The 54432-nt window shown below is 61.0% G+C and carries 60 protein-coding genes (1 of these 60 only partly in view); 30 read left to right on the top strand and 30 right to left on the bottom strand.

Annotation, left to right across the window (positions count from 1 at the left end; translation table 11 throughout):
• On the bottom strand, positions 1-1585 hold the 5' portion of the coding sequence (gene polA / locus ACIOVD_RS19070; protein WP_401129615.1) for a DNA polymerase I. 1229 nt of this gene lie to the left of the window's left edge; the window shows 1585 of its 2814 coding nt (coding positions 1-1585); the start codon lies at positions 1583-1585; its stop codon lies off the left edge, out of view.
• Between the two features lie 74 nt (positions 1586-1659).
• On the opposite strand from polA, the gene ACIOVD_RS19065 reads away from it, so the two are divergent.
• Together ACIOVD_RS19065 and ACIOVD_RS19060 are read left to right on the top strand one after the other, a co-directional pair.
• Positions 1660-1950, top strand: a complete 291-nt coding sequence (locus ACIOVD_RS19065; RefSeq protein WP_095165145.1) for a DUF2782 domain-containing protein — start codon at positions 1660-1662, stop codon at positions 1948-1950.
• A 60-nt stretch (positions 1951-2010) separates the two neighbouring features.
• Complete coding sequence (locus ACIOVD_RS19060; RefSeq protein ID WP_401129613.1) at positions 2011-2961, top strand: homoserine kinase; 951 nt, start codon at positions 2011-2013, stop codon at positions 2959-2961.
• Positions 2962-3056: 95 nt separating this feature from the next.
• Here ACIOVD_RS19060 and ACIOVD_RS19055 read toward each other — a convergent pair whose 3' ends face one another.
• The gene (locus tag ACIOVD_RS19055; RefSeq protein WP_401129611.1) at positions 3057-3986 is read right to left on the bottom strand and encodes a zinc ABC transporter substrate-binding protein; all 930 of its coding nucleotides are present in this window, start codon (positions 3984-3986) and stop codon (positions 3057-3059) included.
• Between the two features lie 57 nt (positions 3987-4043).
• Here ACIOVD_RS19055 and zur point away from each other — a divergent pair, with 57 nt between their 5' ends.
• From zur to ACIOVD_RS19035, 4 genes are read left to right on the top strand one after another with little or no spacing between them, the layout of a single operon-like run.
• Entirely contained in the window at positions 4044-4526 is a 483-nt protein-coding gene (zur, locus tag ACIOVD_RS19050) for a zinc uptake transcriptional repressor Zur (RefSeq protein WP_095165142.1), read from the top strand.
• Entirely contained in the window at positions 4526-5311 is a 786-nt protein-coding gene (gene znuC, locus ACIOVD_RS19045) for a zinc ABC transporter ATP-binding protein ZnuC (RefSeq protein WP_159992987.1), read from the top strand. The genes zur and znuC overlap by 1 nt, the downstream gene beginning before the upstream one ends.
• Entirely contained in the window at positions 5304-6092 is a 789-nt protein-coding gene (gene znuB, locus ACIOVD_RS19040) for a zinc ABC transporter permease subunit ZnuB (RefSeq protein ID WP_095165140.1), read from the top strand. The genes znuC and znuB overlap by 8 nt, the downstream gene beginning before the upstream one ends.
• Before the next feature lie 37 nt (positions 6093-6129).
• Positions 6130-6840 (top strand): PA5502 family lipoprotein, encoded by a 711-nt coding sequence (locus tag ACIOVD_RS19035; protein ID WP_159992985.1) that lies wholly within the window; start codon positions 6130-6132, stop codon positions 6838-6840.
• Positions 6841-6897: 57 nt separating this feature from the next.
• On the opposite strand, the gene katE is transcribed toward ACIOVD_RS19035, so the two are convergent.
• On the bottom strand, positions 6898-9102 hold the full coding sequence (gene katE, locus ACIOVD_RS19030; protein WP_401129608.1) for a catalase HPII: 2205 nt from the start codon (positions 9100-9102) through the stop codon (positions 6898-6900).
• 198 nt (positions 9103-9300) lie between these two features.
• Between katE and ACIOVD_RS19025 the strand changes: the two genes are divergently transcribed.
• From ACIOVD_RS19025 to ACIOVD_RS19015, 3 genes are all read left to right on the top strand, one after another.
• Entirely contained in the window at positions 9301-10308 is a 1008-nt protein-coding gene (locus tag ACIOVD_RS19025; protein ID WP_401129606.1) for a methionine ABC transporter ATP-binding protein, read from the top strand.
• On the top strand, positions 10308-10982 hold the full coding sequence (locus tag ACIOVD_RS19020) for a methionine ABC transporter permease (protein WP_095165135.1): 675 nt from the start codon (positions 10308-10310) through the stop codon (positions 10980-10982). Before ACIOVD_RS19025 ends, ACIOVD_RS19020 begins: the two co-directional genes overlap by 1 nt.
• Positions 10983-11044: 62 nt before the next feature.
• Positions 11045-11818, top strand: coding sequence for a MetQ/NlpA family ABC transporter substrate-binding protein (locus ACIOVD_RS19015; RefSeq protein ID WP_401129604.1), 774 nt, complete (start codon positions 11045-11047; stop codon positions 11816-11818).
• Positions 11819-11906: 88 nt separating this feature from the next.
• Here the strand turns inward: ACIOVD_RS19015 and ACIOVD_RS19010 are convergent, their stop codons facing one another.
• The 5 genes from ACIOVD_RS19010 to ACIOVD_RS18990 are packed head-to-tail and all read right to left on the bottom strand — an operon-like array spanning position 11907 to position 15815.
• Entirely contained in the window at positions 11907-12542 is a 636-nt protein-coding gene (locus ACIOVD_RS19010) for an SCO family protein (RefSeq protein ID WP_095165133.1), read from the bottom strand.
• Complete coding sequence (gene cyoE, locus ACIOVD_RS19005; RefSeq protein WP_095165132.1) at positions 12539-13438, bottom strand: heme o synthase; 900 nt, start codon at positions 13436-13438, stop codon at positions 12539-12541. Before cyoE ends, ACIOVD_RS19010 begins: the two co-directional genes overlap by 4 nt.
• Positions 13426-14505: a heme A synthase gene (locus tag ACIOVD_RS19000; protein WP_401129601.1), complete on the bottom strand. Its 1080-nt coding sequence runs from the start codon at positions 14503-14505 to the stop codon at positions 13426-13428. The genes cyoE and ACIOVD_RS19000 overlap by 13 nt, the downstream gene beginning before the upstream one ends.
• A 10-nt stretch (positions 14506-14515) precedes the next feature.
• Positions 14516-15109: a hypothetical protein gene (locus ACIOVD_RS18995; protein ID WP_095165205.1), complete on the bottom strand. Its 594-nt coding sequence runs from the start codon at positions 15107-15109 to the stop codon at positions 14516-14518.
• Positions 15075-15815 carry an SURF1 family protein gene (locus ACIOVD_RS18990; protein ID WP_401129599.1) on the bottom strand — a complete coding sequence of 247 codons (741 nt, stop codon included), beginning with the start codon at positions 15813-15815 and terminating at the stop codon, positions 15075-15077. Before ACIOVD_RS18990 ends, ACIOVD_RS18995 begins: the two co-directional genes overlap by 35 nt.
• A gap of 70 nt (positions 15816-15885) precedes the next feature.
• Between ACIOVD_RS18990 and ACIOVD_RS18985 the strand changes: the two genes are divergently transcribed.
• Positions 15886-16089 (top strand): twin transmembrane helix small protein, encoded by a 204-nt coding sequence (locus ACIOVD_RS18985; RefSeq protein WP_095165127.1) that lies wholly within the window; start codon positions 15886-15888, stop codon positions 16087-16089.
• 6 nt (positions 16090-16095) lie between these two features.
• On the opposite strand, the gene ACIOVD_RS18980 is transcribed toward ACIOVD_RS18985, so the two are convergent.
• From ACIOVD_RS18980 to coxB, 4 genes are all read right to left on the bottom strand, one after another.
• A complete protein-coding gene (locus ACIOVD_RS18980) occupies positions 16096-16983 on the bottom strand; it encodes a cytochrome c oxidase subunit 3 (RefSeq protein WP_095165125.1) in 888 nt (295 codons plus the stop codon).
• A 33-nt stretch (positions 16984-17016) separates the two neighbouring features.
• A complete protein-coding gene (locus ACIOVD_RS18975) occupies positions 17017-17574 on the bottom strand; it encodes a cytochrome c oxidase assembly protein (RefSeq protein WP_095165124.1) in 558 nt (185 codons plus the stop codon).
• A gap of 36 nt (positions 17575-17610) precedes the next feature.
• A complete protein-coding gene (gene ctaD / locus ACIOVD_RS18970; RefSeq protein WP_095165123.1) occupies positions 17611-19203 on the bottom strand; it encodes a cytochrome c oxidase subunit I in 1593 nt (530 codons plus the stop codon).
• Positions 19204-19285: 82 nt separating this feature from the next.
• Positions 19286-20413 carry a cytochrome c oxidase subunit II gene (coxB, locus tag ACIOVD_RS18965; RefSeq protein ID WP_095165122.1) on the bottom strand — a complete coding sequence of 376 codons (1128 nt, stop codon included), beginning with the start codon at positions 20411-20413 and terminating at the stop codon, positions 19286-19288.
• A gap of 372 nt (positions 20414-20785) precedes the next feature.
• On the opposite strand from coxB, the gene ACIOVD_RS18960 reads away from it, so the two are divergent.
• Positions 20786-21436, top strand: coding sequence for a hypothetical protein (locus ACIOVD_RS18960; RefSeq protein ID WP_095165121.1), 651 nt, complete (start codon positions 20786-20788; stop codon positions 21434-21436).
• Positions 21437-21641: 205 nt separating this feature from the next.
• On the opposite strand, the gene ACIOVD_RS18955 is transcribed toward ACIOVD_RS18960, so the two are convergent.
• A complete protein-coding gene (locus ACIOVD_RS18955; RefSeq protein ID WP_159992975.1) occupies positions 21642-22373 on the bottom strand; it encodes a carbonic anhydrase in 732 nt (243 codons plus the stop codon).
• 366 nt (positions 22374-22739) lie between these two features.
• On the opposite strand from ACIOVD_RS18955, the gene ACIOVD_RS18950 reads away from it, so the two are divergent.
• The gene (locus tag ACIOVD_RS18950) at positions 22740-23306 is read left to right on the top strand and encodes a hypothetical protein (RefSeq protein WP_401129595.1); all 567 of its coding nucleotides are present in this window, start codon (positions 22740-22742) and stop codon (positions 23304-23306) included.
• A gap of 299 nt (positions 23307-23605) precedes the next feature.
• Here the strand turns inward: ACIOVD_RS18950 and ACIOVD_RS18945 are convergent, their stop codons facing one another.
• Entirely contained in the window at positions 23606-24664 is a 1059-nt protein-coding gene (locus ACIOVD_RS18945; RefSeq protein WP_401129593.1) for a PA0069 family radical SAM protein, read from the bottom strand.
• A gap of 219 nt (positions 24665-24883) precedes the next feature.
• Between ACIOVD_RS18945 and ACIOVD_RS18940 the strand changes: the two genes are divergently transcribed.
• Complete coding sequence (locus ACIOVD_RS18940) at positions 24884-25189, top strand: hypothetical protein (protein ID WP_095165116.1); 306 nt, start codon at positions 24884-24886, stop codon at positions 25187-25189.
• Positions 25190-25305: 116 nt separating this feature from the next.
• On the opposite strand, the gene ACIOVD_RS18935 is transcribed toward ACIOVD_RS18940, so the two are convergent.
• Positions 25306-25596, bottom strand: coding sequence for a YheV family putative zinc ribbon protein (locus tag ACIOVD_RS18935; RefSeq protein WP_401129592.1), 291 nt, complete (start codon positions 25594-25596; stop codon positions 25306-25308).
• Positions 25593-27671, bottom strand: coding sequence for an oligopeptidase A (prlC, locus tag ACIOVD_RS18930; protein WP_174244558.1), 2079 nt, complete (start codon positions 27669-27671; stop codon positions 25593-25595). Before prlC ends, ACIOVD_RS18935 begins: the two co-directional genes overlap by 4 nt.
• Before the next feature lie 62 nt (positions 27672-27733).
• Here prlC and ACIOVD_RS18925 point away from each other — a divergent pair, with 62 nt between their 5' ends.
• Both ACIOVD_RS18925 and ACIOVD_RS18920 read left to right on the top strand, forming a co-directional pair.
• Positions 27734-28279, top strand: a complete 546-nt coding sequence (locus tag ACIOVD_RS18925) for a gamma carbonic anhydrase family protein (protein WP_095165114.1) — start codon at positions 27734-27736, stop codon at positions 28277-28279.
• A gap of 19 nt (positions 28280-28298) precedes the next feature.
• On the top strand, positions 28299-28952 hold the full coding sequence (locus tag ACIOVD_RS18920; protein WP_095165113.1) for an HAD family hydrolase: 654 nt from the start codon (positions 28299-28301) through the stop codon (positions 28950-28952).
• Between the two features lie 76 nt (positions 28953-29028).
• Here ACIOVD_RS18920 and ACIOVD_RS18915 read toward each other — a convergent pair whose 3' ends face one another.
• On the bottom strand, positions 29029-30102 hold the full coding sequence (locus ACIOVD_RS18915) for an aminopeptidase (protein ID WP_401129590.1): 1074 nt from the start codon (positions 30100-30102) through the stop codon (positions 29029-29031).
• 59 nt (positions 30103-30161) lie between these two features.
• Here ACIOVD_RS18915 and ACIOVD_RS18910 point away from each other — a divergent pair, with 59 nt between their 5' ends.
• Complete coding sequence (locus tag ACIOVD_RS18910) at positions 30162-30578, top strand: hypothetical protein (protein ID WP_401129588.1); 417 nt, start codon at positions 30162-30164, stop codon at positions 30576-30578.
• Positions 30579-30618: 40 nt separating this feature from the next.
• Positions 30619-31041 carry a hypothetical protein gene (locus ACIOVD_RS18905; RefSeq protein ID WP_095165109.1) on the top strand — a complete coding sequence of 141 codons (423 nt, stop codon included), beginning with the start codon at positions 30619-30621 and terminating at the stop codon, positions 31039-31041.
• A 6-nt stretch (positions 31042-31047) separates the two neighbouring features.
• On the opposite strand, the gene ACIOVD_RS18900 is transcribed toward ACIOVD_RS18905, so the two are convergent.
• Entirely contained in the window at positions 31048-31281 is a 234-nt protein-coding gene (locus ACIOVD_RS18900; RefSeq protein WP_401129586.1) for a DUF1161 domain-containing protein, read from the bottom strand.
• Positions 31282-31465: 184 nt separating this feature from the next.
• Positions 31466-31897 (bottom strand): OsmC family protein, encoded by a 432-nt coding sequence (locus ACIOVD_RS18895; protein ID WP_095165107.1) that lies wholly within the window; start codon positions 31895-31897, stop codon positions 31466-31468.
• 240 nt (positions 31898-32137) lie between these two features.
• Here ACIOVD_RS18895 and ACIOVD_RS18890 point away from each other — a divergent pair, with 240 nt between their 5' ends.
• Positions 32138-33139, top strand: coding sequence for an LLM class flavin-dependent oxidoreductase (locus ACIOVD_RS18890; RefSeq protein WP_095165106.1), 1002 nt, complete (start codon positions 32138-32140; stop codon positions 33137-33139).
• Positions 33140-33207: 68 nt separating this feature from the next.
• On the opposite strand, the gene ACIOVD_RS18885 is transcribed toward ACIOVD_RS18890, so the two are convergent.
• Together ACIOVD_RS18885 and ACIOVD_RS18880 are read right to left on the bottom strand one after the other, a co-directional pair.
• The gene (locus tag ACIOVD_RS18885; RefSeq protein ID WP_401129583.1) at positions 33208-33429 is read right to left on the bottom strand and encodes a DUF1161 domain-containing protein; all 222 of its coding nucleotides are present in this window, start codon (positions 33427-33429) and stop codon (positions 33208-33210) included.
• Positions 33430-33560: 131 nt separating this feature from the next.
• Positions 33561-33776 carry a dodecin gene (locus ACIOVD_RS18880; RefSeq protein ID WP_029290270.1) on the bottom strand — a complete coding sequence of 72 codons (216 nt, stop codon included), beginning with the start codon at positions 33774-33776 and terminating at the stop codon, positions 33561-33563.
• Positions 33777-33929: 153 nt separating this feature from the next.
• On the opposite strand from ACIOVD_RS18880, the gene ACIOVD_RS18875 reads away from it, so the two are divergent.
• Positions 33930-34256 carry a YqjD family protein gene (locus ACIOVD_RS18875; protein ID WP_095165104.1) on the top strand — a complete coding sequence of 109 codons (327 nt, stop codon included), beginning with the start codon at positions 33930-33932 and terminating at the stop codon, positions 34254-34256.
• Here ACIOVD_RS18875 and ACIOVD_RS18870 read toward each other — a convergent pair.
• On the bottom strand, positions 34253-35146 hold the full coding sequence (locus tag ACIOVD_RS18870; RefSeq protein WP_095165103.1) for a LysR family transcriptional regulator: 894 nt from the start codon (positions 35144-35146) through the stop codon (positions 34253-34255). The two genes, ACIOVD_RS18875 and ACIOVD_RS18870, sit on opposite strands and share 4 nt — an antisense overlap.
• 112 nt (positions 35147-35258) lie before the next feature.
• Between ACIOVD_RS18870 and trpB the strand changes: the two genes are divergently transcribed.
• Positions 35259-36479 carry a tryptophan synthase subunit beta gene (gene trpB, locus ACIOVD_RS18865; RefSeq protein ID WP_401129580.1) on the top strand — a complete coding sequence of 407 codons (1221 nt, stop codon included), beginning with the start codon at positions 35259-35261 and terminating at the stop codon, positions 36477-36479.
• Positions 36479-37291 (top strand): tryptophan synthase subunit alpha, encoded by an 813-nt coding sequence (gene trpA, locus ACIOVD_RS18860; protein ID WP_095165101.1) that lies wholly within the window; start codon positions 36479-36481, stop codon positions 37289-37291. The genes trpB and trpA overlap by 1 nt, the downstream gene beginning before the upstream one ends.
• A 72-nt stretch (positions 37292-37363) precedes the next feature.
• Here the strand turns inward: trpA and ACIOVD_RS18855 are convergent, their stop codons facing one another.
• Both ACIOVD_RS18855 and ACIOVD_RS18850 read right to left on the bottom strand, forming a co-directional pair.
• Entirely contained in the window at positions 37364-37690 is a 327-nt protein-coding gene (locus tag ACIOVD_RS18855) for a DOPA 4,5-dioxygenase family protein (RefSeq protein ID WP_401129578.1), read from the bottom strand.
• 40 nt (positions 37691-37730) lie between these two features.
• Positions 37731-38681: a choline sulfate utilization transcriptional regulator gene (locus ACIOVD_RS18850; protein WP_095165099.1), complete on the bottom strand. Its 951-nt coding sequence runs from the start codon at positions 38679-38681 to the stop codon at positions 37731-37733.
• Between the two features lie 114 nt (positions 38682-38795).
• On the opposite strand from ACIOVD_RS18850, the gene betC reads away from it, so the two are divergent.
• The 3 genes from betC to ACIOVD_RS18835 all read left to right on the top strand — a co-directional run bounded on the left by betC (position 38796) and on the right by ACIOVD_RS18835 (position 42905).
• A complete protein-coding gene (betC, locus tag ACIOVD_RS18845; protein ID WP_401129576.1) occupies positions 38796-40310 on the top strand; it encodes a choline-sulfatase in 1515 nt (504 codons plus the stop codon).
• Positions 40311-40325: 15 nt separating this feature from the next.
• Complete coding sequence (gene choX / locus ACIOVD_RS18840; RefSeq protein WP_095165097.1) at positions 40326-41246, top strand: choline ABC transporter substrate-binding protein; 921 nt, start codon at positions 40326-40328, stop codon at positions 41244-41246.
• 90 nt (positions 41247-41336) lie between these two features.
• On the top strand, positions 41337-42905 hold the full coding sequence (locus ACIOVD_RS18835; RefSeq protein WP_095165096.1) for a SulP family inorganic anion transporter: 1569 nt from the start codon (positions 41337-41339) through the stop codon (positions 42903-42905).
• Between the two features lies 1 nt (position 42906).
• On the opposite strand, the gene aroE is transcribed toward ACIOVD_RS18835, so the two are convergent.
• The gene (aroE, locus tag ACIOVD_RS18830) at positions 42907-43728 is read right to left on the bottom strand and encodes a shikimate dehydrogenase (protein WP_095165095.1); all 822 of its coding nucleotides are present in this window, start codon (positions 43726-43728) and stop codon (positions 42907-42909) included.
• Between the two features lie 85 nt (positions 43729-43813).
• On the bottom strand, positions 43814-44731 hold the full coding sequence (gene hemF / locus ACIOVD_RS18825; protein WP_095165094.1) for an oxygen-dependent coproporphyrinogen oxidase: 918 nt from the start codon (positions 44729-44731) through the stop codon (positions 43814-43816).
• Positions 44732-44895: 164 nt separating this feature from the next.
• Here hemF and ACIOVD_RS18820 point away from each other — a divergent pair, with 164 nt between their 5' ends.
• Complete coding sequence (locus ACIOVD_RS18820; RefSeq protein ID WP_095165093.1) at positions 44896-45873, top strand: NADPH:quinone reductase; 978 nt, start codon at positions 44896-44898, stop codon at positions 45871-45873.
• A 101-nt stretch (positions 45874-45974) separates the two neighbouring features.
• Here ACIOVD_RS18820 and ACIOVD_RS18815 read toward each other — a convergent pair whose 3' ends face one another.
• Both ACIOVD_RS18815 and dprA read right to left on the bottom strand, forming a co-directional pair.
• Positions 45975-46532, bottom strand: coding sequence for an L-threonylcarbamoyladenylate synthase (locus tag ACIOVD_RS18815; protein ID WP_095165092.1), 558 nt, complete (start codon positions 46530-46532; stop codon positions 45975-45977).
• A gap of 67 nt (positions 46533-46599) precedes the next feature.
• The gene (gene dprA, locus ACIOVD_RS18810) at positions 46600-47712 is read right to left on the bottom strand and encodes a DNA-processing protein DprA (RefSeq protein WP_401129572.1); all 1113 of its coding nucleotides are present in this window, start codon (positions 47710-47712) and stop codon (positions 46600-46602) included.
• 324 nt (positions 47713-48036) lie between these two features.
• On the opposite strand from dprA, the gene def reads away from it, so the two are divergent.
• The 5 genes from def (at position 48037) to ACIOVD_RS18785 (ending at position 52674) form a co-directional block, all read left to right on the top strand.
• Positions 48037-48543, top strand: a complete 507-nt coding sequence (def, locus tag ACIOVD_RS18805; RefSeq protein WP_095080986.1) for a peptide deformylase — start codon at positions 48037-48039, stop codon at positions 48541-48543.
• Positions 48544-48617: 74 nt separating this feature from the next.
• Positions 48618-49565, top strand: a complete 948-nt coding sequence (fmt, locus tag ACIOVD_RS18800; RefSeq protein ID WP_095165090.1) for a methionyl-tRNA formyltransferase — start codon at positions 48618-48620, stop codon at positions 49563-49565.
• Complete coding sequence (rsmB, locus tag ACIOVD_RS18795; RefSeq protein WP_401129569.1) at positions 49562-50872, top strand: 16S rRNA (cytosine(967)-C(5))-methyltransferase RsmB; 1311 nt, start codon at positions 49562-49564, stop codon at positions 50870-50872. The genes fmt and rsmB overlap by 4 nt, the downstream gene beginning before the upstream one ends.
• 22 nt (positions 50873-50894) lie before the next feature.
• Positions 50895-52268: a Trk system potassium transporter TrkA gene (trkA, locus tag ACIOVD_RS18790; protein ID WP_095165088.1), complete on the top strand. Its 1374-nt coding sequence runs from the start codon at positions 50895-50897 to the stop codon at positions 52266-52268.
• An 88-nt stretch (positions 52269-52356) separates the two neighbouring features.
• A complete protein-coding gene (locus ACIOVD_RS18785; RefSeq protein ID WP_095165087.1) occupies positions 52357-52674 on the top strand; it encodes a tetratricopeptide repeat protein in 318 nt (105 codons plus the stop codon).
• A 95-nt stretch (positions 52675-52769) separates the two neighbouring features.
• Here the strand turns inward: ACIOVD_RS18785 and ACIOVD_RS18780 are convergent, their stop codons facing one another.
• Positions 52770-53657, bottom strand: a complete 888-nt coding sequence (locus ACIOVD_RS18780) for a lysophospholipid acyltransferase (protein ID WP_095165086.1) — start codon at positions 53655-53657, stop codon at positions 52770-52772.
• 42 nt (positions 53658-53699) lie between these two features.
• On the bottom strand, positions 53700-54257 hold the full coding sequence (locus ACIOVD_RS18775; protein WP_095165085.1) for a DNA-3-methyladenine glycosylase I: 558 nt from the start codon (positions 54255-54257) through the stop codon (positions 53700-53702).
• Between the last annotated feature and the right edge of the window lie 175 nt (positions 54258-54432).

The following is a 54432-nucleotide window of genomic DNA, read 5'->3' as shown; positions in this document are numbered from 1 at the left end:
TCGGGATGGCCGCCAGTTTTTCGTGCAGGGTCTGGTGCAGACGCAAGGTCACGTCGGCATCTTCGGCGGCATAAGGACCAGCCTGCTCCAAGGCGATCTGATCGAAGGTCAGTTGCTTGACGCCCTTGCCGGCGATGTCCTGGAAGCTGACGGTGGTGTGATCCAGGTACTTCTGCGCCAGGCTGTCCATGTCATGGCGGGTGGCTACGGAGTTGAGTACGTAGGACTCAAGCATGGTGTCGAAGGCAATCCCGCGCACGGTGATACCACACGCTTGATCGCCACCAATGGCGCAGTTGGCCAGGATATTCATGTCGAATTTGGCGTGCTGGCCGACCTTGAGCTTTGCAGGGTCTTCGAGCAGCGGCTTGAGCGCGCGCAAGACCGTGTCGCGATCCAACTGTTCCGGCACGCCGATGTAGGAATGAGTCAGCGGGATGTAGGCCGCTTCGTTGGCCTGCACCGCGAAGGACAGACCCACCAATTGCGCCTGCTGGGCGTCAACGCCGGTGGTCTCGGTATCGAAGGCGAACAGCTTGGCGTTGCTGAGTTTCTGCAGCCAGACCTCAAAACGCGCCTGATCGAGGATGGTTTCGTACTGCGCCTCAGCCGCCACGGGCTCTGCAACGGCTACGTCGGTCTCGACCGCGCTCAGCAGATCGGTCACAGGCTCGGGTTGGGCCGCTGCCGCCAGCTCGACGCGCTTGGCATCGCGCTGCAACTCGTCGGACCAGCTCTTGAACTCGAGCAGGGCATACAGCTCGGCCAGTTTGTCGCGGTCCGGCTCGCGCAGGTGCAGGTCATCCAGGCCCACGTCCAGCGGTACGTCGACCTTGATGGTCGCCAGCTGGTAGGACAGGAACGCCATTTCCCGGTGCTCTTCGAGCTTGGCCGGCAGTGTCTTGGCGCCACGAATCGGCAGGCTCGGGACCATATCGAGCTGCGCATAGAGTTCGGTCAGACCGCCGTTCACCCCAACCAACAGGCCGGATGCGGTCTTGGGTCCAATCCCCGGAACCCCGGGAATGTTGTCGGAGGAGTCGCCCATCAGCGCCAGGTAGTCGATGATCTGCTCGGGAGCGACACCGAATTTCTCCTTCACGCCAGCCACGTCCATCGAACTACCGGTCATGGTATTGACCAAGGTAATGTGCCCGTCGACCAGTTGCGCCATGTCCTTGTCGCCAGTGGAAATCACCACCGGGCGGTCAGCGGCCGCGCTGCTGCGGGCCAGCGTACCGATCACATCGTCCGCCTCGACGCCTTCGACGCACAGCAGCGGGAAGCCGAGGGCGATCACGCTGGCGTGCAGGGGCTCGATCTGGACGCGCATGTCGTCAGGCATGCTCGGTCGGTTGGCCTTGTATTCGGCGTACATGTCGTCGCGAAAGGTCCCACCCTTGGCGTCGAACACGACGGCGAACGGGCTGTCCGGGTACTGCTTGCGCAGACTCTTGAGCATGTTCAGCACGCCCTTGACCGCTCCGGTCGGCAGGCCTTTGGAAGTGGTCAAAGGTGGCAGCGCGTGAAAGGCGCGGTACAGGTATGAAGAACCGTCCACCAGGACGAGGGGGGCTTGGCTCATGAGCAGGATCAACCTTTTCGGCGGGTCCGGCGCTAGAATAGCGGGACCGTTGACGACAAAGGGACAAGGTTATCATGCGCACACTCAATCGCCTGTTGCTGGCTGGCTTGTTTAGCTTCATTCCATTGGCTGCCATGGCGGCGGACGATGCACCGACTGCGGATCCGGAAGTCACTATCCGCACCGAAGGCGACAAGACCATCCAGGAGTACCGCCAGAACGGTTTCCTGTATGCGATCAAGGTCACCCCCAAGGGTGGCAAGCCGTACTTCCTGGTGCGCTCGGACGGTACGGATGCCAACTTTATTCGCTCGGATCAGCCCGATATGCTGATCCCGGCGTGGAAGATCTTTGAGTGGAAGTAGTTTCTTAACTTTAATCGGCGCTGGCTTGATCGCCGCGCCCGAACTGAGCAGTTTTTAACCATGTCTGTGTTCACCCCCCTGGCTCGGCCCGAGCTGGAAACCTTTCTCGCCCCTTATGGGCTTGGCCGCCTGCTTGATTTCCAGGGGATTGCCGCTGGTAGCGAAAACACCAATTTTTTCATCAGCCTGGAACAGGGCGAGTTCGTCCTGACCCTGGTCGAGCGCGGCCCAGTGCAGGAAATGCCGTTCTTCATCGAACTGCTGGACGTCCTGCACAACGCCAACCTGCCGGTGCCCTACGCCCTGCGCACCACCGACGGCATCGCCTTGCGCGAGCTGGCCGGCAAACCTGCGCTGTTGCAGCCGCGGCTGGCGGGCAAGCACATCAAGGTGGCCAACGCGCAGCACTGCGCGCAAGTCGGCGAGTTGCTGGCGCACCTGCATCTGGCGACCAAGGACCAGATGATCAAGCGCAAGACCGATCGCGGCCTGGACTGGATGCTCGATGAAGGCACGCAGTTGCTCTCGCACTTGGGCGACGAGTCGCGCCAACTGCTGCAACGCGCCCTGGACGAGATCAACGAGCAGAAGGTGAAGATTCTCGCCCTGCCACGGGCCAACATCCACGCCGACCTGTTCCGCGACAATGCGATGTTCGAAGGCACTCACCTGACCGGGCTGATCGACTTCTACAACGCCTGCTCCGGCCCGATGCTCTATGACGTGGCCATCGCCCTGAACGACTGGTGCTCGGACGACGATGGCCTGATCGACGGCCCACGCGCACGGGCCCTGCTCGGGGCCTATGCGGCGCTGCGCCCGTTCAGCGCTGCCGAGGCCGAACTGTGGCCGACCCTGCTGCGCGTGGCCTGCGTGCGGTTCTGGCTGTCACGCCTGATCGCTGCCGAATCCTTTGCCGGGCAAGACGTGCTGATTCACGATCCGATGGAATTCGAGCAGCGTCTGGCCCAGCGCCAGCAGGTCAGTACGCCGTTGCCGTTCGCGCTTTAAAAGCTTCGCGGGCAAGCCTCGCCCCTACGCAGAGCAATTCCTGCGCCTGTAGGAACAAGGCTCGCCCGCGATAGGATCGGCGCCTATCTCGGCGGTTACAGCGACTCCAGGCACCCTGCCAAGTCATTGCCCAGCTTATCCAACACCTGCTCATAACCCTGGGCAGTTGCTGGCGTATAGCCGCCGAGCGCATCCAGCTCGGCCAGCTTCACCGGCAAACCGGCCACCAGGGTCTCCGCTAGACGAGGGCGCAGTGGCGGTTCGCTGAACACGCAGGTCTTGCCGACGGTCTGCAGGCGCGCACGCATCGCCGCCACATGCTGGGCACCCGGCTGCACTTCGGCGGCCACGCTGAACACACCCGCATGCTTGAGACCGTAGGCCTCTTCGAAATAGTCGAACGCTTCATGGAACACGAAGTAAGGCTTGCCTTCAACCACCGCCAGGCGTGCTTTCAAACGCAGGTCCAGCGCATCGAGACGCTCATCGAAGGCTTTCAGGTTGCTTTGATAACGCGGGGCATTGGCCGGATCGGCAGCGCTCAGGTCAGTAGCGATTTTCGCCGCAATCACCCGCGCATTCACCGGCGATAGCCACAGATGGGCATCGAGGCTGCCGGGGCGATGATCGTGATCGTGCTCGTCGGTCTCTTCGGCGTGGGAGTGATTGTCCTCGGCAAAATGGCGCAGCTTCAGGCCCGGCAGCTCCTGCAGGGCCACCGATGGCAAGTTGCGACCCTTGAGGACTCGGGGCAGGAAACCTTCCATATCGGGGCCGATCCAGTACAGCAGGTCTGCCGACTGCACGCGCCGTACGTCGGAAGGTCGCAAGGCGTAGTTATGGGGTGAAGCGCCCGGCGGCAACAGGACTTCCGGCACACCGAGGCCGTCCTGCACCGCAGCAGCTATCAGCTGTACCGGCTTGATACTGGTCAGGACCCTGACTTCGGCGTGAGCGGCGTTGATCGTGAAGAAACTGGCAGCAAATGTGACAAGGATGGCAAAAAGTCTGGACACGATGACCACTCAAAGAGGCGAGAACGGGTAATATAATAACGTCTCTCACAAAATTCGTCGCCGCTCATGCCTAAAACACCGCTTGCCAGTCGTCCCCACGACCACTCCCATTGCGTGCACACCGCGCTGTCCGAGGCTGATGCGATCTGCGCACGCCAAGGCTTGCGCCTGACTGCATTGCGCCGTCGGGTGCTGGAGCTGGTGTGGCAGAGCCACAAGCCGCTGGGCGCCTACGACATCCTGGCAGTGCTCAGTGAGCAGGACGGCCGTCGCGCCGCGCCGCCCACCGTGTACCGCGCCCTGGACTTCCTGCTGGACAACGGCCTGGTGCATCGCATCTCGTCGCTCAACGCCTTCGTTGGCTGCAACCACCCAGGGCACGCCCACCAGGGCCAGTTCCTGATCTGCCGGGAATGCCACGCGGCTATCGAGCTGGAACAGAAAACCATCAGCGACAGCATCATCCACAGCGCCGGCGAAGTTGGCTTTGTGGTCGAAGGCCAGACGGTCGAAGTGGTCGGGCTCTGTTCGGGCTGCCAGGGGGCTTGATGAGCACTGCGTTGATTCGCCTGGAACAGGTGACGGTGACCTTTGCCGGGCAAAACGTACTGGACAACATCCAGCTCAGCGTCGAGCCAGGGCAGATCGTCACCCTGATCGGCCCCAACGGTGCCGGCAAAACTACCCTGGTGCGCGCCGTGCTCGGCCTGCTCAAGCCCGACAGCGGCAGTGTGTGGCGCAAGCCGAAGCTGCGGGTCGGCTACATGCCGCAAAAACTCCACGTCGACCCAACCCTGCCGCTGTCGGTACTGCGCTTTTTGCGTCTGGTGCCCGGCGTGGACCGGGCACGAGCCCTGGCCGCACTCAAGGAAGTCGGTGCCGAACAGGTGATCGACAGCCCAGTGCAGAGTGTCTCCGGCGGTGAAATGCAGCGCGTGCTGCTGGCCCGGGCGCTGCTGCGCGAGCCGCAACTACTGGTGCTCGACGAGCCGGTCCAGGGTGTCGATGTCGCCGGGCAGGCCGAGCTGTACAGCTTGATCACCCGCCTGCGCGACCGTCACGGCTGCGGTGTGCTGATGGTCTCCCACGACCTGCACCTGGTGATGAGCACCACCGACCAGGTGGTCTGCCTCAATCGCCATGTCTGCTGCTCCGGCCACCCGGAGCAGGTCAGCGGCGACCCGGCCTTTGTCGAGCTGTTCGGCAAGAACGCGCAAAGCCTGGCGATCTATCACCACCATCACGATCATGCCCACGACCTGCACGGCTCGGTCGTCAGCGCGGCGCCCGCCGCTCATACCCACGTTCACGGAGATGGCTGCAAGCATGGCTGATTTTCTGTTGTATGCCCTGCTCGCAGGCCTGGCCCTGGCCGTCGTGGCTGGCCCTCTGGGATCGTTCGTGGTCTGGCGGCGCATGGCCTATTTTGGCGACACCCTGTCCCACGCGGCCTTGCTTGGCGTGGCCCTGGGCTTCTTGCTGGATGTCAGCCCGACCATCGCCGTCACCGTCGGCTGCCTGTTGCTGGCCGTGCTGCTGGTGACCCTGCAACAGCGTCAACCACTGGCCTCGGACACCCTGCTAGGGATTCTTGCACCCAGCACCCTCTCTCTGGGCCTGGTGGTACTAAGCTTCATGCATGAAGTGCGGATCGACCTGATGGCCTATCTGTTCGGCGACCTGCTGGCTATCAGCCCCGGCGACCTGGCCTGGATCCTCGGCGGCAGTACGGCTGTCCTGCTGTTGCTGGTGGCGCTGTGGCGGCCATTGCTGGCCATTACCGTGCACGAAGAGCTGGCCATGGTCGAAGGCCTGCCCGTGGCGGCGTTGCGCCTGACCTTGATGCTGTTGATTGCGGTCGTGATCGCGGTGGCGATGAAAATCGTCGGGGTGTTGCTGATCACCTCATTGCTGATCATTCCGGCGGCTGCGGCACAACGCCACGCTCGCTCGCCCGAGCAAATGGCCTTGGGTGCAAGCTTGCTGGGTATACTCGCGGTCTGCGGTGGCCTGGCGCTGTCGTGGTTCAAGGACACGCCGGCCGGCCCCTCGATTGTGGTCGTTGCCGCCGCGCTGTTTCTGCTGAGTTTTGTCCTGCCCCGCCGAGGGGTGTAGACTTGCTCGTTTTTTGCGCAATCAGAGAGTCGCAGGAATGAAGCCGTTCGCCTCCCGTTATCTGCTCCTTGCTGCATTTTTGCTGCTGGGCGCCTGCCAAAGCACACCGCCAGCGCCCGAGATCCCGGACGCGCGCGCGACGGCCATCGCCCAGCTGGAACAAAGCCTGGCCAGCAATGAGCTGGCCACCGCCGAAGATCAACTGGCGGCCTTGCAGGCGCAATCGCCCAACGACCAGTCCCTGGAGCAATACCAGCGCCAACTGGCCGAAGCCTATTTGCAGCGCAGCCAGATCGTCCTGCAAAAAGGTGACGTCAACGCGGCAGCCACTGCCCTTAGCCGCGCACGGGTGCTGATGCCCAAGGCGCCGGCACTGACCGGCGGCGTCAACGGTGCCATCACCGAGGCCCGTAAAGCCGAGCTGGAAAAAGCCGAGGCCGCCCTCTTGGCTGCCGCTGCCAAACCCCAGGCCAAGGTCATCGACCCGACCGCCGAAAGTACCACCGTGGCACTGAACATCACCGATAGTCGGCAACTTCGGCGCCAACTGGATGCGATTGCCGCCGATGTAGTGAATTACCAGTGTGACGTCAGCATCCAGGCACCCCGCACCCAGGATTACCCGTGGCTGGCGACCTTGCTGAGCAAGCGGGTAAAGAAACTCGACCCCGATTTTGACCTGAAGATCGAGCGGCAGATCCTGCGCCACATTCCGGCGCAAATGGTCTTGGCACCGCGCAAGGATTGATAAGCGCTGTTCGCTGGCGAGCCACAAAGCGGGCGCCAGCGAAAGCGCTCCTTTTGCCTACGCCGGCACCGCCTTGGCCTTCGCCTCACGATCCCACACCCGATGCTGCCCGATCGCGGCAAAGAACCCCTTGGTCAACGTGGCACCCGCGCCCACCAACAGCCCGGCATCGGCTTGCAGCTTCAACACATCGAGCAATTGTTTGGCCTCGCCCTGCAGCGCGATCGCCTTGAGGTGCTTGTACGCCTCCAACAGGTAGTGCAGCGCCACGCCATCGGTGCTCAACGCCTTGATTGACGCAGCGCCACCCGGCACGAACACCGCATCGAAAGCCACCGACGGCAACCCTTCCATGGACCCATCCACCGGCAGGCTTTTACCATCTGCGGTTTTCACTGGCGCCGACGTCGGCCCCAACAGCTTGGCATGTGCGCCTTCTGCCTCCAGGGCTTTTTTCATGGCATTGATCGCCGCGCCATCGACGCCGTTGGCCGCCAGGATCGCGACTTTGCGGGTCTTGATGTTTTCCGGCAGCAAATTGGCCTGACTGAGCGCAGGAGAGCGCTCCAGCACGGTTTTGCGCACTTGCACGGTGCCCGCCTTGGGTGCCGGCAGGCCGAGGTTCTGCGCTACACGCCCGGCCAGATCCAGGTCGATGTTGGCAAGGATTTCATTGACCTGCCGCGCCCGGATGAATTCACGCTCGACCTTGCCCAGCTCGAAGCTGTAGGCCGCGATGATGTGCTCCTGCTCGTGCTTACTCATGCTGTGGAAGAACAGCCGCGCCTGGGAGAAGTGATCACTGAAGGATTCGCTGCGCTGGCGGATCTTGTTGGCGTCGATGCGCTCGGGATAGCTCTCGAAGCCGCCATCAACGGCCGCCGGAGGGGTTTCTTTCGGCCAGCCGCCATCGATGGAGTTCGGCTCATAGGCTGCGCGCCCCTTATCGATGGTGGTGCGGTGCAACGCATCACGTTGGCCGTTGTGGAACGGCGCGATAGGGCGATTGATGGGTATCTCGTGAAAATTCGGTCCGCCGAGTCGGCTGATCTGCGTGTCGGTGTAGGAAAATAGCCGGCCTTGCAGCAGCGGGTCATTGGAGAAATCGATCCCCGGCACGATATGCCCAGGACAGAACGCCACCTGCTCGGTTTCGGCGAAAAAGTTGTCCGGGTTACGGTTGAGCACCATTTTGCCCAGCGGAGTGATCGGCACCAACTCCTCGGGAATCAACTTGGTGGGGTCGAGGATGTCGAAATCGAAGGCATGCTCGTTTTCCTCCTCGATGACTTGAACCCCCAGCTCCCACTCGGGATAGTCGCCCATCTCGATCGCGTCCCACAGGTCGCGGCGATGATAGTCGGTATCTTTGCCCGCAAGCTTCTGGGCTTCATCCCACACCAGCGAGCAGGTGCCTGCGGTGGGGCGCCAGTGGAACTTCACAAAACGCGACTTACCGGCCGCATTGATCAAGCGGAAGGTGTGGACACCAAAGCCCTGCATGCTACGCAGGCTTTTGGGAATCGCCCGATCGGACATGGCCCAGATCACCATGTGCGCCGACTCTGGCTGCAGTGACACAAAATCCCAGAACGTATCGTGCGCCGAACCACCGGTAGGTATTTCATTGTGGGGTTCGGGTTTTACGGCGTGGACGAAGTCAGGAAACTTGATGGCATCCTGGATGAAAAATACCGGCATGTTGTTGCCAACCAGGTCGAAGTTGCCTTGCTCGGTGAAGAACTTCACGGCGAACCCACGCACATCTCGCACGGTATCACCGGAGCCACGCGGGCCTTGTACCGTGGAAAACCGCACGAACACCGGTGTTTTATGCCCGGGGTCCTGTAGGAAACCGGCCTTGGTCAACTCGGCGTGGTTCTCGTAACTCTGAAAGAAGCCATGCGCCCCGGTGCCCCGGGCATGCACGATGCGCTCGGGAATCCGCTCATGGTCAAAATGGGTGATCTTTTCCCGCATGATGAAGTCTTCGAGCAGCGAAGGCCCGCGCGCGCCAGCCTTCAAGCTATTCTGGTTATCGGCGACCTTTACCCCCTGATTGGTGCGCAACGCTTGTTCGCTGGCGTCCGAACGAAAGGTTTCCAGGCTTTGCAGCTTGGCGTTGCTGTTGGCGCGGTCCGGGGTATCGGTGCCGGCCAGTTGGCTCTTGCCGGCGTCAGGTTTTTTGGTACTCATCAGTGCTGAACTCCTCGATGGGGATTCGCGCGTACGGCGAGATCCATGAGCTAAGTCCCCAGGCACGGTCCCGGGTGTTTTTCAGTGCTGAAGTAGTGACTGACGTGGAGTGGGGCCGTTCCTTTTTTATGACCTTTGATCGCGTTATTGCCAAATGAAAGGATGAATACGAAATAAATGCTAAGAACCTCTATACGGACAGGCTAAAATGCGCGCCCGGCTAACCGCTGATCCTTTTCTAACGCGCCCCACAAGGTTCGCTACGTGATCGAGTTTCAAAACGTCCATAAAACCTACCGCGTTGCCGGTAGGGATATTCCTGCCCTGCACCCGACCAGTCTGACGATTGAGAACGGCCAGGTGTTTGGCCTGATCGGCCATTCCGGCGCAGGAAAAAGTACCCTGCTGCGCCTGATCAACCGCCTGGAAGACTCCAGCGGCGGCAAGATCATCGTCGATGGCGAGGAAGTCACTGCGCTGGACGCCAATGCGCTGCGCCGTTTCCGCCAGCAAGTCGGGATGATCTTCCAGCACTTCAACCTGCTGGCCTCCAAGACCGTGGCCGACAACGTGGCGCTGCCGCTGACCCTGGCCAGTGAACTGTCGCGCGCCGACATCGATCGGCGCGTGGCCGAGTTGCTGGCCCGGGTGGGCCTGTCCGACCATGCCAAGAAATACCCGGCGCAGCTGTCGGGTGGCCAGAAGCAGCGCGTAGGCATCGCCCGCGCCCTGGCAACCAAGCCGAAGATCCTGCTGTGCGACGAAGCCACCAGTGCCCTGGACCCGCAAACCACGGCGTCGGTCCTGCAACTGCTGGCCGAGATCAACCGCGAGCTGAAACTGACCATCGTGCTGATCACTCATGAAATGGACGTGATTCGCCGGGTCTGCGACCAGGTGGCCGTGATGGACGCAGGCGTGATCGTCGAGCAAGGTCCGGTGGCCCAGGTATTCCTGCACCCCAAGCACCCGACCACCAGGCGCTTCGTCCAGGAAGACGAGCAAGTCGATGAAAGCGAACAACGCGATGACTTCGCCCACGTACCGGGCCGTATCGTGCGCCTGACCTTCCAGGGCGATGCCACCTACGCGCCGCTGCTGGGCACTGTGGCCCGCGAAACGGGGGTGGACTACAGCATCCTCGCCGGCCGCATCGACCGCATCAAAGACGTCCCTTACGGGCAACTGACCCTGGCCATCACTGGCGGTGACATGGAAGCGGCCTTTGCCCACTTCACCGCAGCCGATGTCCACATGGAGGTGCTGCGCTAATGGAACTGCTGACAAGTTTCTTCGCCAATATCGACTGGTATGAAATCTGGCTGGCCACCGGCGACACCCTGCTGATGCTTGGTGGCTCGCTGCTGTTCACCGTCTTGCTGGGCCTGCCCCTGGGCGTGCTGTTGTTCCTGTGCAGCCCGCGCCAGTTGCTCGAGGCCAAGGGCGTCTACGCGCTGCTGTCGCTGATCGTCAACATCCTGCGCTCGCTGCCGTTCATCATTCTGCTGATTGTGATGATCCCGTTCACCGTATTGATTACCGGCACTTCGCTGGGTGTCGGCGGTGCGATCCCGCCGCTGGTGGTGGGGGCTACGCCATTCTTTGCGCGCCTGGTGGAAACCGCCCTGCGTGAAGTTGATCGCGGCATCATCGAAGCCACCCAGGCGATGGGCGCCAGCACCCGCCAGATCATCACCAATGCCTTGCTGCCGGAAGCGCGCCCAGGCATCTTTGCTGCAATCACGGTGACCGCCATCACACTGGTGTCCTACACGGCGATGGCCGGTGTGGTCGGCGCCGGTGGCCTGGGTGACCTGGCGATCCGCTTCGGTTACCAACGCTTCCAGACGGACGTGATGGTAGTGACCGTGGTGTTGCTGCTGGTGCTGGTCCAGGTACTGCAAACCGTCGGCGATAAGCTGGTGGTGCACTTTTCCCGAAAATAAATGCAATCGCCGGCATCATGCTGGCAGGCGCCCGAAAGGGCGCTTCACAAGGAGTTTGCCGGATGAAAAAACTACTCGTCGCGCTCGCCGCCGTTGCCGCGTTCTCTGCCCAAGCCGCCGAAACCCTGACCGTGGCCGCCAGCCCGGTGCCGCATGCGGAAATCCTTGAGTTCGTGAAGCCGGCCCTGGCCAAGGAAGGCGTGGACTTGAAGGTCAAGGTCTTCACCGACTACGTGCAACCCAACGTACAGGTTGCGGAAAAACGCCTGGACGCCAACTTCTTCCAGCACCAGCCGTACCTCAATGAGTTCAACAAGGCCAAGGGTACTCACCTGGTGAGCGTGGCGGGCGTGCACATCGAGCCGCTGGGCGCTTACTCCAGCAAGTTCAAGGCCCTGGCCGACCTGCCTGGCGGCGCCACCGTGGTGATCCCGAACGACGCCACCAACGGCGGCCGCGCGCTGCTGCTGCTGGACAAGGCCGGCCTGATCAAGCTCAAGGATTCGACCAACATCCTGTCGACCGTCAAGGATATCGCCGAGAACAGCAAGGGCCTGAAATTCCGTGAGCTGGAAGCGGCGACCATCCCGCGCGTGCTGACCCAGGTCGACCTGGCGCTGATCAACACCAACTACGCCCTGGAAGCCAAGCTGGACCCGTCCAAGGACGCGCTGACCATCGAAGGCAAGGACTCGCCTTACGTGAACATCCTGGTAGCGCGTGAAGACGACAAGAACAGCGATGCCATGAAAAAGCTGGTAGCGGCCCTGCACACTCCAGAAGTGAAAGCCTTCATCCTGGAGAAGTACAAAGGCGCGGTACTGCCGGCGTTCTGATCTGACGGAATACGCGGCAAAACAAAAGGGGCGCATTGATTGCGCCCCTTTTTTGTGCCCAAAACACCAGCCCTTGTGGGGGCGGGTGTCATTGCCGGCTGAGCATCACCGGCAGCTGCGCCACCAGCTTCGCGTTGTTCAGCGGCGCGCGGATGAAGCCACGCTGGGTGCCGTCCGGGCCGATGACGGCAAGGTTGCCGCTGTGGTCGACGGTGTAGTTGGGCTTGCTGGTGTCCGCCGGGATGAACGGGATGCTCACCGCGTTGGCGACTTTTTGCAGCTCCTCGACCGAAGTCGGGGTCAGGCCGATGAATTGCGGATCGAAGTAGCCCAGGTACTGCTTGAGCTGCTGGGGAGTATCGCGATGAGGGTCGACGCTGACCAGGATGATCTGCAACTTGTCGACCGCATCGGCCGGCAGCTCGCTCTTGATCTGGCGCAACTGGGCCAGGGTGGTCGGGCAGATGTCCGGGCAGAAGGTATAGCCGAAGAACAGCAGGCTCCACTTGCCTTTCAACTCGTTGACCATCACCGGCTGGCCATCCTGGTTGGTCATCTGCAGGGCCGGCAAGGTGCGGCTTTGCGGCAGCAGGATGATCCCGGCGTCGATCAGCGCAGTCGGGTCACCCTGGCCTTTGCCAGACAGTACCTTGTTGATGGTCAGCCCCAGGACCAGTGCGATCAGGGCAACAAGGATGAAGACAGTTTTCTGGGTTCGAGTCATAGGTTCAACATTAGGTAATGGTCTACGAGCAGGGCGATAAACAGCAGGAACAAGTAGTAAATAGAGTACTTGAAGGTGTTGATCGCCGCGTGCGGCCGAGTGCCACGGTACAGCACCACGGCCCATTGCAGAAACCTCGCGCCCAGCCCCAGCGCACAGGCCAGGTACAGCAGGCCGCTCATGTGGATCACGTACGGCATCAGGCTCACCGCCAACAGCACGCAGGTGTAGAGCAGGATGTGGACCTTGGTGTAGTGCTCGCCGTGGGTTACCGGCAACATCGGGATATCGGCCTTGGCGTATTCCTCCTTGCGGTGGATCGCCAGCGCCCAGAAGTGCGGCGGGGTCCAGGCGAAGATGATCAGCACCAGCAGCAGGGGCTCTGCGCTGACGTGCCCGGTGGTGGCGACCCAGCCGAGCAAGGGTGGGGCGGCACCGGCCAGGCCGCCGATGACAATGTTCTGCGGCGTCGCACGCTTGAGGAAGCCGGTGTAGATCACCGCATAACCCAGCAAGGATGCGAGGGTCAGCCAGGCCGTCAACGGATTGGTGAACGCCAGCAACAACGCCTGGCCACTCAGTGCCAGCACCAGGGCGAAGGTCAGCGCCGCAGCGGGTGACACCCGGCCTTCCGCCAGCGGCCGCTTATGGGTGCGGGCCATGACCGCGTCGATCCGCCGATCCACCACATGATTGACCGCCGCCGCCCCTCCGGCACACAGGGCAATGCCCAGGTTGCCGAACACCAGCACGGTCCAGGGTACGCCCGCGCGGGTGGCGAGGAACATGCCGACCAGCGAGGTGATCAGCATCAACACCACCACCTTGGGCTTGGTCAGCTCCAGGTAATCGCGCCAAATCGCCTGGCTGGGCCGTTCGCCGATCAGAGTCGCCATGGCATTTCTCCTTTTATTGTTATGGGCCCGGCCGCATGTTTACGGGGGCTGAAGCGCCAGCGTCGCAGCGCCGGCTGCTTGACCCGGACCAGGCTGGTGCGGGCGTGATAGTTGACCAGCACCAGACATAGCAACAACGCCGCGCCACCCGCGTTGTGGGCCACGGCGACCGGCAGGGGCAAATGGAACAGCACGTTGCTGATACCCAGGCTGATTTGCGCCCCCAGGGCCACCAGCACCAGGCCGGCGAGGCGGGTCATGCCGACCCCCTTCAGTTGCCAGGCCAGGCCGAGCAATACCAAGGTCACCAGCAAGGCACCGATACGGTGGGTCAGGTGGATGGCCGTGCGTGCATCGCTGTCCAACTGTCCACCCAGGTAATTGGGGCCAATGTGTTGGGTCAGGTGAAAGCCGTTGGCAAAATCCGCCGGCGGCAACCACTGGCCATGGCAGGTCGGGAAGTCAATGCACGCCACCGCCGCGTAATTGGAGCTGACCCAGCCTCCCAGGGCGATCTGTCCGATCACCAGCAGCAAGCCGGCCGTTGCCCAGTACTGCAAGCGGCGCGGAACAATCAATGCCGGCAGCACCCCGGACAAGCGCAAGGTCAACAGAAACAGCAGGCTCAAGGTGGCAAACCCGCCGAGCAGATGCCCGGTCACCACCTGTGGCCAGAGCTTGAGCGTCACCGTCCACATGCCGAAGGCGGCCTGGGCAAACACCACTACCAGCAGGAACAACGGCAGCTTCAAGGGTTGGTCGGGATGCCGGCGATGGGTCCAGGCGCGCGCCGCCAACAGCGCGATCAGCAGGCCCAGGGTGCCGGCGAAGTAGCGGTGGATCATCTCGTTCCAGCCCTTGTGGGCTTCCACCGGGGTGTCGGGAAAATGCAGCTCGGCATGGGCCAGTTGGGCTTCGCTTTTCGGCACGCTGATAAAGCCGTAGCACCCCGGCCAGTCCGGGCAGCCCAGGCCAGCGTGGGTCAGCCGGGTGTAGGCACCCAGCAACACGACAATCAGTGCCAGCAAGGTGGCAAACAGCGCGAGGCGAAATCCAGGTTTGGCCATGACGATGCCCTTATCCGATGTTCGACAGTTTCAGCAGATGGCGCAGGTCGTTGAGCAGGTCCTTGCCTTTGACAGTGGGGCCATAACGCAGCACCAGGTTGCCGTGGGGATCGATGATCCACAGCTGCGGTGCAGCCTGATCCCCGGTGGTTTTACTGAACGTGGTCAAGTCCATGGGATAGCGCTGTAGCTGCGGGTATTCGCGGGTCAGCTTGGCTTCGTAGTCGCCGCTCAAAGGTTGTGCGGCAGCCAATGCATGGCTGGCGCGGGAAGCATCGCGGCCGAGGCCGATCTGGATCTGGCGCGCCAGATACACCAGTTGCTGGCAGTCCACCGAACACGCCTTGGGCGCCGTCACCAGCACCTGCCAGCGGTCGTCCTGGGCCTGCACGCCGAGATCGGCGCGGGTCTGTCCGTTGCCGATCAGTTCACCGTGGTAACTGCGACCCTCCGGCACCCAGAACTGCAATTTGTACATGCCGGTGGCGAGGACCATCGGACCGATCACCCCCAACAGGATAAGCAGCAACTGCACGCGCCCCTTGCGCCGACTCGATGAGGATTTCGCCTCAGACATGCTGGGTGGATTCATGGCCGCTCCCATGGTGTTTCTCCTTTGCGTTGTGCCAACCGAGATAGAGATAAAGGCCCAGCAGGGCGATCGCCATGGCGAACCACTGCACGGCATAAGCCAGGTGTTTTTCCGGCCCCATGGCCACCACCGGCCAATCAGCCTGGTAGGCCGCCGGGCCGCTTTCGATGCGTAATTCGTAGGCGAAACCTTCACGACCCAGCGTCGCCCAAAGTTTGCCCGGCTCGACTGCGGTGACCAGTTGTGGCCAGGTCGCGGACTTCGGGTCGGCGTGCAGCTGGAAGGTCGCGCCCGGAGCGACATACACCCAGGCGTCGAGGCTCTGCATCGCCTGCGGCGTGGTGAATTGCGGTGGTGTGCGCCGGTCCGGCCATGGCAGCCAGCCACGATTGACCAGCAGCCAGAGTCCCGTCGCCTGATCCTGGAACGGTTGCAGCAACTCGACACCAACCTTGCCATCGCGCTGCCGGTTATCGAGCAGCAGACTGTGCCCGGCATCGAACTGGCCATGCAGACGCACTCGGCGAAAGGCCGGATCCTCGATGTGCTGCAGCTCGGCGCCGGCCATCGGCTCGGCGACCCGACGCTCGGCATAGCTGTGCAACAGCGCGCTTTTTTCCGCGCCCCGACTCAGTTGCCAGAACCCCAGCGACACCAGTAGCGGCAGCAACAGTGCCACCACCAGGGTCGGCACGAGGCCCGGCCGGAAACGCTTCATGGCAGCGCCAGAAAGTCAGCGGGCGAGCTAGCTATACTCAAGTGCATCGCATTTCCCCCGGAGTCCCACCATGCTCAAAGCAGCCATCGTCCTGATGCTGATTGCCACGGTCGTCAGCCTGTTCAGCGGCCTGTTTTTTCTGGTCAAGGACGACAGCAGCTCACATCGCCTGGTCATCGCCTTGAGCATTCGTGTCGGCCTTGCCGCACTTACCGTTGGCCTGATCGCTTGGGGCTTCTTCAGTGGCCAACTGGTGTCTCATGCCCCCTGGTAGTGCGCCTCAGAGTACGTAGACAAAAACAAACAGGCCGATCCAGACCACGTCCACAAAATGCCAGTACCAGCTCGCGGCTTCGAAGCCGAACTGGTGCTCGGCATCGAAGTGCCCGCGCAACACCCGCATCAGCATCACGAACAGAATCAGGGTGCCGATGGTTACGTGGGCGCCGTGGAATCCGGTGAGCATGAAGAAGGTTGCGCCGTAGATGCCCGAGCCCAGGGTCAGGCCCAGTTCGTGGTAGGCGTGGATGTATTCCTCGGCCTGGAAGCCGAGAAAGGCGCAGCCCAGCAGTACGGTCAGCGCCAGCCAGATTTTCAGCGCCCCGCGATGGCCTTTTTTCAGGGCATGGTGGGCGATGGTCACGGTGACGCTGGAGCTGACCAGGATCACCGTATTGAGCAGCGGCAGGCCCCAGGGACTGATGACGTCCTTGGGTGGCGGGAACAGCTTGGAGTCCGGGTTTTCCAGCAACGGCCAGACGAACTGGAAGTTCGGCCAGAGCATGTGCGCAATGCCCTTGGCCCCCTCACCGCCCAGCGCCGGCCCCGAGATATGCCGCACGTAGAACAGCGCACCGAAAAACGCGATGAAGAACATCACCTCGGAGAAGATGAACCAGCTCATGCCCCAGCGGAACGAGCGATCCAGCTGGGCGCTGTACAGCCCCGCACGACTTTCCTTGATCACCGCGCCAAACCAGCCAAACAGCATGTAGGCCAGCAGTAACCCCCCGACGAAAAAGATCAGCGGGCCGTGGGAATCCGGGCGCGCCGCCTTCAGATCGTTGAACCAGGTAGCCAGGCCAAACACCGTGACGAACATGCCGACGGTGGCGATGATCGGCCATTTGCTTTGGGCGGGAACGTAATAATGCTCATGAGTTGCCATTTATTGTTCTCCTTATCGGGCACGCTTGAACGTCTAGCCACCGGTCTTTTGTGCAACGGCCACGGGTGGATGACGCGCGGTGATATCGAACAGCGTGTAAGCCAGCGTCAAGTGCTTCACATCCTTGGGCATATCGCGATCAACGATGAAACGTACCGGCATCTCGATCTGCTGACCGGGCTGCAGCACTTGCTGGGTAAAACAGAAGCATTCGGTCTTGTGGAAATACATCGCCGCCGCGCTAGGTGAAATGCTCGGCACCGCCTGGGCGCTCATCGGGTGGCTGCTGGGGTTGCGGGCGATGAAAATCATCTCGTTGACCGCACCGGGGTGGACCACGATGTCATCGGACTTGGGATAAAACTCCCAGACCATGTCGATCGCATTGGTGGACAGGAACTGCACGCGTACCTGACGCGACTCGTCCACCTGCTGCTCGCCGGAATACTGCCCGCCAGTCTTGCCATTGATTCCCAGCGCCTTGCACATCACGTCATAGATCGGCACCAGGGCAAACCCGAAGACAAACATCGCCGCCACCACCAGCAATAAGCGGGTAACCAGTTTTTTCGTGGAGATCGAATCAGCCATGATTCACGACCTCCGCCGAGAACCCTGCCGGGGCGTTCATTTCACTTCCGGCGGGGTGGTGAAGGTGTGATACGGCGCGGGCGAGGGAATGCTCCACTCCAGGCCTTCGGCGCCATCCCATGGCTTGGCCGGTGCTGGCTCGCCGCCGCGAATGGTCTTGATCACGATGAACAGGAAGAAGATCTGCGTGGCGCCAAACATGAAGGCGCCAATCGAAGACACCATGTTGAAATCGGCAAACTGCAGGTTGTAGTCGGGGATCCGGCGCGGCATGCCCGCCAGCCCGACGAAGTGCATCGGGAAAAACGCCATGTTCATGCCGATGAAGGACAACCAGAAATGCAGCTTGCCCAGGGTCTCGTCATACATGTGCCCGGTCCACTTGGGCATCCAGTAGTAGGCGGACGCGAAGATCCCGAAGATTGCCCCCGGCACCAGCACGTAGTGGAAGTGCGCCACCACGAAGTAGGTGTCCTGGTACTGGAAGTCCGCCGGCGCGATGGCCAGCATCAATCCGGAGAAACCGCCGATCGAGAACAGGATCACGAACGCCACGGCAAACAGCATGGGCGTCTCGAACGTCAGCGAGCCCTGCCACATGGTACTGGCCCAGTTGAACACCTTGACCCCGGTGGGTACTGCGATCAGCAGGGTGGCGTACATGAAGAACAGCTCGCCCACCAGCGGGATGCCCACCACGAACATGTGGTGCGCCCAGACGATGAACGACAGGAAGGCGATGCTCGCTGTCGCGTAGACCATCGAGGTGTAGCCAAACAACGGTTTGCGCGAAAAGGTCGGGATGATCGAGCTGACGGCACCGAAGGCCGGCAGGATCATGATGTACACCTCGGGGTGACCAAAGAACCAGAACACATGCTGGAACAGCACCGGGTCACCGCCACCGGCGGCACTGAAGAAGCTGGTGCCGAAGTGGATATCCATCAGCATCATGGTCACGCAACCGGCCAGCACCGGCATCACCGCGATCAGCAGGAAGGCGGTGATCAGCCAGGTCCAGACGAACAATGGCATTTTCATCAGGGTCATGCCGGGGGCGCGCAGATTGAGGATGGTGGCGATCACGTTGATCGCCCCCATGATCGAACTGATACCCATCAGGTGAATCGCGAAGATGAAAAAGGTCACGCTTTCCGGGGCGTAGGTCGTGGACAGGGGCGCGTAGAAGGTCCAGCCGAAGTTCGGTCCGCCACCAGGCATGAACAAGGTCGAGACCAGCATCAGGAACGCTGCCGGCAGCAGCCAGAAACTGAAGTTGTTCATCCGCGGCAGGGCCATGTCCGGCGCGCCGATCATCAGCGGGATCATCCAGTTGGCCAGGCCGACAAACGCCGGCATCACCGCGCCGAAGACCATGACCAGGCCATGCATGGTGGTCATCTGATTGAAGAACGCCGGCTCGACGATCTGCAGCCCGGGCTGGAACAGCTCGGCACGGATCACCATGGCAAACGAGCCACCGAGCAGGAACATCATGAAGCTGAACCACAGGTACAGCGTGCCGATGTCCTTGTGGTTGGTGGTCAGCACCCAGCGCATCAGGCCCTTGGCAGGGCCATGGGCGTGGTCATGGCCGGCATGACCATGGTCATCGATCACTGCACTCATGTCCTGACTCCTGTAGACGGATGGACTGGGCGGCTCGAGGCATCACGCCCCAAGCGCTCACGGGAACATGCAATCGACCGCCTCATTTGCTTTCCTCCTGCTTGAGGGCCAGCACGTCTTTTGGCGTGACCATGTCGCCCTTGTTGTTGCCCCAGGCATTGCGCTCGTAGGTCACCACGGCAGCGATATCGACTTCCGACAGTTGCTTGCCGAACGCCGCCATGGCGGTGCCTGGCTTGCCGTGGAAGACAATGCCCAAGTGATCCGCTATGGGGCCGGTGGCGATTTTCGAGCCCTTGAGCGCCGGGAACATTGGCGGCAAGCCCTGGCCTTCAGCCTGGTGACAGGCCACGCAGGTGGTGTGATAGACCTTGTCGCCGCGCTCCTTGAGCTCCTCCAGCGTCCATTCCTTGCTGGTCAGCTCTTTGAGCTTGGCCGCTTCGGCCTTGCGCTCGGCCAGCCAGGTGTCGTAATCGGCCTGGCTTTTGACGTCGACCACAATGGGCATGAAGCCGTGGTCCTTGCCGCACAGTTCAGCGCACTGGCCACGATAGATCCCGGGCTTGTCGACCCGGGTCCAGGCCTCGTTGACGAAGCCGGGGATCGCATCGCGCTTGACCGCAAAGGCCGGCACCCACCAGGAGTGAATGACATCGGCGGAGGTCACCAGAAAGCGCACCTTGGCACCGATCGGCAGCACCAATGGCTGATCGACCTCCAGCAGGTAGTGTTCGCCCTTGGCGCTCTGGTTGCGGATCTGCTCTTGCGGGGTGGCCAGGTTGCTGAAGAACTCGACGTCCTGGCCCAGGTATTTGTAGTGCCACTTCCACTGATAGCCGGTGACCTGGATATCGATATCCGGCTCACTGCTGTCGTACATCTTGATCAGGGTGGCGGTCGCCGGAACAGCCATGGCGACAAGGATGATGAAGGGCACCACGGTCCAGAGGATCTCGACCGTCGTACTTTCATGGAATTTGGCGGCCACCTGCCCGGTGGAGCGCCGATGCATGATCATCGACCAAAACATCGCACCGAAGACGATGATGCCGATCACTACACAGATCCAGAAAATGGTCATGTGCAGGTCGAAGACTGCGTGACTGATTTCAGTAGCCCCAGGCGCCATATTCACAGTCCAGGCAGCTTGCGCCTGGCTGAAAATCGACCACAACAGGAGGCCCATCCAGACTTGTGGATGTCGCATCATTGCGGGTTCCCCTTATCGTTCTTGTTATCCCGCCGGCTTTCACCTGCGTCCAAGGGAGCGGCTGCCTAGACTACGAACTTAAACCGCCAAGCCTTGCTGCACATGCAGTCGGGCGTCATCAGCTAACTTCATACAGAACCGAGTATAGACAGCGAGTGGGACCTCGCAACGCGATGGCGTAAATCAACTGAAACACCTGGGGCTTGCGCCGCAGGCTGCGGATGGAGAAGGATGTGACCAGGTGATGGCAAATCGATATAACTTGGATGCATCAAAGGTGAAACAATTATGACAAATACGTCTTAACGGTTTTCATAAGCAAGCTAACTTATGTCTTCCCCTATTTCCTTGCCTTCGTTTCCTGGAGTTTTCATGAACACCGCCGCATTGCGCGAGCAGATTCAACGTGCCCATTTACATGAGTCCGAAACCGGTCAGCTGACCCGTCAGCTGGAAGTCCAATTGCCCCACCTGCATGCCGCTATCCAATTGCCGGACGTCGACGCCAAGGGCGTGATGACCCGTTTTGTGGCCGCCTACATCGACCAGGTCCCGGACCTGCTCGACGCTGCCAACGAAGTCGCGCGCGAAGCCGGGATCGAATCACAGATCAAGCCGGTCCTGAAGATCGCCGAGCAGTTCTTCCTCCAACCGCCGGCAATCATGAACGGCCACGTAGGCCTGGACAGCCTGCTGGACGAAGCCTACCTGGCCCATCGCCTGGTAGAAGAAGTGAACGACCTCTACATCAAACATTTCGGCCAGCCACTGATCCCCTTGGACATGACTGTCGCCAACCTGATTGCCCACCAACTGATCGGCGAAGACTTCGCCAATCAACTGGATGAGGCGGTTCATCACGCCGTTGACGAAATGCTCAACGAAGACAGCTTCGCCCTGGAGTCCGTCGAAGCCTATCGGGAAAAACTCAACAGCCCGGACACCGGTGCCGCCTGGAAACGCTGGCCGTGCCTGTCGCGCCAACTGGGTGTGGGCCTGGAGCTGGATCAACCAGCCGCCTGACCCCTCCAACACTTGTGGGAGTAGCCTTGCTTACTCCCACAAGGACTTTGACCGGCTGAACCTCAGCCAGAAACATCACCCTGCAAGCCAGCAGCTTCCTTGGCTGAAGCGCTTTCAGCCGCCCCCTCCATGAGCCTTCCCCGGATTGATTCGGTGTGGCGAAGCCTGCACGCTTTTTCAGCCGCCCCGACCAGCCACGCAAGATCTAGAAGCGCGCCTTGGGCGTCGCCATGGGGATCGGAAGGCTACCGTCCAAAGGCAGGAAGCAACCCTTGTCCGCGTCGTAGGCTTTTATTTCACTGGATTCGATACTGTAGACCCAGCCATGGATGAACAACTGACCGTTGGCCATGCGCGAAGCAACTGAGGGGTGAGTACGCAAATGCTGCAGCTGGGCGATCACGTTTTCTTCGGTCAGCACCTGCATGCTTTCGTGTTCGGTGGCGCACTGACAGTTGTCCTGGACCATGCTTTTGGCGACTTCCGCATGAACTAGCCAGGCTTTGACCGTGGGCATCTTTTCCAGGCTCTGCGGGTTGAGGACCGCCCGCATGGCGCCGCAATCGGAGTGCCCGCAAATGATGATGTGCTGAACACCCAGCGCCAGCACGGCATATTCGATGGCCGTAGACACACCGCCATTCATTTGCCCGTAAGGCGGGACGACGTTGCCCACATTGCGCGTGACGAACAGGTCGCCTGGCGCGCTTTGCGTGATGAGTTCAGGGACGATTCGCGAATCGGCACACGCGATAAACATTGCCCGTGGCCGCTGGGCCGTAGCGAGCTTCTTGAAGAGTTCTTCCTGTTGCGGGAAGACTTCATGATGAAAATGCAGAAAGCCGTCAACAATGTGCTGCAGCGCTGCATCGGCGCTTTCAGCCTCTGGAAGGGCTGAAGCCGATGCAGCCAACGGTGGCTTGTCTTTGTCACTCATCACTCATCCTCGTTGGCACATTAGGGGGGTGCCCCAGAGTTTACATCACTCAGGTGCAATGCAAACGACGGTGGCGTCACCCACAAAGAACAAGCCAGACACCGCAATAACCCTCGGACTTAATTGAGACTGAACAAAGGCAATTGAGCAGCATATGCGACAGTTCAACACTTGTGGCACGAACAATCGCTACGAATACATTAACAGCAACACCTAATCCTGACTGGGCAGCGAACAACTTTTATGCCTGGCTCAAGAAACAAAAAGAAAGGCTTTAAGCCTACTTTATTCTGAAATTCTCATTAATCTAACCAGCAAGTGCACCAGCACTTGAAAACTAAAAACACCTTCAAAGGAATGAACCCAATGACTGCTTTTGTCGAAACCATGAACGAACTTCGCGCCCACCACAAATCCGTGTTGGCGGGTGGCAAACAACAACCCGCGCGTAGTTTCTCCATGCCCAATGCTACCCAACTAGATGACGTTTCCCCAGATGAAACAATCGCACTGGAAGAACTGAAATCGACAGCAAAAATGCTGGCTACCACCCAGAATCAGAGCGTAGAGCTCAGCATTACCAACGATGCCCAAAACCTGAGCAATGCTGCGGGTGATGCAGCTGCCATTGCGACATTCAAACAGCAAATGAATGAAAGACGCGCCTACGAAAAAGAGCAATCCGAAAAAAATATTGACCGGATTTTCGACAAGGCCATTGAAATCGGCGAGCGGCATCCGAACGCACAAAAAGCAATAATGTCCACAACTGATATTATTTTCAATCTATTCCGAATCATGTCGGAAAAACTCAATGCCTTCATTACAAAAGTTGTAGCCGAAACTATCACGTGGGTTAAAAACGCCTTCGCCGATATCAAGTCGACTTTCAATAATATTAGTGGCTGGATTCAAGGCTGGTTTACCAGTTAATTAATTACGCTAGTAACTCTGAGCACCCGACGTCCCAGTGCTGTAATCCAAGACCAAGGACAGGCTTGGCGAGTTACGGTCAACCTGGGGCGTCGGTACATTATCCGTCTACCGACACCCCCTTGATACCTGAGTAGTTGGCCGAAGGTCTGGTTAAGCGAAGCTGGCGCAACCAGCGGCTGGTAATACGTATCTCAATCGGAATCGACCACCTGGCAACAAGCGCCACAAGCCAAAAACCGACAATAACGTACCATTACGCATATTACGTACCACGACAAAACAGGCCTAATCGTTATCTACAACAACGACATCTGCGCACCCGGAGGACAAAAAGCCGTGCAATCGAGGTTGAACCCCTCACGCTGATTCAGCCCCAGCCGCTTCATTGCCTTGGCAAACCGTTGTGCCAGCAAGTCAGCGAACGGCCCCTCACCGCGCATTCGCACGCCAAAGCGACTGTCGTACAACTCGCCGCCACGACTCTGGCGTATCAGGCTCAGCACATGCGCCGCTCGTTGCGGGTAATGCGCCGCCAGCCATTCCTCGAAGAGCGGTGCGACCTCCAGCGGCAGACGCAACATCATGTAGGCCGCGCTCTGGGCACCAGCCGCCTGGGCGGCCGCCAGCAGACTCTCCAACTCGCTATCGTTGATCATCGGAATCATTGGCGAGCACAGCACGCCCACCGGAATACCTGCCTCACGCATCACCCTGATGGCCCGCAATCGTGCCTTGGGCGCCGCTGTACGCGGTTCAAGAATGCGCTTGAGCTCGTCGTCGAGACTGGTCAGGCTGATCATCACCGCCACCAGCCGCTGCGAAGCCAATTCGGTCAACAGATCCAGATCGCGCAGGATCAGCGCCCCCTTGGTGATAATCGTCACTGGATGCCGATAGCGTAGTAGTACCTGGAGAATTTGCCGGGTAATTCGGTGTTCGCGCTCGATCGGTTGATAGGGGTCGGTATTTGAGCCGAGATTGATCGGCGCGCACCGGTAGCCACGCTTGGACAGTTGCTCCTCAAGCACATCGGCGGCGTTGGTTTTGGCAATCAGCCGGGTCTCGAAATCCAGACCGGGGGATAGGTCCCAATACGCATGGCTGGGCCGCGCGTAGCAGTAGATACAACCGTGCTCACAGCCCCGATATGGATTGATCGAACGGTCGAAGGGTAAGTCTGGCGAGTTGTTGCGGGTGATGATGGTCTTCGCCGTTTCAATGCGCACCTCGGTGCCTTGGGTCAGCGGCACTTCCTGGTACCAACCATCGTCTTCGGCGACTGAGCGGCTCGACGCGAAGCGGTTGTACGGGTTTGTTGCGGTACCACGACCGCGCGGGGGTAATGGCGAATTCATGGCGGAGCCCTTTGACTGTATGAATATACAGTACACCCCGAACCATTCTCCGCCTAGTGCCGTTCGGCACCTTCGCAACGCTAATGAGCGCTCTTATAACAAAACAATGAACTTGGCGACACGCTGCGTTACAACAATGAAGTGGCGATCGTCATGTGCACCTCGATAGTATCCAGACGCTCGTTTATAACTTTGATCATTATTTAAAAGGATTTAATAATGTCGTACTTCAATCGTCGTGGTATTTTTCTGCAAAAACTTGGTCCCACTGTGGTCGATCCAAATGAAGTCCTGGTGTCCATGCAGTTTGCATTAAAAGAGTCAGGCTGGGATCCACAAAACGAGGCGCCGACCGAGGCGCTGCTGGACTCCACCACAATTATTGCGTCCTCCTACGATGGCGGCCAGTCGTTCAGCATTGCCAACATCAACAAGGATGTCGATGATGACCGTGATATCGATGAGGATGACAAGGCAAAACTCCTGGCCTTGGCAAAAGCCTACGCCAGTATTACCAGTCCTTGAATTGAACTTATAAGTCGAATGACATTAAAGTGGATTAAAGTTAATAGCTGATCATAAATCAGCACATTAGCCTGAACAAAGCCGGCTTCTCAGAGAGCCGGCTTTGTTAGTTGCCGTTACTGTGCCTCGTCAGTTTTTTTCTTCAACTTCGGGTTCACAAAGAACTGCACAGTCTGAACCTTGGTATCAGCCACCTTCACGGCACTGGTGTTGACCCGCGTCCCCAACTCCTTGGGAACCGACAGACCCTGCTCATTGAGTGTGTCCGAGTAACCGCACGCCACGCATTCGCGGTGCGGTACGTCGTCTTCACTCCACATCATCAATTTGTCCGGCTCGCTGCACGCCGGGCACACTGCTCCAGCGATAAAGCGCTTCTTGGTTATGCTCACAGGCCCATCACTCATGCTGCCGCGCCCTCATCCAGGCCGCTGTGGCGCAAGAGTGCGTCAATCGACGGTGCACGTCCGCGGAAGTCGACGAACAGCACCATTGGCTCCTGGGAGCCTCCACGCGCCAGGATCGCCTCACGGAAGGCCCGACCGGTCGCAGCGTTGAGTACACCTTCCTCCTCAAATCTGGAGAATGCGTCAGCCGACAGCACTTCCGCCCATTTGTAGCTGTAGTAACCCGCGGCGTAACCACCGGCAAAGATGTGCGCGAAACTGTTGGGGAAGCGGTTGTAGGCCGGCGCACGCATGACCGAGACCTCGTCGCGCACGCCTTCGAGCACCTGCAGCACGCTGCGACCATCGCCGTGGGTGGCGTGCAGTTCGAAGTCGAACAGGGAAAACTCCAACTGACGCACCATCATCAGGCCCGACTGGAAGTTCTTCGCCGCGAGCATTTTCTGCAGCAAGTCCTGGGGCAGTGGCTCGCCGGTTTCATAGTGACCGGAAATCAGCGCCAGGCCTTCCGGCTCCCAGCACCAGTTCTCCATGAACTGGCTCGGCAACTCGACCGCATCCCAGGCCACACCATTGATACCGGATACACCCGCATGCTCGACTCGGGTCAGCAGGTGATGCAAGCCGTGGCCAAACTCGTGGAACAGGGTGGTGACTTCATCATGGGTCAACAGCGCCGGCTTGCCGCTGTCGGCTGGGGTGAAGTTACACACCAGGTTGGCTACCGGGCTTTGCAGAACGCCCTCGGCAGTGCGACGACGGTCGCGGGCACCGTCCATCCAGGCACCACCGCGCTTGTTGGCGCGCGCGTACAGGTCGAAGAAGAAGCGGCCAACGTGCTCGCCGTTTTCCTTGATTTCGAATAGGCGAACATCCGGATGCCAGGTGTCGAACCCCGTCTGCTCGGCGATCTCGATGCCGTACAGGCGCTGGACGATAGCGAACAGACCGCCCAGTACTTTATCGATCGGGAAGTACGCGCGCAGCGCCTCTTGAGCGACGCTGTAACGCTGCTCACGGAGTTTTTCCCCGTAGAAACCACTGTCCCAGCTTTGCAGGTCAGCACAGCCCTGTTCGGCCGCATAGGCCTTCAACTGCTCCAGGTCCTGGGCGGCGAACGGCTTGCTGCGCTTGGCCAGGTCCCGCAGGAAGCTCAGGACCTGATCGCTGGACTCCGCCATTTTGGTCGCCAGGCTCAGTTCCGAGAAACTGCTGTAGCCCAGCAGCCGGGCCAGTTCCTGACGCAAGTCGAGGATCTCTTCCATCACCGGCCCGTTATCGTTCTGACCGGCGTTGGGACCCTGGTCCGACGCACGAGTGCAGTAGGCGGCGTAGACTTCTTCGCGCAATGCACGGTCATGGGCGTAGGTCATTACCGCGAAGTAGCTCGGAAACTCCAGGCTGATCAACCAGCCATCCAGCTCCTTGGCTTGCGCCGCGGCGGCCATTTGCGCCTTGGCCGAATCCGTCAGGCCGGCGAGGGCGGCCTCCTCGGTGATGTGCTTGGTCCAGGCCTGGGTGGCATCGAGCAACTGGTTGGAAAAGCGGCTGCCCAGTTCAGACAGCTTGCTCTGCACCTCGGCATAACGCTTTTGCTCAGCCTCCGGCAGGTCGATACCCGACAGGCGGAAGTCCCGCAGGGAATGTTCGAGGATGGTTTTTTGCGCCACATCAAAGCCGGCCGCCTGCGGGCTGTTGGCCAGGGCTTCGAAGGCCTGGAACAGTTCACGGTTCTGCCCCAGCTCGGTGGAGTAGGCGCTCAGCGCTGGCAGGCAGGACTCGTAAGCTTCACGCAACTCGGCGCTGTTGCACACCGCGTTAAGGTGGCTGACCGGGCTCCAGGCGGCGCCCAGGCGGTCGTTGAGCTCATCCATCGCCAGCACCAGGCCGGCCCAGGTCGGTTCAGTGCCCTGGGTCTTGAGGAGGTCGGCAATGGCAGCGCGGTTGTCCGCGAGTATCTGTTCGATGGCCGGTTGTACATGCTCGGCGCGGATCGCCGAGAACGGCGGCAGGTCGTAGGACTGCAAAAGAGGGTTGTTCACGCTCACGGTTGGCACCTTGGCTGGAAGAAACATTGCCCCATCTTAATTACAATCGACGCCAACCGCAGCTATCAGCAACAGAGAGAGAGCCTATCGTGTCCCTTCGCAAGTATCAGAACCACACTCCCGTGCTCGACCATGGCGCGTTTGTCGACGGTTCGGCAGTGGTGATCGGCGACGTCGAAATAGGCGCCGACAGCTCCGTCTGGCCGCTGACCGTGATCCGCGGCGACATGCACCGCATCCGCATTGGCCAGCGCACCAGCGTGCAGGACGCCTGCGTACTGCACATCACCCACGCCGGACCATTCAACCCGGACGGTTTCCCGCTGCTGATCGGCGATGACGTGACCATTGCCCACAAAGTCATGCTGCACGGCTGCACCGTCGGCAACCGGATTCTGATCGGCATGGGCAGCATTGTGATGGACGGTGCCGTGGTCGAGGACGAGGTGATCATCGGCGCGGGAAGCCTGGTGCCGCCAGGTAAACGCCTGGCCAGCGGCTTCCTGTATGTGGGCAGCCCGGTAAAACAGGCCCGGCCGTTGACCGACAAGGAGCGCGCATTCTTTACCTACAGCGCGGCCAACTACGTCAAGCTCAAAGACCTGCATCTGGCCGAAGGCTACGACCAGCTCTGACTCTCATTCGGGAATTTTCATGCATTACCAAAGCGTTTTATTCGACCTTGATGGCACTCTGACCGACCCGCGCGAAGGGATCACCCGTTCCATCCAGTACGCCTTGGGCAAACTGGGGATCGATGAGCCGGACCTCGGCAAACTTGAACACTTCATCGGCCCGCCCTTGCTGCAGGCCTTCATGCAGTTCTACGCCTTCGACGAGGCCAAAGCGTGGGACGCGGTGAACTTCTACCGTGAGCGCTTCAAAGTCACCGGGCTCTATGAAAATCGGGTGTTCGATGGCGTCACACCACTGCTGGAAACCTTGAGCGGGCAGGGGCGAGAGCTGTATATCGCAACGTCGAAACCCTGGATCTTTGCCCGGGAGATCGCGCGCCACTTCGATTTCGACCGACACTTCAAGGTGATCTACGGCAGTGAGCTGGACGGCACCCGCACCGACAAGGTCGAACTGATTGCCCACCTGGTGGCCGAGGAGGGGCTGGACCCAAGCAGCACCCTGATGATCGGCGATCGTAAACACGACCTGATCGGCGCCAAGCGCAACGGCCTGGATGCCGCCGCGGTGGGCTATGGCTTTGGCAGCCTTGAAGAACTGAACGCCGAGCACCCAGCGTACTACTTCGAAACGCTGGCGCAGTTGCATCAAGCGTTTTTGCGCGACGATTAAGATTGTCATCGCGGGCAAGCCTTGCTGCTACAAGCGCCCCCCTCGTAGGAGCGAGGCTTGCCCGCGATGGCTTCCCTCAGCCAGACAACGACCTCAGGGCCGCCTTGCGCTGCTGCGCCGGTAACGCACCTAACTGTTCGACGGCGGCGTAAAACCTCTGCCAATCCCCCGCCGACTGCCTGAACAACTGGGCAAACGCCGGCACCCATTGCTCGTACAGACCGAAGGGCAGCAGACGCGCGTTGTTCATGGGGGCGTAGATCCAGGCGTCGTAACGCTTATCGCCGGCCCATTGGCTGTCACGTAGGGTTCGGTAGCCGCTGCGCAAGCGCTCGAACTCGGCGTTCTTGCGCTGGCGCATCTGCTCACTCGGCAAGGGCAGGGCGTACAGGGCCTCCAGGCGCGTGCGACAGTCCAGCAGCAACTGGGTGAACTGCTCGCGCTGTCGCACCCGGGCGTCGTTGGCCGGGGGTAACCCGCGGGCTATGCGCCATTGCCGAGTGCCTTGCTGCTCAACGAAGGTGGCAAACGACTCGTTGAACTCAGTGTCGTCCTTCAGATAAAAACGCTGATGCGCCAGCTCATGAAAAATCAGGCTGGCCAGGCGCTCGTCGCCCCAGCCCAGCATCGAATTGAGGATCGGGTCATTGAACCAACCCAAGGTTGAATAGGCCTCCACGCCACTGATCGAGACATCCATGCCCTGCAGTCGCTGCAGGGCTGCCTCGCCCCGCGCCGCACTCTGGCGGTAGTACCCGCGGTAGGCCACGCACCCGGCAATCGGGAAGCAATGGTTCTGCGGACTGAGGGAAAATTCCGCAGTGACGAACACATTCCACACCACATAGGGGCGACCTAGGTCTGCGTAGAGGCGATAGCTCAGGTTGTCCGGCAGGTGCAGGTGCTGGCTGGCGAAGTCGCGGGCCTTTTGCGATTGATCCAGGTGTGCGCGCAATGTCGCGTCGCTGGCCGGATCAGCCAGCACCTTGCTGACCGGCTCGCGAGCCCGCAGCAACTGCCACTGACCGCTGGCCAACTGGCTGTAGTAATCGACGCTGGCACAACCGTTGAGCAACAAAAACATCACAGCCGGAAACAAAACGCGCAAAACGCGATCAAGTAACCGATGGCTTGGAAGCAGCCTGATCACATCGAATCATCCTTGGGGAGTCTGCCCGCAAGACTATCTCGCCTGACTGGAGCTTCGCTATGCGCGTGTTACTGCTGACTGGAGGCCTGCTGATGCTGGCCGGCTGTGCTGGATTGCCCCAACCCGACCCGACGCAAGCCTGGATCGACCTTGCACCTCACCCTGAAGACGCTGCATTGCAAGCGCTGGAGGTGGATGACAAAGCCTCTGTGGACAAACGCTACTTCCAGGTTCCGCCCGGGCGCCATGAACTGACGGTGCGTTATCAGTTCACCGTCGATCCAACCAACATCGGCCCAGACGCCGAGCCGTTGTGGCGAGATTGTCAGTTGAGCGTGAAATTCAACGACTTCAACGCTGGCCAGCGCTATCAGTTACAGGCTGGCAACATTGGCTTCCGTCCCTGGGCCAAACTCTATGACGAACAGCGCAAAGTGGTTGGCCAGGCGCAACCAGCGGGCTGTCAGCGCAGCTGATCGGCGCTATGCTGAATGCCTGACCACCCGGAACTGAATCATGCACAGGTATTTGCTGTTCTTTGCCCTCGGCGCATTGTCTGCGTGCGCAGCCAGCCCCCTGCCGGATGTCAATCCGAACATGGCCTGGGTCGACTTCGCCATGCCAACCCCCGGCGGAAAAGTCCTGATGGCCGAGCGCCTGGACAATCAACCACAGCGTGATGGGCGTTTTTTCCAGGTCACGCCGGGCAGCCATGAACTGACCGTGCGTTTTGACTTTGAAGTGTTTGGCGGTGGCATGGGCATGAACACCGACCCGCAGGAGCGGTTGTGCTACATGACCATCCCTTACGAGCATTTCGAAGCGGGCCAGCGTTACCGGCTCGAGGCCCGCTCACTGGCCTTTACCCCCAGCGCCCGGCTGTACAACGCCCAGCGCCAGCTCGTTGCCGAAGAACGTCAGGTCAATTGCGTGCCCTGAGGCGTCTTAGCGGTCGTTCTTTTGATAGATGATTTTTTTGCTACCGCCGTCGCAGGTGCCGACCACCATGTTCTGGTCATGCACATCATCATTGCTGACAATTTCCAGCGTATAGGACGATACGTTGTTGGCCTGGATCTTGGCTTCGATCTCGGCCTTGAGTTCTTCGCACGGTTTTGGCGCCGCCAGGGCCGATGTGGCCAACGCACCGCAGATAACCGCCAAGGCAAAACGTTTCATGGTTGAAGCTCCCTTGAAGCAGCGCGCACGGGTGTGCGCTTGGGCTGCTGTCATTTATTCGACCACAATTTCGCCCTGGGAGTTCTGATTTGTAGGAGTCGGCTTGTTGGCGAATCTGCCAACTCGTGGTGTCAGACAGGTCCGTTTCGCTGGCAAGCCAACTCCTATGTGGGGGAGGAGAGGTTCAACTGACGAGCGTGCCATCCAGGGTGATTGTCGCGTTCAGCACCTTGGACACCGGGCAACCTTCCTTGGCTTTTTTGCTCAACTCGTCAAATTGCTGCTGGCTGGCGCCGGGGATTTTTGCCTTGAGAATCAGGTGCACGGCGGTAATCGCAAAACCACCGTCGACCTGATCCAGGGTCACCTCTGCCTGCGTATCAATGCTCTCGGCCTTAAGGCCGGCGTCGCCGAGAATCATCGAAAAGGCCATGGAGAAACAGCCTGCATGTGCTGCGCCGATCAGTTCTTCGGGGTTGGTCCCCTTACCCCCCTCGAAACGCGCCTTGAAGCCGTAGGGGGCTTCCCTGAGGACCCCGGTTTCCGTGGAAATCGAGCCGATCCCGGTTTTCAGGTCACCTTCCCAATGTGCCGATGCTTTCTTCTTGATGCTCATGTGTGCCTCCTCAAGATCCGGCGCGAGAGTCGCGCCTTGATGGTTTTCGGTAGCTAAGGGTTCTGAGGATAGATGGCCGGACAAAGTTCACCCTGTCGGATAGAACCGCTTATCTGGTAGGCATTTTCAGGTCAGCTATTGAAACTCGGGTATATGCCCACATTGCATAGAACAGGCTTATACATTCGGCAGGTTTTCGTTAGTGAGAAAAGCCTGCATACCCCTTGGAGACGCAGGCTTATGAAACAACTGTCCGATATCAAGTTCTCGACCCTCGACCTGGTGCCCGTGCGGGAGAACGGCAGCCCGGCCCAATCCTTGCGCAACTCGCTGGACCTGGCGCAGCACGTCGAAAAATGGGGTTACAACCGCTTCTGGGTCGCCGAGCACCACAACATGGACGGCATTGCCAGCTCCGCCACCTCGGTGTTGCTGGGTTATCTGGCCGGCGGCACGTCGAGCATTCGTGTCGGCTCCGGCGGGGTGATGCTACCCAACCATGCACCACTGGTGATCGCCGAACAGTTCGGCACCCTGGAAAGCCTCTATCCGGGCCGCATCGACCTGGGCCTGGGCCGTGCCCCAGGTTCCGATCAACTGACCGCTCGCGCCTTGCGCCGTGAACGTTCCGGCAGCGCCGATGACTTCCCCGAAGACGTCGCCGAACTGGTGCGCTACCTCGGCCCCCGCACACCGGACCAACGCATCATCGCCATGCCCGGTACCGGCACCAACGTCCCGGTGTGGCTCCTGGGTTCCAGCCTGTTCAGCGCACAGCTGGCGGGCGAACGCGGCTTGCCCTACGCCTTTGCCTCACATTTCGCACCGCGCTACATGCACGAGGCGATTCGCGTCTATCGCAATCACTTCAAGCCATCAGCGGTCCTCGACAAGCCCTATGTGATGCTCGGCGTACCACTGGTCGCCGCCGACACCGATGAGCAGGCCGAGTACCTGGCTACGTCGGTCTACCAGCGCATCCTCGCGCTGATGCGTGGGCAAAGCCTGGTTCAGCGCCCGCCCGTCGAGAGCATGGACGGCCTGTGGTTACCCCATGAGAAACAGGCAGTAGGGGATTTCCTCGGGCTGGCCATGGTCGGCAGTCCGGCAAAAATTCGCGGCAAGCTGGAAGTCCTGATCGAACAGACCCAGGCCGATGAACTGATCTTCACCTGCGACCTGTACGAGCACGCCGATCGCCTGCACTCCTACGAGCTGCTGGCGCAGGTGATGAGAGGCTGAGCACTTACCCCGCGCCCATAAAAAAGCCGACGCCAAAGCGTCGGCTTTTCACTTGCAGCGAATTCAAACTACTTCTTGTAGACGATTTCCTTGGAACCACCTTCACAGGTGCCTACGACTTTACCGTCAGCCGCAGTGCCCTTGTCGACGATTTCCAACGAATAACCTGACACGCCCTTGGCATCGAGTTTCGCTGCAATTTCCGCTTTCAGTTCTTCACAAGGCTTGCCGGCCGCAAGGGTTGCTCCTGCGATGCTCAGCAAACCAATAGCCAGAATCAACTTCTTCATCGGTCACATTCCCTGGTCGGATCAATAGGATTAGCGTTTAGCCCAAGGCATCAGCGCTCGCAGATTAAGTAGCGCTTTGCCACTCCCTATGGCAATCGGCCAGCTCACAAGTTCAGAAATCTAGTTCATCTTCAGCTATTCGCAATCCGGAACCCGACCTTCAGCGTCACCTGGAAGTGCGCAGCCTTGCCGTCCTTGATGTGGCCTCGGGTTTCAGTGACCTCAAACCATTCCAGGTGCTTGATGCTTTTGCTGGCCTCAGCCAAGGCATTGTTGATGGCGTCCTCGATACTGGTGGGCGAGGAGCCAACCAGTTCGACTTTCTTGTACGTGTGGTGGTCTGTCATGGCGATCTCCTTGGGTGTTCCTACAGCCTAGCAGTGATTTTCGGTATTTCTTCTGTGGGCATTTCTGCTGCTAAGGTTCATATTTTCTGCACTTTCGCGAACCGCTGGAGTCGGAACCAACACACGCTACTCAATCAATGCAGGAGAGCCACCATGGCCAACACCTCTTTACGTAAAGCCTCATTGCAAAGCATGGAAGCCGAGATCGAGAGTCTGCTCAAGTCGTTGGAAAGCCTGAAAAGTGATGCCTCGGACGAGTCGCTGAAAACCCTCAAGTCCCTCAAAAGCAATGCCGAGAGCGCGCTGAAACACTCGCGCAGCCTGCTCAGCGATGCCTACACAGAAGTCAAAGTGAAAACCCGTGAGACCGGGATCGCGACCCGCGATTACGCGCAGGAACACCCCTGGACCACCGCGGGTGTAGCCGTCGGGGCCCTGGGTTTGCTGGCGGCCTACCTGCTGTGCAAACGCGGTGATTAATCTGCCTGGCGCAGCTCATTTTTGAGCCACTGCGCCAGCTGCCGAGCGCGCCCGTCCGCGGCGCGCTTGGGTAACCACAACGCCAGTTGCGCCGGGGTTTGAGAAAACCCCCACGGCGCAACCAGGCGACCCGCCTTCACGTCCTCGGCCACCAATGGCTGTGGGGCAATCGCCACACCCAGCCCGGCCACGGCCGCCTCCAGCAAGTAATACAAATGCTCGAAACCCTGGCCGAACTTCAAGGCCCCGGGGTCGAGTTGATTGTGCTGTGCCCAGCTGGGCCAGGCTTGCGGTCGCGATGTGGTATGCAACAAGGGTAATTCGAGCAAGGCACTGGCCGGTGCGTCACGCAGCGACTCATACCCGGAGAAGCGGGGGCTGAGCACCGGGCCGATTCGTTCGCTGGTCAGTTCATACACCTGCATATCCGCAGGCCATGGCGGCTCGGCGAATACCAGCAAGGCATCCAGGCCCGGACGACGCGGGTCCAGGTCACCTTCGCCGGCCGACAGGTGCAAGCGCAAATCCGGCAGATCGGCATTCAACCGCCCCAGGCGCGGAATAAACCAACGAGCCAGCAGACTACCGGAGCAGCCCAGGACAAAAGGCGCCTCGGCGTGGCCCTGAGTCAGCTCACCGCAGACCGTGCGCAGGCGCTCGAATGCCTCTGTGCTGGCGTCGCGCAGACGTACGCCGGCATCTGTGAGTTTCAGGCCGCGTCCGTCCTTGACGAACAGACTCACCCCCAAGTGCTCCTCGAGCACTTTCAGCTGCCGGCTGACTGCTCCATGGGTAACGTGCAATTGCTCCGCCGCCTGACTGACACTGTGCAGGCGGGCAGCGGCTTCGAAGGCGCGCAGGGCGTTGAGAGGGGGCAGGTCGTGGCTCATGGTATCTGTGAGTTTTCCTGACAGGTTGTGGCGATCTTATCGGTTTTCAGCCATCGACGTCAGGGGTAGAGTGAACGCCATTGTCACTTCACGCATTCAACTGGAGCGCCCCATGACCCAGACTAATCTGCGCAACGGCCCTGACGCCAACGGCCTGTTTGGCGCGTTCGGTGGCCGCTACGTCGCCGAAACCCTGATGCCGTTGATCCTCGACCTGGCCCGCGAATACGAAGCGGCCAAGGAAGATCCGGCTTTCAAAGAAGAACTGGCTTACTTCCAGCGCGATTACGTCGGACGTCCGAGCCCGCTGTACTTTGCCGAACGCCTGACCGAGTTCTGTGGCGGCGCCAAGATCTACCTCAAGCGTGAAGAGCTGAACCACACCGGCGCACACAAGATCAACAACTGCATCGGCCAGATCCTGCTGGCACGGCGCATGGGCAAAAAACGCATCATCGCCGAGACCGGCGCCGGCATGCACGGTGTGGCCACTGCCACTGTAGCCGCGCGTTTTGGTCTGGAGTGCGTGATCTACATGGGCACCACCGACATCGAGCGCCAACAGGCCAACGTGTTTCGCATGAAACTGCTGGGTGCCGAAGTGATCCCGGTAGTGGCCGGCACCGGCACCCTGAAAGACGCAATGAACGAAGCCCTGCGTGACTGGGTGACTAACGTCGACAACACCTTCTACCTGATCGGCACCGTCGCCGGCCCGCATCCTTATCCGGCGATGGTCCGTGACTTCCAGGCCGTGATCGGCAAGGAAACCCGTGACCAGTTGCAAGCCCAGGAAGGTCGTCTGCCTGACAGCCTGGTGGCATGCATCGGCGGTGGCTCCAACGCCATGGGCCTGTTCCATCCGTTCCTCGACGAGACCAGCGTCGAGATCATCGGGGTTGAAGCGGCCGGTCATGGCATCGAAACCGGCAAGCACGCCGCCAGCCTGAACGGCGGGGTACCTGGTGTGCTCCACGGCAATCGCACCTTCCTGCTGCAGGACGACGACGGCCAGATCGTTGATGCCCACTCGATTTCCGCTGGCCTCGACTACCCGGGCATTGGCCCTGAGCACGCCTGGTTGCATGACATCGGTCGCGCCCAGTACACCTCTGTGACCGACGATGAAGCCCTCGACGCGTTCCACAAGTGCTGCCGCCTGGAAGGGATCATTCCGGCACTGGAAAGCGCCCACGCCCTGGCCGAAGTGTTCAAACGCGCACCGACCTTGCCCAAGGATCACCTGATGGTGGTCAACCTGTCTGGTCGTGGTGATAAGGACATGCAAACCGTAATGTTCCACATGGAACACTCTCAGCAGGAGAAACACTGATGAGCCGCCTGCAAACCCGTTTCGCCGAACTCAAAGAGCAAAACCGTGCGGCCCTGGTGACCTTTGTCACTGCTGGCGACCCCAGCTACGACACCTCCCTGGCGATCCTCAAGGGGCTGCCGGCAGCCGGCGCCGACGTGATTGAGCTCGGCATGCCATTCACCGATCCGATGGCCGATGGCCCGGCGATCCAGCTTGCGAACATCCGGGCCCTAGGCGCCAAACAGAACCTGGCGAAAACCCTGCAAATGGTTCGCGAGTTCCGGGCGAGCAACAACGACACACCACTGGTACTGATGGGGTACTTCAATCCTATTCACTATTACGGTGTTCCACGCTTCATCGCGGACGCCAAGGAAGCGGGGGTGGATGGCCTGATCGTGGTCGATCTGCCACCTGAACATAACGGCGAACTGTGCGATCCGGCCCAAGCCGCGGGCCTGGACTTTATCCGCCTAACCACCCCGACTACCGACGACGTACGCCTGCCAACCGTACTCAATGGCAGCTCCGGTTTTGTCTACTACGTCTCGGTGGCGGGTGTGACGGGTGCAGGTGCTGCCACCCTGGAGCACGTCGAAGAAGCGGTGGCCCGTTTGCGCCGCCACACCGACCTGCCGATCAGCATCGGCTTCGGCATCCGTACGCCAGAGCAAGCAGCGGCGATTGCCCGCTTGGCAGATGGGGTGGTGGTGGGTTCGGCATTGATCGACCATATCGCCAATGCCACCACGCCGGACCAGGCCATTGATGGTGTGCTGAGCCTGTGTGCGGCGCTGTCTGAAGGTGTGCGCAACGCTCGCGTTGGCTAAGTCTTGATCCCGTAACAGCCAAGGGCCCGGAACCATGTTCCGGGCCCTTTTTTTCTGGCGCCAGCCCACCCCTCAAAAAATCGACAGGTCCAGCGGCCGGATCGCCCCCATCCAGATCGCGTGGTTCGTGTGATCGGCCAGCTCATCCCCGGTCTCGGGATGCAGGAACACCACCAGTCCGTTGCGATGCAGCGCCAGCCACGGCAGCACCACGCCGATCAATTCCGGCCCAAAGGCCAACTGGCAGCTCCAGTCCGGGTGCGGCCCCACCGGGCGTTCGTGGACTCGGCCCATTTGCAGGGGAAATAGCAGGGCAGCCTCTTCACACAGCGCCCGCGCCTGAGCAAGGGTGCTCGCGTCGAAATAAACATGGGCGTGGTAGCCCTTGATCCGTTGCATAGTGCTCTCGTCTTGCCCAATCCAAGTCCCAAGGGCAACGCTACACCGCAATGGACGGCAGGGCCAATCCTGCCAGCGACTCAGCGCTGCTGGCCTGTTCACTCATCAGCCAGTCGACGAACTGCTGGATCAACGCACTGCGGCGTTTGCGCTGGGGCAGCACCACGTAGTAACCGAACCCCGAGATCGCCGTCTCGGCAATCGGCCGCACCAAAAGCCCCTGCGCCAGCAGGTCATCGACCAAATGCCGCCAACCGATGGCCACGCCCTGACCGCCAATCGCCGCCTGAATCAACAGGGTGTAATTATCAAACCGCAATTGCCCAGGCGTCGGCGGGGTGGCGATACCCAGGCTGCGGAACACACCGCTCCAGTCGAACCAATGGCTGCTGTTCTCGCCCCGCAGATGCAATAGCGGCAACTCCAGCAAAGCGTGGGCGGGCAGGGGCGCGAGCCGCTCCTTGAGCAGCTGCGGGCTGCACACCGGGAACACTTCCTCGCTGAACAACCAGTGACTTTCACCCTGTTTGAAGCGCCCTTCGCCGAACAGCACGGCCACATCGATGTCGGGACGCAACATGTTGTGATTACGTTCGCTGGTCACCAGGCTGACATCCACCCGGGGGTTGGCCTCGTGAAAGCGATGCAGACGCGGCATCAGCCAGTAAGCGGCGAAGGCGAAATCGGTGGCCACCTGCAACACCTCATGCTGGTGCTGGGCACTGATCGCGCTCAACCCGGCCTCGATACTCTGCAGGCCGCTCTGCACCTGCTCGAACAGGATCGACCCGGCTTCGGTCAGCTCGATGCCCCGGTAGATGCGGTCGAACAAGCGTGTTGCCAGTTGCTCCTCCAACCGCTTGAGCTGTTGGCTGACAGCAGGTTGGGTGGTGCCCAACTCCACTGCGGCGGCGGTGAAACTGCCATGGCGCGCCGCCGCTTCAAAGGTGCGCAACAGGTCCAGGGAGAGTTCACCAAGGGCGTCATACATAAGGTGGGCTTATCCTAGTCATTGCCGGACATGGGCTTTACCGCGAAGAGCACGGGCTACATTCTCGATCACAGCACTTTCGCATAACTGCCCACTATGGAATGCCGCTATCACATGAAGCGCAAGAACATTCTTTTCATCATGGCCGACCAAATGGCCGCGCCCTTGCTGCCGTTCTACGGCGCTTCACCGATCAAGCTGCCCAACCTGAGCCGACTGGCGGACAAGGGCGTAGTATTCGACGCGGCGTACTGCAACAGCCCGTTATGTGCACCCTCGCGCTTCACCCTGGTCAGTGGCCAGTTGCCGAGCAAGATCGGCGCCTACGACAATGCCGCAGACTTTCCCGCCGATGTGCCGACCTATGCCCACTACCTGCGTCGCCTCGGCTATCGCACCGCGCTGTCCGGCAAGATGCACTTCTGCGGCCCGGACCAACTGCATGGCTATGAAGAACGGCTGACCAGCGACATCTACCCGGCCGATTACGGTTGGGCAGTCAACTGGGATGAACCGGACGTGCGCCCGAGTTGGTATCACAACATGTCCTCAGTCCTGCAGGCCGGACCTTGCGTGCGCACCAACCAGCTGGACTTCGATGAAGAGGTGGTCTTCAAGGCCCAGCAGTACCTGTTCGATCACATCCGTGAAGACGGCGACCAACCGTTTTGCCTGACGGTGTCGATGACCCACCCACACGACCCGTACACCATTCCCAAGGCATTCTGGGATCTGTATGACGACCAGGACATCCCGCTGCCGGCGACCCCCGCGCAGGCCGACCTCGACCCACATTCCCAGCGCCTGCTCAAGGTCTACGACCTATGGGACAAGCCACTGCCCGTGGACAAGATCCGTGATGCCCGCCGAGCCTATTTCGGCGCGTGCAGTTACATCGATGCCAACGTCGGCAAACTCCTGCAGACCCTCGAAGAGACCGGTCTGAGCGACGACACCATCATCGTGTTTTCCGGCGACCACGGCGACATGCTCGGCGAGCGTGGCCTCTGGTACAAAATGCACTGGTTCGAAATGGCCGCCCGGGTGCCGCTGCTGGTCTATGCGCCTGGCCAGTTCGCGGCCGGACGCGTCACTGCCGCCGTGTCCACCGCCGACCTGCTCCCGACCTTCGTCGCCCTGGCCGGTGGCGAGCTGCAGCCTGGCCTGCCACTGGACGGCCGCTCGCTGTTGCCGCACCTGCAGGGGCAGGGCGGCCACGATGAAGTGTTTGGCGAATACATGGCCGAAGGCACCGTCAGCCCGTTGATGATGATCCGCCGGGGGCCCTACAAATTTATCTACAGTGAAGACGACCCCTGCCTGTTGTTCGATGTACGCAACGACCCGTGCGAACAGGAAGAGCTCAGTCACTCGCCTCCGCATCAACCGGTTTACGCCGCCTTTCTCGCCGAAGCTCGCGCCAAGTGGGATATCCCGGCGATTCACCAGCAGGTCCTGGCCAGCCAGCGCCGCCGGCGATTCGTGGCTGACGCACTGCGCCTTGGCCACCTGAAGAGCTGGGACCACCAGCCACTGGTCGACGCTAGCCAGCAATACATGCGCAACCACATCGACCTCGATGATCTGGAGCGCAAGGCTCGTTATCCACAACCCTGCCAAAACCAATAATGTAAGGGGAAGCGCATGCAAAGGTTATCCACAGTAGTGACCGCCGGGTTACTGATGCTTGGCAGTGTTTCGGCCTGGGCCGAGCAACGTTGCGACACCGTGAAGATGGCCGACCCCGGCTGGAGCGACATCGCCGCGACCAACGCGATCACCAGCGTGCTGCTTGAGGGCATGGGGTACAAGGCCAAGATCGATACCCTGGCGGTGCCGATCATCTTTGGTGGCCTCAAGGACGGTCAGGTCGATGTCTTCCTCGGTAACTGGATGCCAGCCCAGCAGGGCTTCTATGACAAGTTCGTGGCCAGCGGCGAGGTCACCCAACTGGCGAAGAACCTCGACGGCACCGAGTTCACCCTGGCCGTGCCGGACTACGTCTGGGAGGCCGGCGTGCATGACTTCGCCGACCTGAACAAGTACGCCGAGCAGTTCGACAAGAAAATCTACGGCATCGGCTCCGGTGCACCGGCCAACCTCTCGTTGCAGGACATCATCAAGAAAAACGACTTCGACCTGGGCCAATGGAAGCTGGTGGAGTCCAGTGAGCAGGCGATGCTCGCGGAAGTCTCGCGCGCAGTGAAGAAACACAAGTTCGTGACTTTCCTCGGCTGGACTCCACACCCGATGAACGTGCAGCTGAAAATGCGCTACCTCAAGGGCGGTGAGAAGTACTTCGGCGACACCGGCAGTGTCCACACCCTGACCCGCAAGGGTTATGCCCAAGCCTGCCCGAACGTCGGCAAACTGCTGAGCAACCTGAGCTTCACCCTGGACATGGAAAACAGCATCATGGCCGAGGTGCTGAACAACAAGGTCAGCAACACCGAGGCCGCCAAGGCTTGGCTCAAGGCCAACCCGGCGGTGCTGGACAAGTGGCTGGACGGGGTGCAAACGGCAGACGGCAAAGAGGCATTGCCGGCGGTCAAGGCCAAGCTCTAAGCACTGGCCCACTGGATTGTTCCTGCACACACGTGGGAACAATCACCTTTGCCCTGATACTCTTTGGCAAAAGCCCATTCGCGAGGATTCATGGCACTCCCCAGCCGCCATTCGCTCTTTCCCTTTCTCCGCTGGCTGCCCCGGCAGACCCGCGCCAGCGTCGGCCGCGATCTTGTCGTCGGGCTGAGCGGGGCGATTCTGGCGCTGCCACAATCGATTGCCTACGCACTGATTGCCGGCCTGCCGCCGGAGTACGGCTTGTACGCCGCCATCATCCCGGTGCTGATCGCCTGCCTCTGGGGCTCCTCCTGGCATCTGATCTGCGGCCCTACGGCGGCCATCTCCATCGTCCTGTACGCCAGTGTCAGCCCGCTGGCCGTGCCCGGTTCCCAGGACTACGTCACCCTGATCCTGTTGCTGACTTTCCTCGCAGGGGTGTTCCAGTGGCTGCTCGGCCTGCTGCGGTTCGGCGCCCTGGTGAACTTCGTCTCGCATTCGGTGGTGCTGGGCTTCACCCTCGGTGCCGCGGTGGTCATCGCCCTCGGGCAACTACCAAACTTGCTGGGGCTGGACCTGCCCAGCCAGGCCACGGCACTCGACAGCCTGGTGTCGCTGGCCAGCCATCTGCATGAGCTGGACAAACCTTCGTTGGCACTGGGCCTCGGCACATTGGCGCTGGGTGTCGCTCTGAAGCTGTGCCTGCCGCGCTGGCCGAGCCTGTTGATCACCCTGGTACTGAGCAGCCTGGTGGTCTGGCTGTGGCCCTCGTGGTTCGGTCATGTGCAACTGGTCAGCGCGTTTGTCGGGCGACTGCCACCGTTCAGCCCCTTGCCCCTGGATCTGGACCTGATCCTGCGCCTGCTGCCCAGTGCCGTGGCGGTCGGCATGCTGGGGCTGGTCACCAGCCTGTCGATTGCCCGCTCGCTGTCGACACGCTCGCAACAGTTGCTCGATGCCAATCAGGAAGTCCGCGCCCAGGGCTTTTCCAACATCGTCGGCAGTTTTTTCTCCGGCTCACTGTCGGCCGGCTCCTTCACCCGCTCCGGCTTGAGTTATGAAGCCGGGGCCTGCTCACCGCTGGCGGGCGTGTTCTCGGCGCTGTGGGTGGCCCTGTTTGCACTGGCCGGAGCAAAACTCATCGCGCACATCCCGATCCCTGCCATGGCCGGCAGCATTCTGTTGATTTGCTGGGGCCTGGTGGACCACCGCGGCATTCGGGCGCTGTTTCGGGTAAGCCGGGCCGAGTTTGCGGTGATGGCGCTGACCTGCGTCGCCACGCTGCTGCTGGAGCTGCAAACGGCAATCTACGCCGGTGTGCTGGCTTCGCTGTTCTTCTACCTCAAACGCACCTCACAGCCCCGCGTACAGCAATGGCGCGAGGGCGATGAAGAGATTCTGCGGGTCGGCGGTTCGATCTTTTTCGGCGCCAGCCATTACCTGCAAGTGCGCCTGCAGCGCACCCAGGGCCTGGCGGTGGTGATTGAGGCGCAATACATCAACTTCATCGACTATTCCGGTGTGGAAATGCTCCACCAGGAAGCCCGCCGCCTGCTCAGGCAGGACCGCAGCCTGACCTTGCGTCGGGCGCGAGGGCATGTGGTCGAAGAGTTGCGCAAACTCGAAGGCGCGGAGAAATGCCCGATCCGCTTCGAGGATTGAACTACAGCGCCAATTGCCGGCGCAGTTCAGCCAACACTGGTGCAGTGTCCGGACGCACCCCGCGCCACAGGAAGAAGGCTTCGGCGGCCTGTTCGGCGAGCATGCCCAGGCCGTCCAGTGCCATGACGGCGCCATGGGCACTGGCCCAGCGGCAGAAGGATGTTGGCTCCTTGCCGTACATCATGTCGTAGCACAGGGTCTTGCCGGGTTCGATCAGGCTACTGGCGATCGGCGGTACATCGCCTGACAGGCTGGCCGACGTGGCGTTGATGATCAGGTCCACTGGCTCGCGCAGCCAATCGAAGCCGCTGGCCGAGACCGGGCCCAGATCGGCGAACAGCTCGGCCAGCAGCTCGGCTTTTTCCACCGTGCGATTGGCAATGATCACTGAGGCCGGATGCTCGGCCAACAACGGCTCCAGCGCACCGCGCACCGCGCCACCGGCGCCGAGCAACAGGATGCGTTTGCCGTGCAGGCTGAATCCGGCATTGACCGTCAGGTCTCGAACGAGCCCGGCGCCATCGGTGTTGTCACCCAACAGGCTGCCGTCGGCCAACTTGCTCAGGGTATTGACCGCCCCGGCCCGTTGCGCACGGGCCGTCAGTTGGCTGGCCAGGCGGTAGGCCTCTTCCTTGAAAGGCACCGTGACATTGGCCCCGCGCCCTTCAGCGAAAAATGCCGTGGCACAGCCGGAAAAATCATCGAGCGGTGCCAGCAGGGTGTTGTAGTCCAGTTGCTGTGCCGTCTGCTGGGCAAACAGGCGATGGATCAACGGCGACTTGCTGTGGCCAATCGGGTTACCGAAAACGACGTACTGATCCATCTCAAACCCTCTTGGAGCGCGCCCCTGAAGGCGCTTTTGTGCTCAACCACTTAGCGTTGTGTGCCGGCTATCCGGCGCCTGCGGATCAGGCCGAGCCCGCCAGCCAATCGCGGTCTTGCAGGAAGTACTCCGTCAGGCGCGCTTCTTCACTACCCGGCTCGGCCTTCCAGTCGTAGGCCCAGCGCACTTGCGGTGGCAGCGACATGAGGATCGACTCGGTACGCCCGCCCGACTGCAGGCCGAACAGCGTGCCACGGTCGTAGACCAGGTTGAACTCGACGTAGCGACCACGGCGGAATTCCTGGAATTCACGCTGTTGCTCGGTGTAGGCCTGGGCCTTGCGGCGCTGCACGATCGGCAGGTAGGCCTCGATGTAGGCATCGCCGATGGCGCGGATGAACGCGAAGCAGGTGTCGAAATCCCACTCGTTCAGGTCATCGAAAAACAGGCCGCCGATACCCCGGGGCTCGTTGCGATGCTTGATGTGGAAATAACTGTCGCACCACGCCTTGTAACGGCTGTAGACATCCGGCCCGAATGGCGCGCAGGCCTGGGCGGCGACACGGTGCCAATGCACGCAGTCTTCTTCATTGCCGTAGTAAGGGGTCAGGTCGAAGCCGCCACCGAACCACCACACCGGCTCTTCACCGGGTTTTTCCGCGATGAAAAAGCGCACGTTGGCGTGGGACGTCGGCACGTGAGGGTTGTGCGGGTGGATCACCAGTGACACGCCGAGGGCTTCGAAGCCGCGTCCAGCCAACTCCGGCCGGTGTGCGCTGGCCGAGGGCGGCAGGCCGCTGCCAAACACGTGGGAAAAGTTGACGCCGCCTTTTTCGATCACCGCGCCATTTTCGATCACCCGCGTCCGTCCGCCACCGCCGGCTGGTCGGGTCCAGGCGTCTTCGACAAAGCGCGTGCCGCCGTCTTCTGTTTCCAGCGCGGCACAAATGCGGTCTTGCAGGTCGAGCAGGTAGGCTTTAACGGCTTCGGTGCGGGTAGTCATGGCATCACCTTGAATCGGGCAAAGCTACGCGGCGCTCGATCAGAACGGCGGCCGACGCAAATGGGCGCGTAGCATAACACTGCACCCGGGCCTGCCACAGTTGACGAAGATCAAGCTTAGGAGTCCGATAGGACCCGACGCAAAACCACCCAAGGAGAGTGCAGATGGCCAAACGAATCCAGTTCCGTGCCCATGGCGGCCCCGAAGTGCTTGAGTATGTGGACTATCAGCCGGCCGAGCCGGGCCCGCAGCAGGTGCGCGTGAGCAACAAGGCCATCGGCCTGAATTTCATCGACACCTATTTTCGCAGTGGCCTGTATGCGCCTCCAGCCTTGCCATCGGGCCTGGGCGCCGAGGGTGCCGGCGTGGTCGAGGCCGTCGGCAGCCAGGTCAGCCGATTTAAGGTCGGCGACCGCGTGGCCTATGGCAGCGGCCCACTGGGGGCCTACAGCGATGTACACGTACTGCCGGAAGCCAACCTGGTGCATCTGCCCGAGGCCATCAGCTTCGAACAGGCCGCCGGTGTAATGCTCAAAGGCCTGACGGTGCAATACCTGCTGCGTCAGACCTATGAACTCAAGGCTGGCGAAACCATCCTGTTCCACGCCGCTGCCGGCGGTGTCGGTTCGCTGGCCTGCCAATGGGCCAAGGCCCTGGGCGTGAAGCTGATCGGCACCGTCAGTTCACCGGAAAAGGCCGCACTGGCCAAGGCCAACGGCGCTTGGGCGACCATCGACTACAGCCATGAAAATGTCGCAGAGCGGGTACTGGAACTGACTGACGGCAAGAAGTGCCCGGTGGTCTACGACGGCGTCGGCAAAGACACCTGGCTGACCTCCCTCGACAGCACTGCACCCCGTGGGCTGGTGGTGAGTTTCGGCAATGCGTCGGGGGCGGTGGACGGGGTGAACCTGGGAATTCTCTCGGCCAAGGGTTCGCTTTACGTCACCCGACCGACCCTGGCGACCTACGCCAGCAATGCAGAGAACCTGCAACGCATGGCCGATGAGCTGTTCGAGATGATCATCAGTGGTCAGTTGCGGGTTGATATCAGCCAACGTTACTCGCTGGCTGAAGCGGCGAAGGCCCAGACCGAGCTGTCGGCTCGACGTACCACTGGCTCGACCATTCTGCTGCCCTGAGAGTTATTGCCTCAGACAGGAGGTCTTCGCTGGCGGCTTGCTCGCGAAGGTGGCGTACGCGAGCAAGCTTTGCTCCTGCAGCGAACCGCAGCAGCGCGATCTCAGTCCGGACGCACCACGTGGCCGGTCGCCAGGTCGCGAATCACGCTGGGGTTCCTGCGCCCGCCGAGTTGGCCGCCCAACACCAGGTCGACTTGCCCACGGAAATACTGCTCGACGCGAATCCGCGTGCGCGCCGCCGGCCGTCCCTGAGGGTTGGCGGACGTCGACACCAGTGGCCCGACCAACGCACACAGATCGCGCACCTGCGGGTGATCGCTGACGCGCAGGGCCACGGTTTCGTGAACCCCGGTGATCCATTGCGGCAACATGTTCTGGTGGGGCACCAGCCAGGTATTCGGCCCTGGCCAGGTGCTGGCCATTCGATCGAGCCACAACTGCGGGAAGTCATCGAACAGGAAGTCGAACTGGCGAATATTGTCGGCTACCAGGATCAGGCCCTTTTCCACCGAGCGTCCCTTGATCGCCAACAGGCGATACACCGCCTCTTCATCCCAGGGGTCGCACCCCAGGCCCCAGACGGCTTCGGTTGGATAGGCAAGCACCGCCCCTGCGCGAATTCCTCGTGCGGCTTGTTGCACACGCCAACTGTTGACCATGACCGACTCTCCAAAATAAGGCTGTGCGCAGTTTACCCATCTTCCTTATAAATCCCAGTGCATGAACCTAGCTTAGGCGGGCAAACCAGCGTCCGCCTTCCGCCACCGCCCGACCTTCCATTTCCAGCTCGGTCAGCGCCACCAGCACTTTGGGCAAGGCCCAGCCGCTGGAGTCGGCCAGGGCTTCGCTGGTATGGGGCGCGGCAAACAGCAGGCGCAACAGCGGGTGATCGAGTTCGGCTGGGACCGGGGCCATGACCGGGGCGGCCGGCAGGTACTGCCAGCCACGCAAGCCTTCGAGAATATGCTCGATGGTCTCCACCAGGGTTGCCCCATCGCGAATCAACTGGTGGCAGCCTCGGGCAGCGGGGTGATGGATGGAGCCGGGAATCGCATAGACCTCGCGCCCTTGCTCTGCCGCCAGCCGGGCGGTGATCAACGAACCACTGGCGACACTGGCCTCGACCACCAGCACGCCCAGGGACAAACCACTGATGATCCGGTTACGCCTTGGAAAGTGGCTGGCGTGCGGCCCGGCATCCAGGGCAAATTCGGAAACCACCGCGCTACCCTGGGCAATCATCGCCTCGGCAAGGGCGCGGTTGCGCTGTGGATAAAATTTTTCCAGGCCAGTACCCAGCACGCCCACCGTCTGCCCTCCAACCTCCAGCGCGGCCTGGTGCGCAGCCGCATCGATGCCCAGCGCCAAGCCACTGGTGATCACAAAACCGGCGCCTGCCAGGCTGCGGGAGAACGCCGCCGCGGTGTCCATTCCCGGCCTGGAGGCGCGACGACTGCCGACCATCGCCAGTTGCGGTTTTTCCAGGATCGACGGATCTCCGGCGACAAACAACAAGGGCGGCGGGTCACTGATCTCGGCCAGCAACGCGGGGTAACCGGGCTGGTCAATCATCAGCAAATGCTGGCCCTCACGCTCTAGCCAGGCCATTGCGTGATGCGCACCATCACGAATCAACGGGCTGCGCCGGGCCTCTGCGCAGGCGGCGGGCAAACCCAGGGCGCGCCAGGCACTGGCCGGGGCGCTGATGGCTTTGGAGGCCGAACCAAAGGCTTGCAGCAACTTCTGAAAACGCCGCGGCCCCAGTTCAGGCAGGAGGTGTAAACGCAGACGAGCTTCCAGTTCCGCCGGCGAAACCGGCAGGGATATAGACGACGACATAAGATCATCCTTGATCGTAATTGCGCCTGACGAATCAGGAACAAGCTGTGGATAAGTCTGTTGGTAACTTGTTGAGTGTTTTCCCGCCCAGAGGCCCTGGGGGGCAGGGATTTTTGTCCTGCGTGCAGGCTGTGGCGGGCGACGGCCAAAGGTTTGTGATTTCCCTCACGCAGTGAATCCCTTTATTATGTGGGCTCGCGTAAAACGCCAGAGCCGGCATGGCTCGCTCCCGCGAGGGGGCTTCGTTTTACAGCCATCGCCAGCCTCTGCGGACTGCCAGGCGATCGGCCCTGACCTTACTTCACACGTGCAGCAATTACGCTTATGGCCATTTTGAACATCCTCGAATTCCCCGACCCGCGCCTGCGCACGATCGCCAAACCGGTGACCGTAGTGGACGACGAAGTGCGGCAGTTGGTCGATGACATGTTTGAAACAATGTATGAAGCGCCAGGCATCGGCCTCGCGGCGACCCAGGTCAATGTGCACAAGCGCATCGTGGTCATGGACTTGTCCGAAGACCGCAGTGAACCGCGGGTGTTCATCAACCCCGAGTTCGAGACCCTGACCGACGAGATGGACCAGTACCAGGAAGGCTGCCTTTCGGTACCCGGCTTCTACGAAAACGTCGATCGCCCGCAGAAGGTCAAGATCAAGGCCCTGGATCGCGACGGCAAGCCGTACGAACTGATCGCCGAAGGCCTGCTGGCGGTGTGCATTCAACATGAATGCGATCACCTCAACGGCAAATTGTTCGTCGACTACCTGTCCACGCTCAAACGCGACCGGATCAAGAAGAAGCTGGAAAAGCTCCATCGCCAGAACGCTTGATTCCTTTCTTCCAAAGGCTTGCTGCGGCAAGCCTTTTTCTTTTGTGACTGCTTCTGAAACCGAGAGCCTCCTCAATGCGCATCGTCTTTGCCGGCACCCCCGAATTTGCCGCCGAACACCTCAAGGCCCTGCTCGACAGCCCTTACGAGGTCGTGGCGGTCTACACCCAACCGGACCGTCCGGCAGGTCGTGGGCAAAAGCTGATGCCAAGCCCGGTCAAGCAACTGGCCCTGGAACACAACATTCCAGTATTCCAGCCGCCAACCCTGCGCAATGCCGACGCCCAGGCCGAACTGGCCGCGCTGCAGCCGGACCTGATGGTGGTGGTCGCCTATGGCCTGATCCTGCCGCAGGTGGTGCTGGATATCCCACGCCTGGGCTGCATCAACAGCCATGCTTCCCTGTTGCCGCGCTGGCGCGGTGCGGCGCCGATCCAGCGCGCCGTCGAAGCGGGCGATGCGCAGAGTGGCGTCACCGTGATGCGCATGGAGGCGGGGCTCGACACCGGGCCGATGCTGCTCAAGGTGAGCACTGCGATCAGCGGCCAGGACACCGGCGGCACCCTGCATGACCGACTTGCCGAGATGGGCCCGCCCGCAGTGCTGCAGGCGATTGCCGGATTGGCCGCCGGTACCCTGCAAGGCGAAGTGCAGGATGACAGCCTCGCCACCTATGCGCACAAATTGAACAAGGACGAGGCGCGCATCGACTGGAGCCGCCCGGCGATCGAACTGGAACGCCTGGTACGCGCCTTCAACCCATGGCCGATCTGCCACAGCACCCTCAATGGCGAGGCCCTGAAAGTCCTGGCCGCCCACTTGGCCGATGGCCAAGGCGCCCCGGGCGAGGTGCTCGGCGCCAGCAAGGACGGCCTGATCGTCGCCTGCGGTGAGCAAGCGCTGTGCTTGACCCGCCTGCAATTGCCCGGTGGCAAGGCCCTGAACTTCAGCGACCTGTTCAACAGCCGCCGCGAGAAATTTGCCCTGGGCACCGTGCTCGGCCAGTCGGTGGACGCGCAATGAACCCGCGTCTGGCCGCCGCCAAGGCACTGGCCGCTGTCCTCAGTGGCAAAGCGTCCCTCAACAGCTCCCTGCCGACTCAACTGGACAAGGTCGAAGACCGCGATCGCGGCTTCACCCAGGACCTGGCCTTCGGTACCGCACGCTGGCAGCCACGCTTGTCGGCGCTGGCGGGAAAACTCCTGCAGAAGCCCTTCAAGGCGGCGGATGCCGATGTCGAGGCGTTGCTGCTGGTCGGCCTGTACCAACTGCTCTACACCCGGGTACCAGCTCACGCCGCCATCGGTGAAACCGTGGGCTGCGCCGACAAGCTGAAAAAGCCCTGGGCCAAGGCCCTGATCAACGCCGTGCTGCGCCGCGCGCAACGTGAAAGCGAAGCGCTGTTGGCCGAACTCGAGCACGACCCGGTAGTACGCACCGCCCATCCACGCTGGCTGCAAAAATCCCTCAAGGCCTTCTGGCCCCTGCAGTGGGAAGCCATTTGCGCCGCGAACAACGCACACCCTCCGATGATTCTGCGGGTCAATCGCCGCCATCATGACCGCGCTGCCTACCTGCAGTTGCTGAGCCGGGCCGGGGTAGCCGCTCAGCCGTGCACCTTCAGCCAGGACGGTATCGTGCTCGAGACCCCGACTGATGTGCGCAGCCTGCCGGGCTTCAGCGAAGGCTGGATCAGCGTGCAGGACGAAGCGGCGCAACTGGCCGCCGAACTGCTGGACCTGGCGCCGGGCCAGCGAGTGCTCGACGCCTGCTGCGCACCCGGCGGCAAGACCTGCCATATCCTCGAAGTCGAGCCTGGGCTGGCCGGTGTGGTGGCGGTGGACCTCGAAGCCAAGCGCCTGGTACGGGTCAAGGAGAACCTCGAACGGCTGGGCCTGAGCGCCGAGCTGATCGCCGCCGATGGCCGCGACACCCAGGCCTGGTGGGACGGCAAGCCGTTCCAGCGGATTCTGCTCGACGCGCCTTGTTCGGCGACGGGCGTAATTCGCCGGCACCCGGACATCAAGCTGACCCGCCAACCCGATGACATCGCCGCGCTGGCCGCGCTGCAAGGCGAGTTGCTCGACGCGATGTGGCCAACCCTCGAGGTAGGCGGCATCTTGCTGTACGCCACCTGCTCGACACTGCCGACCGAGAACACCGAAGTGATCGCAGCCTTCCTCGGGCGCACCCCCGGCGCTCGCGAACTGGACATCGCCAGCCAGGCCGGCATCAAGCAACCCCATGGTCGCCAGTTGCTGGCGCAAGAGGGTGGCCATGACGGGTTCTATTACGCCAAGCTGATCAAGATTGCCGCCGCGCGCGGTTAACCGGTTTTAAGGGAGTAGACGGATGAAGATCATCATCCTCGGCGCAGGGCAGGTGGGTGGATCACTGGCAGAACATCTGGCCAGCGAAGCGAACGACATCACTGTGGTCGACACCGACGGCGAACGCCTGCGCGATCTCGGCGATCGCCTCGACATCCGCACGGTGCAAGGTCGCGGCTCGTTGCCTACGGTGCTGCGCCAGGCCGGCGCCGACGACGCCGACATGCTGGTGGCCGTGACCAACAGCGACGAAACCAACATGGTCGCCTGCCAGGTCGCCCATACCCTGTTCCACACCCCGACCAAGATTGCCCGGGTGCGCGAGGCGTCCTACCTGACCCGCGCCGAGCTGTTCGACAATGACGCGATTCCGGTCGATGTGCTGATCAGCCCGGAACAAGTAGTTACCAACTACATCAAGCGCCTGATCGAACACCCCGGTGCCCTGCAGGTGATCGACTTCGCCGAGGGCAAGGCCCAGTTGGTGGCGGTCAAGGCCTACTACGGCGGACCGCTGGTAGGCCAGCAACTGCGCCAGTTGCGCGAACACATGCCGAACGTCGATACCCGGGTGGCGGCGATTTTCCGGCGTGACCGGCCGATCCTGCCGCAAGGCAACACCGTAATCGAGGCCGACGATGAAGTGTTTTTCATTGCCGCCCGAGCCAACATTCGCGCGGTCATGAGCGAAATGCGCCGCCTCGACGAAAGCTACAAGCGCATCGTCATCGCCGGTGGCGGGCAGATTGGCGAGCGCCTGGCCGAGGCCATCGAAAGCCGCTACCAGGTCAAGATCATCGAGATGAACCCGGCCCGCTGCCGCTATCTGTCGGACACCCTCGACAGCACCGTGGTGTTGCAGGGCAGCGCATCGGACCGCGACTTGCTGCTGGAGGAGAACATCGCCGACGCCGATATCTTCCTGGCGCTGACCAACGACGATGAAGCCAACATCATGTCTTCGCTGCTGGCCAAGCGCCTGGGTGCGAAGAAGGTCATGACCATCATCAACAACCCCGCCTATGTGGACCTGATCCAGGGCGGTGACATCGATATCGCCATCAGCCCGCAACTGGCGACCATCGGCACCTTGCTGGCTCACGTGCGTCGAGGCGACATCGTCAGCGTGCACTCACTGCGCCGGGGGGCGGCAGAAGCCATCGAGGCAATTGCCCACGGTGACGAGAAGTCGAGCAAGGTCATCGGCAAGGCCATCGAGAACATCGCATTGCCGCCAGGTACCACCATTGGCGCGATCATCCGCGACGAGGAAGTGTTGATCGCCCACGACGACACAGTGATCGAAGCCGGGGACCATGTGATTCTGTTCCTTGTGGATAAAAAGCATATTCGCGATGTGGAGAAGCTGTTCCACGTGGGATTGAGCTTCTTCTGATCGCGGATTTGCGGCGCCTGGGCGGGCCTCTTCGCGAGCAAGCCGCAAGTGGGCACCCGCTCCTACATTGGATTTAAGGAATTGAACCATGCTCGAATCCCTGGAAAAAATGCTCGCCAAGGGTGTGGATAACTCATTGCTGCGCTTCGGGCTGGGCAAGGGGTATCTGGATCTGGGAGAAAACGCCAAGGCCGCCGAGCACTTCACGCGCTGCGTGGCATTCGATCCGAAATATTCTGCTGCCTGGAAGCTATTGGGCAAGGCTCAGCTGGCGCTCGCGGACTATCCGGCGGCGCGCCAGGCCTGGGAACAGGGCCTGGAAGCTGCTCGCGCCCATGGCGACAAGCAGGCCGAAAAGGAAATGACGGTGTTCCTGAAAAAGCTCGATCGCACGAGCGCCCTGTAGGGGCGCGGTGCTCTTGAGACCATCGCGGCTTTTGTGGGAGCGGGCCCGCGATGGTCGTCAACGATGACACGGGTATCCTGAAGCTCAGTGAATCTTCAGTACCAGCGCTCTTCACCCGGCGGACGCTTCTTGAAGCGCTTCATGCTCCACATGTACTGGCTCGGATACGCCCGTACATACCGTTCGACCACCTGGCTCATGGCCGCGCAGGACGTCTCGGTGTCGGTGCTGTACATCGCCTCGGGGGCGGCTTCCAGGATCACCTTGTAGCCCGAGCCGTCCGGCAGGCGCAGGGCGTGCAGGAATACCCCGACCGCCTTGCCGCCGGCGAGCATGTTCGGCACAAACTTGCTGGTCAGGGCCTTGGTGGCGAAAAAGGGCACGAAGATACCGGCGGACTCGGCTGGCTCCGGGTCAGCCGGGATCCCCACCGCGCCGCCTTTGCGCACTTCCTTGATGACACTGAGAATGCCTTCCTTGGTGGACGCCGCCACGCGGTTGCCCAGTTGCACGCGCTGCTTGCGCAGCAGTTCATCCACCGCCTTGAGCTTGGGCGGACGGTAGAAAATAATCGGTTTGCACTGGCTGCAATAGAAGTGGTTGAGCACCTCCCAGTTGCCCAGGTGGCTGGTGATGCCGACTACGCCCTTGCCCGACGCCAGGGCTTCCTTGAGCACCTCCAGGCCTTCGACTTCACGCACCAGGTCGATCGAACGCTGGGCAGGCCAGATCCACGCGCAGGCGCTTTCGGTCAGGGACTTGCCGATGTCCTTGAGACTCTGGCCCACCAGGCGCTCACGCTCGGCGGGGTCCATTTCAGGGAAACACTTGGCCAGGTTGATGCGCACCACGTCGCGGGAACGGTTGGGGGTTTTCCACATGACCCAGCCAATCGCCGCGCCCACCGCTTGCACTGCCCGCCACGGGAGCAGGGCAAACAACCTTAGAGCGCCTACCAGCAAGGCGCCTTTAAACTTATCCACAGGTCACTCCTGTTGTCTGAATCCTGTTGCGAGCCGGCTATTCTAACCGCGCACCGCCAACTCGGCGTAACGATCACAATCGCGGGTGTGGTCCATGACCATGCCAGAGGCCTGCATCAGGGCATAACAAATGGTCGGCCCGACGAACGTGAAACCGGCCTTTTTCAGCCCGCGACTCATTTCCACGGCGACCGGGGTCACGGCCGGCACCTGGCTGCGATCCTGAAAATGGTTGATGGTCGGCACCCCGCCAACAAACGACCACAGAAAGCCCACCGGATCTTCCAGCGCCAGCCAGGCCTGGGCGTTGCGCCGGGCGGCATTGAGTTTCAGGCGGTTGCGGATGATCCCTGGATCGAGCATCAGGTCATCGATTTCGGCGTCGCTCATCTGCGCCACGCGCTGCACATCAAAGCCGTACAGCACCTCACGGTAGCGCTCGCGCTTCTTCAGCACAGTGATCCATGACAGTCCGGCCTGGAACCCTTCGAGCAAAAGCAACTCGAACAAGCGCTGCGCATCGCGTAGCGGTACGCCCCACTCCTGATCGTGATAGGCCATGTACAGCGGATCTTCGGAACACCAAAAGCAGCGTGGCATAAGGCTCCAGGGGGCGTGCGCACGAACGAATCGGGTATACTCCCGCTCTTTAAATCGCAGCCCAAGAAACAGGTGAATTTCGTGAGCCAGCCTACGCCAGCCGTGCGTACATTCCAAGACTTGAGCCTCGCCCTACCGCTATAGTGGGCAGAGCTAGGTTGTGTTTTAATTCAGA

This window comes from Pseudomonas sp. NPDC087626 (assembly GCF_044743405.1).
GTDB lineage: Bacteria > Pseudomonadota > Gammaproteobacteria > Pseudomonadales > Pseudomonadaceae > Aquipseudomonas.
Note: the sequence above shows the minus strand (reverse complement) of the source record. Positions and strands in the feature narration are given on the sequence as shown.

Coding starts and splice junctions, on each gene's coding strand:
- ACIOVD_RS19065 (WP_095165145.1), top strand. CDS start 1,660: ATGCGCACACTCAATCGCCTGTTGCTGGCTGGCTTGTTTAGCTTCATT.
- ACIOVD_RS19060 (WP_401129613.1), top strand. CDS start 2,011: ATGTCTGTGTTCACCCCCCTGGCTCGGCCCGAGCTGGAAACCTTTCTC.
- zur (WP_095165142.1), top strand. CDS start 4,044: ATGCCTAAAACACCGCTTGCCAGTCGTCCCCACGACCACTCCCATTGC.
- znuC (WP_159992987.1), top strand. CDS start 4,526: ATGAGCACTGCGTTGATTCGCCTGGAACAGGTGACGGTGACCTTTGCC.
- znuB (WP_095165140.1), top strand. CDS start 5,304: ATGGCTGATTTTCTGTTGTATGCCCTGCTCGCAGGCCTGGCCCTGGCC.
- ACIOVD_RS19035 (WP_159992985.1), top strand. CDS start 6,130: ATGAAGCCGTTCGCCTCCCGTTATCTGCTCCTTGCTGCATTTTTGCTG.
- ACIOVD_RS19020 (WP_095165135.1), top strand. CDS start 10,308: ATGGAACTGCTGACAAGTTTCTTCGCCAATATCGACTGGTATGAAATC.
- ACIOVD_RS19015 (WP_401129604.1), top strand. CDS start 11,045: ATGAAAAAACTACTCGTCGCGCTCGCCGCCGTTGCCGCGTTCTCTGCC.
- ACIOVD_RS19010 (WP_095165133.1), bottom strand. CDS start 12,542: ATGACTCGAACCCAGAAAACTGTCTTCATCCTTGTTGCCCTGATCGCA.
- cyoE (WP_095165132.1), bottom strand. CDS start 13,438: ATGGCGACTCTGATCGGCGAACGGCCCAGCCAGGCGATTTGGCGCGAT.
- ACIOVD_RS19000 (WP_401129601.1), bottom strand. CDS start 14,505: ATGGCCAAACCTGGATTTCGCCTCGCGCTGTTTGCCACCTTGCTGGCA.
- ACIOVD_RS18995 (WP_095165205.1), bottom strand. CDS start 15,109: ATGGGAGCGGCCATGAATCCACCCAGCATGTCTGAGGCGAAATCCTCA.
- ACIOVD_RS18990 (WP_401129599.1), bottom strand. CDS start 15,815: ATGAAGCGTTTCCGGCCGGGCCTCGTGCCGACCCTGGTGGTGGCACTG.
- ACIOVD_RS18985 (WP_095165127.1), top strand. CDS start 15,886: ATGCTCAAAGCAGCCATCGTCCTGATGCTGATTGCCACGGTCGTCAGC.
- ACIOVD_RS18980 (WP_095165125.1), bottom strand. CDS start 16,983: ATGGCAACTCATGAGCATTATTACGTTCCCGCCCAAAGCAAATGGCCG.
- ACIOVD_RS18975 (WP_095165124.1), bottom strand. CDS start 17,574: ATGGCTGATTCGATCTCCACGAAAAAACTGGTTACCCGCTTATTGCTG.
- ctaD (WP_095165123.1), bottom strand. CDS start 19,203: ATGAGTGCAGTGATCGATGACCATGGTCATGCCGGCCATGACCACGCC.
- coxB (WP_095165122.1), bottom strand. CDS start 20,413: ATGATGCGACATCCACAAGTCTGGATGGGCCTCCTGTTGTGGTCGATT.
- ACIOVD_RS18960 (WP_095165121.1), top strand. CDS start 20,786: ATGAACACCGCCGCATTGCGCGAGCAGATTCAACGTGCCCATTTACAT.
- ACIOVD_RS18955 (WP_159992975.1), bottom strand. CDS start 22,373: ATGAGTGACAAAGACAAGCCACCGTTGGCTGCATCGGCTTCAGCCCTT.
- ACIOVD_RS18950 (WP_401129595.1), top strand. CDS start 22,740: ATGACTGCTTTTGTCGAAACCATGAACGAACTTCGCGCCCACCACAAA.
- ACIOVD_RS18945 (WP_401129593.1), bottom strand. CDS start 24,664: ATGAATTCGCCATTACCCCCGCGCGGTCGTGGTACCGCAACAAACCCG.
- ACIOVD_RS18940 (WP_095165116.1), top strand. CDS start 24,884: ATGTCGTACTTCAATCGTCGTGGTATTTTTCTGCAAAAACTTGGTCCC.
- ACIOVD_RS18935 (WP_401129592.1), bottom strand. CDS start 25,596: ATGAGTGATGGGCCTGTGAGCATAACCAAGAAGCGCTTTATCGCTGGA.
- prlC (WP_174244558.1), bottom strand. CDS start 27,671: ATGTTTCTTCCAGCCAAGGTGCCAACCGTGAGCGTGAACAACCCTCTT.
- ACIOVD_RS18920 (WP_095165113.1), top strand. CDS start 28,299: ATGCATTACCAAAGCGTTTTATTCGACCTTGATGGCACTCTGACCGAC.
- ACIOVD_RS18910 (WP_401129588.1), top strand. CDS start 30,162: ATGCGCGTGTTACTGCTGACTGGAGGCCTGCTGATGCTGGCCGGCTGT.
- ACIOVD_RS18905 (WP_095165109.1), top strand. CDS start 30,619: ATGCACAGGTATTTGCTGTTCTTTGCCCTCGGCGCATTGTCTGCGTGC.
- ACIOVD_RS18900 (WP_401129586.1), bottom strand. CDS start 31,281: ATGAAACGTTTTGCCTTGGCGGTTATCTGCGGTGCGTTGGCCACATCG.
- ACIOVD_RS18895 (WP_095165107.1), bottom strand. CDS start 31,897: ATGAGCATCAAGAAGAAAGCATCGGCACATTGGGAAGGTGACCTGAAA.
- ACIOVD_RS18890 (WP_095165106.1), top strand. CDS start 32,138: ATGAAACAACTGTCCGATATCAAGTTCTCGACCCTCGACCTGGTGCCC.
- ACIOVD_RS18885 (WP_401129583.1), bottom strand. CDS start 33,429: ATGAAGAAGTTGATTCTGGCTATTGGTTTGCTGAGCATCGCAGGAGCA.
- ACIOVD_RS18880 (WP_029290270.1), bottom strand. CDS start 33,776: ATGACAGACCACCACACGTACAAGAAAGTCGAACTGGTTGGCTCCTCG.
- ACIOVD_RS18875 (WP_095165104.1), top strand. CDS start 33,930: ATGGCCAACACCTCTTTACGTAAAGCCTCATTGCAAAGCATGGAAGCC.
- ACIOVD_RS18870 (WP_095165103.1), bottom strand. CDS start 35,146: ATGAGCCACGACCTGCCCCCTCTCAACGCCCTGCGCGCCTTCGAAGCC.
- trpB (WP_401129580.1), top strand. CDS start 35,259: ATGACCCAGACTAATCTGCGCAACGGCCCTGACGCCAACGGCCTGTTT.
- trpA (WP_095165101.1), top strand. CDS start 36,479: ATGAGCCGCCTGCAAACCCGTTTCGCCGAACTCAAAGAGCAAAACCGT.
- ACIOVD_RS18855 (WP_401129578.1), bottom strand. CDS start 37,690: ATGCAACGGATCAAGGGCTACCACGCCCATGTTTATTTCGACGCGAGC.
- ACIOVD_RS18850 (WP_095165099.1), bottom strand. CDS start 38,681: ATGTATGACGCCCTTGGTGAACTCTCCCTGGACCTGTTGCGCACCTTT.
- betC (WP_401129576.1), top strand. CDS start 38,796: ATGAAGCGCAAGAACATTCTTTTCATCATGGCCGACCAAATGGCCGCG.
- choX (WP_095165097.1), top strand. CDS start 40,326: ATGCAAAGGTTATCCACAGTAGTGACCGCCGGGTTACTGATGCTTGGC.
- ACIOVD_RS18835 (WP_095165096.1), top strand. CDS start 41,337: ATGGCACTCCCCAGCCGCCATTCGCTCTTTCCCTTTCTCCGCTGGCTG.
- aroE (WP_095165095.1), bottom strand. CDS start 43,728: ATGGATCAGTACGTCGTTTTCGGTAACCCGATTGGCCACAGCAAGTCG.
- hemF (WP_095165094.1), bottom strand. CDS start 44,731: ATGACTACCCGCACCGAAGCCGTTAAAGCCTACCTGCTCGACCTGCAA.
- ACIOVD_RS18820 (WP_095165093.1), top strand. CDS start 44,896: ATGGCCAAACGAATCCAGTTCCGTGCCCATGGCGGCCCCGAAGTGCTT.
- ACIOVD_RS18815 (WP_095165092.1), bottom strand. CDS start 46,532: ATGGTCAACAGTTGGCGTGTGCAACAAGCCGCACGAGGAATTCGCGCA.
- dprA (WP_401129572.1), bottom strand. CDS start 47,712: ATGTCGTCGTCTATATCCCTGCCGGTTTCGCCGGCGGAACTGGAAGCT.
- def (WP_095080986.1), top strand. CDS start 48,037: ATGGCCATTTTGAACATCCTCGAATTCCCCGACCCGCGCCTGCGCACG.
- fmt (WP_095165090.1), top strand. CDS start 48,618: ATGCGCATCGTCTTTGCCGGCACCCCCGAATTTGCCGCCGAACACCTC.
- rsmB (WP_401129569.1), top strand. CDS start 49,562: ATGAACCCGCGTCTGGCCGCCGCCAAGGCACTGGCCGCTGTCCTCAGT.
- trkA (WP_095165088.1), top strand. CDS start 50,895: ATGAAGATCATCATCCTCGGCGCAGGGCAGGTGGGTGGATCACTGGCA.
- ACIOVD_RS18785 (WP_095165087.1), top strand. CDS start 52,357: ATGCTCGAATCCCTGGAAAAAATGCTCGCCAAGGGTGTGGATAACTCA.
- ACIOVD_RS18775 (WP_095165085.1), bottom strand. CDS start 54,257: ATGCCACGCTGCTTTTGGTGTTCCGAAGATCCGCTGTACATGGCCTAT.